The sequence below is a fragment of the Promicromonospora sp. NPDC023805 genome, assembly GCF_040639635.1.
Classification (GTDB): Bacteria; Actinomycetota; Actinomycetes; order Actinomycetales; family Cellulomonadaceae; genus Promicromonospora.
The window spans coordinates 1-51,636 of sequence record NZ_JBFAAH010000034.1; the positions used below are offsets into that span (position 1 = coordinate 1).

Annotated in this window: 46 protein-coding genes; 25 read left to right on the forward strand and 21 right to left on the reverse strand. The window is 71.4% G+C overall.

What is annotated here, in order from left to right:
• Positions 1–118: 118 nt before the first annotated feature.
• Positions 119–2,050: a glycoside hydrolase family 15 protein gene (locus AB0F70_RS24525; RefSeq protein WP_357454801.1), complete on the reverse strand. Its 1,932-nt coding sequence runs from the start codon at positions 2,048–2,050 to the stop codon at positions 119–121.
• Positions 2,051–2,347: 297 nt separating this feature from the next.
• Between AB0F70_RS24525 and AB0F70_RS24530 the strand changes: the two genes are divergently transcribed.
• Positions 2,348–2,770: a YciI family protein gene (locus AB0F70_RS24530; RefSeq protein ID WP_357454805.1), complete on the forward strand. Its 423-nt coding sequence runs from the start codon at positions 2,348–2,350 to the stop codon at positions 2,768–2,770.
• Complete coding sequence (locus tag AB0F70_RS24535; protein WP_357454808.1) at positions 2,743–4,089, forward strand: sigma-70 family RNA polymerase sigma factor; 1,347 nt, start codon at positions 2,743–2,745, stop codon at positions 4,087–4,089. Before AB0F70_RS24530 ends, AB0F70_RS24535 begins: the two co-directional genes overlap by 28 nt.
• Positions 4,090–4,105: 16 nt before the next feature.
• Here AB0F70_RS24535 and AB0F70_RS24540 read toward each other — a convergent pair whose 3' ends face one another.
• Positions 4,106–5,065 (reverse strand): DMT family transporter, encoded by a 960-nt coding sequence (locus tag AB0F70_RS24540; RefSeq protein WP_357454811.1) that lies wholly within the window; start codon positions 5,063–5,065, stop codon positions 4,106–4,108.
• An 82-nt stretch (positions 5,066–5,147) separates the two neighbouring features.
• On the opposite strand from AB0F70_RS24540, the gene AB0F70_RS24545 reads away from it, so the two are divergent.
• Positions 5,148–6,059, forward strand: a complete 912-nt coding sequence (locus tag AB0F70_RS24545; RefSeq protein ID WP_357454814.1) for a LysR family transcriptional regulator — start codon at positions 5,148–5,150, stop codon at positions 6,057–6,059.
• 59 nt (positions 6,060–6,118) lie between these two features.
• Positions 6,119–6,520 (forward strand): FKBP-type peptidyl-prolyl cis-trans isomerase, encoded by a 402-nt coding sequence (locus AB0F70_RS24550; RefSeq protein ID WP_357454817.1) that lies wholly within the window; start codon positions 6,119–6,121, stop codon positions 6,518–6,520.
• Positions 6,521–6,771: 251 nt separating this feature from the next.
• Here the strand turns inward: AB0F70_RS24550 and AB0F70_RS24555 are convergent, their stop codons facing one another.
• The 3 genes from AB0F70_RS24555 to AB0F70_RS24565 form a co-directional block, all read right to left on the reverse strand.
• Positions 6,772–8,787, reverse strand: a complete 2,016-nt coding sequence (locus AB0F70_RS24555) for an adenylyl cyclase (protein WP_357454820.1) — start codon at positions 8,785–8,787, stop codon at positions 6,772–6,774.
• 105 nt (positions 8,788–8,892) lie between these two features.
• Positions 8,893–10,221: a methyltransferase gene (locus AB0F70_RS24560; RefSeq protein WP_357454822.1), complete on the reverse strand. Its 1,329-nt coding sequence runs from the start codon at positions 10,219–10,221 to the stop codon at positions 8,893–8,895.
• Positions 10,218–10,619 (reverse strand): DUF5997 family protein, encoded by a 402-nt coding sequence (locus AB0F70_RS24565; RefSeq protein ID WP_357454825.1) that lies wholly within the window; start codon positions 10,617–10,619, stop codon positions 10,218–10,220. Before AB0F70_RS24565 ends, AB0F70_RS24560 begins: the two co-directional genes overlap by 4 nt.
• A 122-nt stretch (positions 10,620–10,741) precedes the next feature.
• Between AB0F70_RS24565 and AB0F70_RS24570 the strand changes: the two genes are divergently transcribed.
• From AB0F70_RS24570 to AB0F70_RS24580, 3 genes are all read left to right on the forward strand, one after another.
• Positions 10,742–11,731, forward strand: coding sequence for a LysR substrate-binding domain-containing protein (locus tag AB0F70_RS24570; RefSeq protein WP_357454828.1), 990 nt, complete (start codon positions 10,742–10,744; stop codon positions 11,729–11,731).
• A gap of 134 nt (positions 11,732–11,865) precedes the next feature.
• Complete coding sequence (locus tag AB0F70_RS24575) at positions 11,866–12,534, forward strand: LPXTG cell wall anchor domain-containing protein (protein ID WP_357454831.1); 669 nt, start codon at positions 11,866–11,868, stop codon at positions 12,532–12,534.
• 601 nt (positions 12,535–13,135) lie between these two features.
• The gene (locus tag AB0F70_RS24580) at positions 13,136–13,816 is read left to right on the forward strand and encodes a hypothetical protein (protein ID WP_357454835.1); all 681 of its coding nucleotides are present in this window, start codon (positions 13,136–13,138) and stop codon (positions 13,814–13,816) included.
• Positions 13,817–13,923: 107 nt separating this feature from the next.
• On the opposite strand, the gene AB0F70_RS24585 is transcribed toward AB0F70_RS24580, so the two are convergent.
• The 4 genes from AB0F70_RS24585 to msrA form a co-directional block, all read right to left on the reverse strand.
• Entirely contained in the window at positions 13,924–16,101 is a 2,178-nt protein-coding gene (locus AB0F70_RS24585) for an alpha-galactosidase (protein ID WP_357454838.1), read from the reverse strand.
• Between the two features lie 66 nt (positions 16,102–16,167).
• A complete protein-coding gene (locus tag AB0F70_RS24590; protein ID WP_357454841.1) occupies positions 16,168–18,738 on the reverse strand; it encodes a glycoside hydrolase family 2 TIM barrel-domain containing protein in 2,571 nt (856 codons plus the stop codon).
• 113 nt (positions 18,739–18,851) lie between these two features.
• Positions 18,852–19,454: a pentapeptide repeat-containing protein gene (locus tag AB0F70_RS24595; RefSeq protein ID WP_357454844.1), complete on the reverse strand. Its 603-nt coding sequence runs from the start codon at positions 19,452–19,454 to the stop codon at positions 18,852–18,854.
• A 93-nt stretch (positions 19,455–19,547) separates the two neighbouring features.
• Positions 19,548–20,234, reverse strand: a complete 687-nt coding sequence (gene msrA / locus AB0F70_RS24600) for a peptide-methionine (S)-S-oxide reductase MsrA (RefSeq protein WP_357454847.1) — start codon at positions 20,232–20,234, stop codon at positions 19,548–19,550.
• A 146-nt stretch (positions 20,235–20,380) separates the two neighbouring features.
• Between msrA and AB0F70_RS24605 the strand changes: the two genes are divergently transcribed.
• From AB0F70_RS24605 to AB0F70_RS24635, 7 genes are all read left to right on the forward strand, one after another.
• A complete protein-coding gene (locus AB0F70_RS24605; protein WP_357454850.1) occupies positions 20,381–21,169 on the forward strand; it encodes a metallophosphoesterase family protein in 789 nt (262 codons plus the stop codon).
• A gap of 37 nt (positions 21,170–21,206) precedes the next feature.
• Positions 21,207–21,806: a YdeI/OmpD-associated family protein gene (locus AB0F70_RS24610; protein WP_357454853.1), complete on the forward strand. Its 600-nt coding sequence runs from the start codon at positions 21,207–21,209 to the stop codon at positions 21,804–21,806.
• Between the two features lie 147 nt (positions 21,807–21,953).
• A complete protein-coding gene (locus tag AB0F70_RS24615) occupies positions 21,954–23,213 on the forward strand; it encodes an AI-2E family transporter (RefSeq protein WP_357454856.1) in 1,260 nt (419 codons plus the stop codon).
• Between the two features lie 29 nt (positions 23,214–23,242).
• Positions 23,243–24,502, forward strand: coding sequence for a threonine ammonia-lyase (ilvA, locus tag AB0F70_RS24620; protein WP_357454858.1), 1,260 nt, complete (start codon positions 23,243–23,245; stop codon positions 24,500–24,502).
• A gap of 107 nt (positions 24,503–24,609) precedes the next feature.
• The gene (locus AB0F70_RS24625) at positions 24,610–24,987 is read left to right on the forward strand and encodes a YciI family protein (protein WP_357454862.1); all 378 of its coding nucleotides are present in this window, start codon (positions 24,610–24,612) and stop codon (positions 24,985–24,987) included.
• Entirely contained in the window at positions 24,987–25,316 is a 330-nt protein-coding gene (locus AB0F70_RS24630; protein WP_357454865.1) for a YciI family protein, read from the forward strand. Before AB0F70_RS24625 ends, AB0F70_RS24630 begins: the two co-directional genes overlap by 1 nt.
• Positions 25,313–26,674, forward strand: coding sequence for a sigma-70 family RNA polymerase sigma factor (locus AB0F70_RS24635; protein WP_357454868.1), 1,362 nt, complete (start codon positions 25,313–25,315; stop codon positions 26,672–26,674). The genes AB0F70_RS24630 and AB0F70_RS24635 overlap by 4 nt, the downstream gene beginning before the upstream one ends.
• 98 nt (positions 26,675–26,772) lie before the next feature.
• On the opposite strand, the gene greA is transcribed toward AB0F70_RS24635, so the two are convergent.
• A complete protein-coding gene (greA, locus tag AB0F70_RS24640) occupies positions 26,773–27,255 on the reverse strand; it encodes a transcription elongation factor GreA (protein WP_357454871.1) in 483 nt (160 codons plus the stop codon).
• 204 nt (positions 27,256–27,459) lie between these two features.
• Complete coding sequence (locus AB0F70_RS24645; protein WP_357454874.1) at positions 27,460–27,969, reverse strand: DUF4307 domain-containing protein; 510 nt, start codon at positions 27,967–27,969, stop codon at positions 27,460–27,462.
• 170 nt (positions 27,970–28,139) lie between these two features.
• On the opposite strand from AB0F70_RS24645, the gene mca reads away from it, so the two are divergent.
• The 3 genes from mca to AB0F70_RS24660 are packed head-to-tail and all read left to right on the forward strand — an operon-like array spanning position 28,140 to position 30,380.
• The gene (gene mca / locus AB0F70_RS24650) at positions 28,140–29,027 is read left to right on the forward strand and encodes a mycothiol conjugate amidase Mca (RefSeq protein ID WP_357454936.1); all 888 of its coding nucleotides are present in this window, start codon (positions 28,140–28,142) and stop codon (positions 29,025–29,027) included.
• Positions 29,024–29,467: a hypothetical protein gene (locus tag AB0F70_RS24655; RefSeq protein WP_357454877.1), complete on the forward strand. Its 444-nt coding sequence runs from the start codon at positions 29,024–29,026 to the stop codon at positions 29,465–29,467. The genes mca and AB0F70_RS24655 overlap by 4 nt, the downstream gene beginning before the upstream one ends.
• Positions 29,460–30,380, forward strand: a complete 921-nt coding sequence (locus AB0F70_RS24660; protein WP_357454880.1) for a carbon-nitrogen hydrolase family protein — start codon at positions 29,460–29,462, stop codon at positions 30,378–30,380. The genes AB0F70_RS24655 and AB0F70_RS24660 overlap by 8 nt, the downstream gene beginning before the upstream one ends.
• Here the strand turns inward: AB0F70_RS24660 and AB0F70_RS24665 are convergent.
• Positions 30,356–31,030: a hemolysin III family protein gene (locus AB0F70_RS24665; protein WP_357454940.1), complete on the reverse strand. Its 675-nt coding sequence runs from the start codon at positions 31,028–31,030 to the stop codon at positions 30,356–30,358. The genes AB0F70_RS24660 and AB0F70_RS24665 overlap by 25 nt on opposite strands.
• Before the next feature lie 412 nt (positions 31,031–31,442).
• On the opposite strand from AB0F70_RS24665, the gene AB0F70_RS24670 reads away from it, so the two are divergent.
• Positions 31,443–32,204, forward strand: coding sequence for an isoprenyl transferase (locus tag AB0F70_RS24670; RefSeq protein ID WP_357454883.1), 762 nt, complete (start codon positions 31,443–31,445; stop codon positions 32,202–32,204).
• 147 nt (positions 32,205–32,351) lie between these two features.
• Positions 32,352–32,819, forward strand: a complete 468-nt coding sequence (locus AB0F70_RS24675; RefSeq protein WP_357454886.1) for a MarR family transcriptional regulator — start codon at positions 32,352–32,354, stop codon at positions 32,817–32,819.
• Between the two features lie 31 nt (positions 32,820–32,850).
• On the opposite strand, the gene AB0F70_RS24680 is transcribed toward AB0F70_RS24675, so the two are convergent.
• Positions 32,851–33,750: a LysR family transcriptional regulator gene (locus AB0F70_RS24680; RefSeq protein WP_357454889.1), complete on the reverse strand. Its 900-nt coding sequence runs from the start codon at positions 33,748–33,750 to the stop codon at positions 32,851–32,853.
• A gap of 86 nt (positions 33,751–33,836) precedes the next feature.
• On the opposite strand from AB0F70_RS24680, the gene ald reads away from it, so the two are divergent.
• The 5 genes from ald to hemQ all read left to right on the forward strand — a co-directional run bounded on the left by ald (position 33,837) and on the right by hemQ (position 39,164).
• Entirely contained in the window at positions 33,837–34,955 is a 1,119-nt protein-coding gene (gene ald / locus AB0F70_RS24685; protein ID WP_357454892.1) for an alanine dehydrogenase, read from the forward strand.
• Positions 34,956–34,981: 26 nt separating this feature from the next.
• Positions 34,982–36,133: a glycerate kinase gene (locus tag AB0F70_RS24690; RefSeq protein ID WP_357454895.1), complete on the forward strand. Its 1,152-nt coding sequence runs from the start codon at positions 34,982–34,984 to the stop codon at positions 36,131–36,133.
• A gap of 71 nt (positions 36,134–36,204) precedes the next feature.
• Entirely contained in the window at positions 36,205–37,092 is an 888-nt protein-coding gene (locus AB0F70_RS24695) for a LysR family transcriptional regulator (RefSeq protein WP_357454898.1), read from the forward strand.
• A gap of 133 nt (positions 37,093–37,225) precedes the next feature.
• Positions 37,226–38,380 carry a ferrochelatase gene (locus tag AB0F70_RS24700; RefSeq protein WP_357454901.1) on the forward strand — a complete coding sequence of 385 codons (1,155 nt, stop codon included), beginning with the start codon at positions 37,226–37,228 and terminating at the stop codon, positions 38,378–38,380.
• A 34-nt stretch (positions 38,381–38,414) separates the two neighbouring features.
• Positions 38,415–39,164, forward strand: coding sequence for a hydrogen peroxide-dependent heme synthase (gene hemQ, locus AB0F70_RS24705; RefSeq protein WP_357454904.1), 750 nt, complete (start codon positions 38,415–38,417; stop codon positions 39,162–39,164).
• Positions 39,165–39,309: 145 nt separating this feature from the next.
• Here hemQ and AB0F70_RS24710 read toward each other — a convergent pair whose 3' ends face one another.
• The 4 genes from AB0F70_RS24710 to AB0F70_RS24725 form a co-directional block, all read right to left on the reverse strand.
• Positions 39,310–40,131, reverse strand: coding sequence for a putative protein N(5)-glutamine methyltransferase (locus AB0F70_RS24710; protein ID WP_357454907.1), 822 nt, complete (start codon positions 40,129–40,131; stop codon positions 39,310–39,312).
• A 58-nt stretch (positions 40,132–40,189) separates the two neighbouring features.
• The gene (locus AB0F70_RS24715; RefSeq protein ID WP_357454910.1) at positions 40,190–40,783 is read right to left on the reverse strand and encodes a hypothetical protein; all 594 of its coding nucleotides are present in this window, start codon (positions 40,781–40,783) and stop codon (positions 40,190–40,192) included.
• 118 nt (positions 40,784–40,901) lie between these two features.
• A complete protein-coding gene (locus tag AB0F70_RS24720) occupies positions 40,902–42,209 on the reverse strand; it encodes a Glu/Leu/Phe/Val dehydrogenase (protein ID WP_357454913.1) in 1,308 nt (435 codons plus the stop codon).
• 181 nt (positions 42,210–42,390) lie between these two features.
• Complete coding sequence (locus AB0F70_RS24725; protein ID WP_357454916.1) at positions 42,391–43,167, reverse strand: AraC family transcriptional regulator; 777 nt, start codon at positions 43,165–43,167, stop codon at positions 42,391–42,393.
• A 108-nt stretch (positions 43,168–43,275) separates the two neighbouring features.
• On the opposite strand from AB0F70_RS24725, the gene AB0F70_RS24730 reads away from it, so the two are divergent.
• A complete protein-coding gene (locus AB0F70_RS24730) occupies positions 43,276–46,827 on the forward strand; it encodes a bifunctional proline dehydrogenase/L-glutamate gamma-semialdehyde dehydrogenase (RefSeq protein ID WP_357454919.1) in 3,552 nt (1,183 codons plus the stop codon).
• Positions 46,828–46,883: 56 nt separating this feature from the next.
• Here the strand turns inward: AB0F70_RS24730 and AB0F70_RS24735 are convergent, their stop codons facing one another.
• From AB0F70_RS24735 to AB0F70_RS24750, 4 genes are read right to left on the reverse strand one after another with little or no spacing between them, the layout of a single operon-like run.
• Positions 46,884–47,876, reverse strand: coding sequence for a LacI family DNA-binding transcriptional regulator (locus tag AB0F70_RS24735; RefSeq protein WP_357454923.1), 993 nt, complete (start codon positions 47,874–47,876; stop codon positions 46,884–46,886).
• Positions 47,877–47,905: 29 nt separating this feature from the next.
• Positions 47,906–49,507 carry a GH1 family beta-glucosidase gene (locus AB0F70_RS24740; RefSeq protein ID WP_357454926.1) on the reverse strand — a complete coding sequence of 534 codons (1,602 nt, stop codon included), beginning with the start codon at positions 49,505–49,507 and terminating at the stop codon, positions 47,906–47,908.
• A gap of 8 nt (positions 49,508–49,515) precedes the next feature.
• A complete protein-coding gene (locus tag AB0F70_RS24745) occupies positions 49,516–50,433 on the reverse strand; it encodes a carbohydrate ABC transporter permease (RefSeq protein ID WP_357454929.1) in 918 nt (305 codons plus the stop codon).
• Positions 50,430–51,446, reverse strand: coding sequence for a sugar ABC transporter permease (locus tag AB0F70_RS24750; protein ID WP_357454932.1), 1,017 nt, complete (start codon positions 51,444–51,446; stop codon positions 50,430–50,432). Before AB0F70_RS24750 ends, AB0F70_RS24745 begins: the two co-directional genes overlap by 4 nt.
• Positions 51,447–51,636: the final 190 nt, after the last annotated feature.

Below are 51,636 nucleotides of genomic sequence, written 5' to 3' on the forward strand. Positions count from 1 at the left end.
CATTTTTAAAACTTCCCCCATGTTTTCATCCGCTCAGGTCACCCGGGTGACCTGAGCGTCTGACACGTGCGCGAAGTTCTGACAGGTGCGCGGGCTCTTGCGAGCGGTCCCGGCGGGGTCAGGACGGGCGGGGCACCACTCCGAAATAGCCCTTCTCCGCCTCGCCGTTCTCCGCCTTGATCACGTGCATCACGGCGTTGATCAGCGCCAGGTGCGTGAACGCCTGCGGGAAGTTCCCGAGGTGGCGTCCGGTGCCCGGCTCGATCTCCTCGGCGTAGAGGTTGAGCGACGACGCGTAGCCGAGCAGCCGCTCGCACAGCGACTTGGCCCGCTCCACCTCACCGATCTCGACCAGCGCCGACACGAGCCAGAACGAGCAGATCGTGAAGGTGCCCTCCTCGCCCTGCAGGCCGTCGTCGGTCTCGTCGGTGCGGTAGCGCAGCACCAGGCCGTCCTCGGTGAGCTCGTCCGCGATCGCCAGCACCGTCGCCTTGACCCGGTGGTCGTCCGGCGGCAGGAAGCGCAGCAGCGGGACCAGCAGCAGCGACGCGTCGAGCGCCGGGTCGCCGTAGCGCTGCGTGAAGACGCCGCGCTCGTCGACACCCTTGGTGCAGATGTCGTCGAAGATCTCGTCGGCGATCTTCTGCCACGACTGCGCGTAGTCGAGCTCGTCGTACAGCCTGGCGAGCTTGGCGCCCCGGTCCATCGCTACCCAGCACATGAGCTTGGAGCTGGTGAAGTGCTGCGGTTCGCCGCGCACCTCCCAGATGCCCCGGTCGGGCTCGTGCCAGTGCTTCGCGGCCTCCTCGACCTGCCGCTTGAGGATCGGCCACAGCGACTCGGGCAGCTGGTCGCGCGACTTGGCGTGCAGCCACACGGAGTCCAGCACCGCACCCCACACGTCGTGCTGACGCTGGTCGTACGCGGCGTTGCCGATGCGGACCGGCTGCGCGCCCTCGTAGCCCGACAGGTGCGGCAGCTCGAACTCCTCGAGGGTCTCCTCACCACCCACGCCGTACATGATCTGGAGCTGCCGGTTGTCGCGACAGACGTCCTGGATGAACGCGAAGAAGTCGTTCGCCTCGCGCTCCAGGCCGAGGGTGTACAGCCCCCACAGCGCGAACGTCGAGTCACGGATCCACGCGTACCGGTAGTCCCAGTTGCGCTCGCCGCCCGGGGTCTCGGGCAGGGACGTGGTGGCGGCGGCGATCAGCGCACCCGTGGGGGAGTAGGTGAGCCCCTTCAGGGTGAGCGCCGACCGCTGGAGGTACGCGCGCCACGGGTGGTCCGGGAACTCGCCCTGCGTGATCCAGTCGCGCCAGAACCGCTCGGTGCGCCACATCGCGTCGAGGGCGCCCGCGTACGTCGTCGGCGCGCTCTGCGAGCCCCACGACATGGCGACGAAGTGCGTGGCGCCCTCCGTCATCCGCGTGCGCGCGGTGGCGCGCTTGCCCTCCAGCCCGAACCGCAGGCTGGACTGCAGGTGCAGGTCGGGGTTGGAGTCGCCGACGTGGGCCACCACCGACGAGTACCCGCTGTTCTCGTACTCCCAGTCGACCTCGGACCGGGCGTAGTCCGGGCGCGGCTCGCACACGACCTCGAGGTCCACCGTGCCCGATACGCACTTGATGGTGCGCATCAGGATGTGCTCGGCGTCGTCGTCCGTGGGGGTACGACGGTGCGTGCCCGAGCGTGACTCGAGGTCGTGCCACGGGCCCATCAGCATCGCGTCGCGGACCACGAGCCAGCCGGTCGGCGTCTGCCAGGTGGTCTCGAGGATGAGCGTGCCGGGCAGGTAGCGGCGCGCGACGGGCACCCGCACACCGTGCGGCCCGACGCGGAAGTAGCCGGCTCCCCGGTCGAGGATCTTCGCGAAGATGCTGGGGGAGTCGGGTCGGGGGACACACATCCACTCGACACTGCCCGACGGCGCGATCAGCGCGTTGGTCTCACAGTCGGAGAGGAACCCGTACTCGCCGATGTGCGGGAACTTGCTGCGTCCGTCCCAGGCGCGCGGGGAGGCGCCGTCGCTCGTCGTATGTCCCTTCACCGGACCCGAGTTCGTGGGCTTCGGGGTCTGGCGGCGCCGTGGGGATCTGCCGGATGCCGTGGGAACTTCGGCATCGGCCCCCACGGGCTCAATCGATTCGAGCGTCATGGGACTCAAGGGTTCCGCACGTTCCGCGCAGGTGGCAAGCCGGGCGTGTGTGACGCGCGGAACCCCTCCTCCATGCACCGTCATGAATTCTTGAAGGAATATCCGGGTTGTGTCGATCGAGCGGTTTCCCGTTCGACCTGTGGATGAGAAGGTCCCATCAGAGGGCCCGGACACACAGGAGAAGAAACCATGCCGAAGTACATGCTGATCATGCGCTCGACCGACGAGACGAAGGCCGTCTACGAGAACATGGACTTCGAGAAGATCATGAACGACATGGGCAAGTTCAACGAGGACATGGTCCAGGCGGGCGTGCTCGTCGCAGGCGAGGGCCTCGCGGACGAGACCGACTCGGTCGTCGTCGACTACTCGTCCGAGACGCCCGTCGTGACGGACGGTCCCTACGGCGAGACCAAGGAGCTGTTCAACGGCTTCTGGATCGTCGACGTCGCCTCGCGGGAGGAAGCCGTCGAGTGGGCCAAGCGGGCACCGCTGGCCGGGCCGGGGAGCAAGCTCGAGATCCGTCGCGTCCAGCAGCTGGAAGACTTCCCGCAGGACAACGAGCACATCCAGAAGGAGCGCTCATGGCGCGAGTCGACCGGTCAGCTCTGACGCCGGCTCCGGGTGAGCAGGACGCCGCCCGGCGGGCCGTCGAGGCGGTCTGGCGGATCGAGTCCGCGCGCATAGTGGGTGCGCTCACCCGCTACACCCGCGACTTCGAGCTCGCCGAGGACGTGGCCCAGGAGGCGCTCGCCGAGGCGCTCGTCTCCTGGCCACGCGACGGCGCACCGCGCGATCCCGCGGCGTGGCTCATCGCGACGGCGCGGCGCCGGGCGATCGACGCCTACCGGCGCCGCGCCGGGCGGGACGAGCGGTACGCCGCGCTCGCGCACGGCCTCGCCGAGGGGGAGGCGACGTCCGGCGTCGGAACGGGGCCCGCTGGGGCTGGGGCGAGCGTCGTCGCAGGCCAGCCGGGTTCTGACCCGGCTGAGGTCGATCCTGACCGGATCGACGACGACGTGCTCGCGCTCATGTTCGTGTCCTGCCATCCAGTGCTCTCGCGGGAGGCGCAGGTCGCGCTCACGCTGCGGGTCGTGGGCGGCCTGACGAGCGACGAGATCGCCCGGGCGTTCCTGGTGCCGGTCGGAGGCGTGCAGGCGCGCATCACGCGCGCCAAGAAGACCATCGCCGCGGCGCAGGTCCCGTTCGAGGTGCCGGACGGCGCGGACCGGACCGCCCGGCTCGCCTCGGTGCGAGGCGTGCTGTACGTGATCTTCACGGAGGGCTCGTCGGCGACGTCGGGCGACGACTGGATCCGGCACGACCTGGCGCGCGAGGCGGTGCGCCTGGCCCGGGTGCTCAGCCGGCTCGCACCCGAGCCGGAGACGTTCGGCCTGCTCGCGCTGCTGGAGCTCACCGCTGCCCGGTTCCCGGCCCGCGTGGGGCCGTCGGGCGAGCCGATCCTCCTGGAGGACCAGGACCGGCGCCGCTGGGACCGGGCGGCGATCATCCGGGGCAGGGCGGCCCTGCGCCGCGCCGTCGGCCCGGCGGGTATGGGGGTCTACGCGCTGCAGGCGGCGATCGCGGAGTGCCACGCGGTGGCGCGTTCCGTGGCCGGGACGGACTGGGAGCGGATAATCGTGCTCTACGAGGCGCTCGGCCGCGTGGCGCCGTCGCCGGTCGTGGACCTGAACCGGGCGGTGGCTGTCGCGATGGCGCACGGCCCCGAGCTCGGGCTGCGGGTGGTGGACGGCCTCGTGGAGCGGGGCGTGCTGGCGGGATCGCACCTGCTGCCGGGAGTGCGGGGCGAGCTGCTCGCGCGGCTGGGCCGCACCGCCGAAGCCCGTGGCGAGTACCTGCGCGCGGCGGAGATGTGCGGCAACACGGCGGAGCGCTCGGTCCTGGAGGCCAAGGCATCGGCTCTCCCGTGACCCGCCCTCAACGGTCTCAGCGCAGCTTGAGGGTGGCCACCAGGACGCCCGTCAGGCACAGGGTGCCGCCGACCAGGGCGACCAGTGTGGGAACCTCGCCCAGGAGGGCCCACGACATGAGGACGGCGAGCGGCGCGGCGGCGTAGGTCGCGGCGCCGAGCCGGCCCGCCGTCGTGCGCGTCAGTGCGTAGCCCCAGGTGACGAACGCGATGGCGGTGGGGAAGACGCCGAGGTAGACGACGCTCAGCGTGGCCGACGTCGGGGCGGCGGCGAGCTCCCGCAGGAGCACCGGCGCGAACGGGAGGCATGCGACCGCCCCGACCAGGCAGCCCAGCCAGGTCATGGTCAGGGAGTCCACCTTGGGCAGCAGGCGCTTCTGCAGGATCGTGCTCCCGGCATAGATGACGGCGGCGACCAGGCCGAGGGCGACGCTCACCGTGTCGGACGCCCCGCTCGACGTGGCGAGCGCGATCCCGGCGACGCCGGTGAAGGCGATGCCGATACCGGCGAGGAGCCGTGCCGGGAACCCCTCACCGAGCGATATCCCGGCGAACACCGCGATCAGGATGGGGGCGAGCCCGACCAGGAGGGACGCGGTCCCGGCGTCGAGCGTGCGCTCCGCGGTGTTGAGGGCCAGGTTGTACAGCCCGAACCAGAGGACACCCCAGACGACGACGCCGGCCAGCGTCCGGCCGCGCGGCAGCCGGACCTTGCCGGCCACGCCGGCGATGACCGTGAGCGCGAGGGCGCCGACGAACATCCTGCCCAGCGCGAGCGGGCCGGGGGAGAAGTCGTGACCGGCGGACCGGATCCCGATGAACGCCGATGCCCACAGCACCACGGTCACCGCGGCGGCCGCGGGGACGAGGAAGCGGTTCGTTGCCGGCGGAGCAGCCAGGGCGGTCAGGGTCATGTCCGGAACCCTGCCCGGTGTCGGAGCCAGGGTCTGGCGGCTTTCGGCCGTGGTGTTGGTCATGATGCGATCGTCACCCCGAAACACTGTGAAGCACCAGCGATTCTTTCTTCATTCGAATTCAGTCTCGCTGTACAGTGGCTCCATGCTCGATGTCCACCGCCTCCGCGTCTTCCGTTCCGTCGTCGCCTCCGGGTCCATCGGTGCGGCAGCGGCGAACCTCGGCTACACGCCGTCCGCCGTCAGCCAGCACGTCTCGGCGCTCCAGCGCGAGACCGGCCTCAAGCTCCTGGCCCGGCACGGCCGCGGCATCCGGCCCACCGCCGCCGGGCATGCGCTGGCCGCCCAGGCCGACGGCGTGCTCGAACGGCTCGGCGAGGCCGAGGCCATGGTCGCCGACCTGCGCGCGGGCCGTACCGGCTCGCTCTCGGTGGCCTACTTCGCCTCGGTCGGCTCGGCCTGGCTGCCCGACGTCGTACGCACCGTGACCACGCAGTTCCCCGGCGTCCGCCTCGACCTGGAACTGGCCGAGCACATCCCGGACAAGACCGAGGACCGGGCGGACCTGCAGATCGTCGTCGCGCAGGCCGAGTTCGCGGCGGGGAGCGGCTTCACGGCCCACCACCTCCTCGACGACCCGTACGTCGCCGTCCTGCCGCGGAACCACCGGTTCGCCGACCGGGACGAGATCGAGCTCGCCGAGCTCGAGGACGAGTCCTGGATCGACAACGACTTCGCGCGCGGCTGGTGCCGCCGCAACCTCCTGGAGGCGTGCACGGCGGCCGGCTTCAGCCCCACGTTCCGCGTCGAGGCGCACGACTACCCGACGGCGGTCGCGTTCGTGGAGGCGGGAATCGGCATGACGGTGCTGCCCGAGCTCGGCGCCGTCAACCTGCCGCAGGCGACCGTCTCGGTGCCCGTGGTGCGGCCCGCACCCGTGCGCTCGATCTACGCGGTGCTGCAGGACGCCGTCGCGCACACCCCGCCCGCGATCGCCGCCCTGGACGCGCTGCGGCAGGCCGCCGTCGCTTCGCGGGCAGCCGTGGTGGCCGCATAGGGTGGGTGGGTAACGGCGCTGGGACTGCTCGGCGCCCTCCCGATCGAGAGGTACTCCTCGTGACCACGCTTCCTACCGCCTCCGGCACCTTCGGTGACAAGCCGGAGCTGACGTTCCCCGAGGGTGGCGCACCCGCCGGCCTGCAGGTACAGGTCCTCTCCGAGGGCAACGGCCCGGTCGTCGAGTCCGGGCGCACCATCGTGGTGAACTACCTGGGCCAGACCTGGGGCGGCCACGTTTTCGACAACTCGTACGACCGCGGCACGACCATCGACTTCCCGATCGGCGTCGGCGCCGTCATCGGCGGCTGGGACAAGGGCATGGTGGGCCAGAACGTTGGCTCGCGTCTGCTGCTGTCGATCCCGCCGGAGCACGGTTACGGTGCGCGGGGGGTGCCGCAGGCTGGGATCGGCGGCGGGGACACGCTGGTGTTCGTCGTTGATGTCGTCGACGTGAAGTGACGTTGTTCGGGCTCTTCGGGTAGGGCTCGCGGGCGGAGAACAAGAACGCCTGCGCGGACTGGGCCGACGAGGCGCCTCCAGAGGCGGCTCACCTGTTTCGTCCTTTTACGTCCGCGCAGGCGTTCTTGTTCTCCGCCCGCTCTTCTGTGGGCGTCACTTCTCGGTTGGTGGGGTTGGCGGGGTTGGTGGGGTTGGCTGGTTTGGCGGGTCGGCCGGGTGGTTGACCGGCGGGTTGACCGGCGGTTGGTTGGTTAGCTGGTTGGGGGGTAGCTGATCAGCTGGGGGGCGGCGAAGCTGCCTACTGCCGGGGCACCCGTGTTGTTGATGATGTGGTTGATGCCGCCCGAGCCGTTGAGGAAGACGCTGGTCATGGAGCGGAACTTGACGTTCGGGGTGGTGGGGGCCTGGATGCCGGACTCGACGCGGATGTCCTGGCCCTGGTTGAAGAACGAGTAGACGCCGAGGCCTGTCGCCTCGTGGTTCCGCACGTCGTCCGCCACGCGGTAGGACGCATAGCCGAGGCGGTCGCCGTCCATGAACGCAGCCTGCGACGGCGGGTCGTACGGGATCTCGCTCTGGTAGAAGATCGTGCGGCCGTTCTCGCCGTTCCAGATCGTCTGCTCCTCCTGGTAGTGCTCGACGAACAGGCCGGTCGCCGTCACGTCGTCACCGTTGACGATGACGCCGTGCGCGCCGGTGTTGCCGCCCCAGGAGACGCCCTGGCCGTGGTCCGCGCGCCACGCCCAGATGTGGTCGAGCAGGGTGTGGTCGCTGTTCACCTCGATCGAGGTGATCGCCTTGCCCTCCCAGGGGCCGCCCACGCGGACGAAGACGTCGGTGAGCGTGGTCGGGTTGGCAGGGTCCGAGACGCTCGCGCCCTCCGGGCCGACCTGGATCAGGGTGGCCGACTCCGGCACGTTCGCGTCGGCGGTGATGCCCGCGACCTTCACGCCCGCGACGTCGCCGATCTCCAGCACGCTGTTGCCCGCCGTCGGGGTGAGCGAGGCGTAGCCGAGCCCGAGCACCACCGTGTCGGCACGGTCGACCCGCAGAGCGGCGTCGAGCTCGTAGACGCCCGGCGTGAGGATGAGGTTCTTGCCGTCGGCCAGTGCGGCGTTGATCGACGTGGCGGAGTCGACGTCCTCCCGCGCCACGTAGAAGTCGTTCATGCCGATCGACGTGCCCGACTCCGCAGACGTCGACCAGTCGGTGCCGCTGCTGCCGGTGCGCGCGTTCGGCACGAAGACCGCGAGCTCACCGTTGCCGCTCCGGTACAGGAACGGGGCCTCGCGGCTGATCGGGGTGTTGTCGAACGTGGTCTTGACGCCCTTCACCCCGTTGCCGAGGTCCTGCCCGAAGTCGGTGGCAGGGGCGCCGTCGACACCCGAGAACACCATGTTCCAGACGCCGCCGTCCCAGGTGCCGACCTCGCTGTTGCGCGTGAACCACTGCTGCTGCGAACCGGTGGCGATGGTGCCGGCCACACGGGAGTTCGCGAGGTAGCCGCCGGAGGCGAACTCGCCGTACCGGCCGAAGACCGTGAGGCTGCCCTGGATGTCCATGCGGCGCATCGGCGCGGCCTGCGACACCGCCCAGCGCATCTGGTGCGGCTCGGTCACGCCCGCGGGGAACGGGCGAGCGGCGTCCTCACCGACCGGGCGCTGGATGGGGTTGATCGCCATGTTCGACATCGACCGCCAGAAGTGGTTCAGCGAGCCGGGGGCGGCGCACTCCCACGGCCGGTCCGGGCAGCCGACCACGGGCTCCACGTGCAGCGCGCCGTTGATCTGCACGGCGTTCGGCTGCGCGCCGAGGCCCGAGATCGACTCGTAGTACCCGACGGTCTGGTTCACGATGTCGGTGGCCGTGGCCGGGTCGTCCTGGCCGGCGGCGCTGCCGTAGGTGCCGGGCTCGAAGAACACCTGGTGCCGGCCCAGGCTCATCTCGGCCTCGTCGTTCACCGAGTCGAGGAACGTGTTGATCCGGTCGGTCGTCCAGGTCGGGTCGATGAACGTGACGTTGGGCCCGAAGTCCGGGTCGGCCGCCGCCTTCTTCGGCTTCTTCACCTTTGGTTTCTTCGCCTTCTGTTCTTTGGCCTCGGACGTCGCGTCCGGCTTGGCCGCGGAGGTCTTCGCCATGGCCCTGCCGGCGTCGGTGGCGGACGGCGCGGCGGTGGCCGGCAGCGCTGCGACAGCGGCTCCGGCGGCGAGCGATGCTGCGACCGCCGCGACGGCGGCGCCGCGCAGTGTGGTGCGGAGTGTCCTCATCGACAGATCCTTCGAGCTCGGGGCAGGCCGGCGATGACCGGGCACGCTGCCGGTGCGGGGTGCGCCCGGGGCGAGCGCCCCGCAAGGCTAGCGGTACGTCACTGACTAGTCTGTAAGTGCTTTCCGCAGGCTGCGGGTCACCGTGAACTTCGGGTTCTGGGCCACATGCTCCGTCGGCCCGACGGCGCGTTGCAGTGCGCCGCGGTAGTGCAGCCCCGTGTTGAAGACGGTCCACAGCTCGCCGCCTTCACGCAGGACCTGGCCCGCCGCGGCGAACATGCGGTGCGCGGCGTCGGTGCTCAGCGCGGCGCGGTCGTGGAACGGCGGGTTGAGCAGCACGAGGTCCGCCGAGCCGTCAGGGACGGGGAGCAGGTCCCCGGCGTCGCCCCGCACAACGGCGGCCCTGACGCCGTTCGCGGCGAACGTCGCCGTCGTCGAGGCGCAGGCGGCAGCGCTCCGGTCCGACGCGATCACGTGGGCGCGGGGGTAGCGCAGCGCCAGGACGGCCGCGAGGATGCCGGTGCCGCAGCCGAGATCGACCGCGACGGGGCGCCCGTCCAGGTAGTCCGGTCCGAACGGGGAGGTCGCCGGGGTGTCCTGAGTGCCTGGTGCGTCCGCCAGCTCGGGCCAGCGGTCGGCCTGCGCCAGGAGGAAGCGTGTGCCGAGATCGAGCGTGGCACCGGCAAAGGCGGCCCCGTGCGCGACGACGGTCAGCCCGGCGTCCGGCTTCTCCGCTTCTCCCGTGGCGCCGATGGCCGCCAGGATCTCGCGGTCGGTGAGCCGGGCGGTGACGGGGTAGGTGAGCGGCCCGACGTCGGACCGTGGCTCCCGCGCGATCAGCAGCCGCGACTTCTGCCGGGCGAGCGACGCGCTGACCTGCGCGAACGACGTGCCCAGCACGTCGTTCATCGCGTGCGTCATGTGCTTGACCCGGCCGCCGGCGAGCAGCGTGACTGCCGGGTCGGCGTACCGGGCCACGTGCTCGGCGATCTCGGTCAGCTCCGCCAGCGATGTAGGCAGCTGGAGCAGCACGAGCCGCGCGCCCGCGAGCAGCTGGGGCTCGAACTTGTCGTGCGAGGTCAGCCCCAGCGGGGCCGGTTCGTGCGGTACCGGCGCGCTGGCGGCAGCCCGTGCGTGCCCGTTCCACAGGACCTTGGCGACGCGTGCGGAGTTGGCGCCGAGCGCTGCCTCCGCCGTGATCGCGTCCTGGTGCACCCGGACCTCGCGCGCGCCGCGCGCCAGGGCGCCGAGCGCCAGGGCGCCGAACCGGTCGCCGATCACCACCACGCCGTCGGGGTCCCGCGCGATCAGCGGCGCGGCCTCGTCGAGCAGGAGCCGGTCGGTCGCGTCGACGGCGACGGGCCCGTCGGCGCGCGAACCGTCCTCGGGAAAGGGCAGGAGCTCGGCCAGGACGGCGTCGGCCTCTGGGCTCACCGGGCGGAGCGGGCCTTCTTCTCCGCAGCCTTGCGGGTCTCCTCGACCCGCTCCTCCTCGGCGCGCACCTGAGCGGCGATCTCGCGCTCCTGGGCCAGCCAGGCCGGCGGGTTGTCGCGCATCTCGTTGATCTGCTCGGTGGTCAGCGGTTCGGTGATGCCGCCACGAGCCAGGCCGGCGATCGAGATGCCGAGGCGCCCCGCCACGACCGGCCGTGGGTGCGGTCCGTTGCGGCGCAGCTCGGCGAGCCACTCGGGCGGGTTGGTCTCCAGCTCCTCGAGCTCTGCGCGCGTTATCGGGTTGTCCTGGAACTCCTGCGGGGTGGCAGGCAGGTAGACGCCGAGTCGCTTGGCGGCATTGGACGGCTTGAACCGCTGCGAGGCGAAGGAGGAACTCATGTTCTTAGGGTATCGGCGCCTGCCCTTCCCGCTCTCCATGGCGGGCGTGATCCTCACCGCTCATTCAGGTCTGCGGGGATCCAGGCAGAACGGGGGTGGGGCGCGGGCCGTAGCCTTGGCACGTGAGCCAGCCCCTGCCCGACGTCGGACCGCCTGTTCCGGGTGGCGACCCCACCGATCCCTCGACCACCGGGCCGGAGGTCGAGGACGGCGCGGAGCCCGTGGAGGACGCCGACGTCTACGTCGACCCGAGCCTGCCGCGTTTCCGCCTGGCGTACGTGCCCGGTGCGACACCCGGGAAGTGGGTCTCCGTGTGGCGTGAACGGCTGCCTGACGTGCGGCTCGACCTGGTGCAGCTCGAGTCGGACGCTGTCCTCCCCGCCCTGAAGGCGGGGGAGGCTGATGCTGCGATCGGCAGGCTCCCCGTGGACAAGGAAGTGTTCTCCGCTATCCCGCTCTACGAGGAGGCGTCGGTCGTGTGCTTCTCGCGGGATCACCTGCTCGCCGCCCTCGAGGAGGAGGAGACGGTGTCCACCGCCGACATCGCCGGGGATCCCGTCTGGGTCCCCGCGGACGACGTCCTCTTCGCCGCACATCCGGTTCCTGGCGTCGTGCCCGTGGATCCGGACGGGAAGCCGCTGGGCCAGGTCCCGACCACCGCCGACGCCGTGGCGACGGTCGCCGCGAACGTGGGGGTCGCGGTGCTGCCCATGTCGGTCGCACGCCTGCACCGCCGCAAGGACGTCGTCTATCGCCCCCTCGTGGACGGGCCGACGGCGCCAGTGGGGCTGATCTGGCCTTACGACCGCACCACCGACCTGGTCGAGGAGCTCGTCGGGATCGTCCGCGGACGCACGGTGAACAGCTCGCGCGGCCGGGGTCGCCCGACCGCTCAGCCGGCAGAGGATGCCGCTGCGGGCGCCGCCGGAAAATCCGCGAAGGCCGGGGTGAAGAAACCGGTGAAGGGCGGGGCCGCTGGGCGCTCCGGCGCGGGGCGCAGCGGGGCGAAGACAGGTGGTCGCGGGGGTGTTCAGCGGGCTGGTGGCGGTCTCCAGCGGGGCAAGGGTGCACGCCCGGCCTCCAAGGGGAAGAAAAAGGGCAAAGGAAAGTAGGGGCGAGATCAAGTCTTTGTAAGATATTTCGATGGAACAATGGATATTGGCGATCTGCGCCATTGTCGCTACGCTCCGGGGTCGTGCCTGAAAGATTGGGCACGCGACAGATCCCCGTCTCGAAGGAGCGCTCAGTGCGCAAGATGACCGTCTTGGGAGCTTCCGCGCTCCTCGTCGCCGGCCTGATGGGCTCGCCTGCCGCCGCGTTCGCCGCACCGATCGCCGGCGCTCCCGTCGCGATCACCGGTGGCGGCAACGACGGCGCGACCTGCCCGAAGGACGGCAAGGTCGACGTCACGGGCGAGCAGGTCACCCTCGAGGTGACCGCAGAGCCCGGCTACCTGATCACCGGTTACTGCGTGAAGGCCGGCTCGGACAAGCAGGGCGACGGTCCCGTCAACGTGGACGTCGACCCGCCCGCCGCGACCGTGACGATCTCGCACCCGTCCGGCAAGGCGATCAGCCACTACACGCTCGTCACGGTCAAGGCAGGGCCGACGCCGGAGCCCAGCCCGTCCGAGCCGAGCCAGGAGCCGAGCGTCGTGCCGAGCGGCGAGCCCTCCGAGGGTTCGTCCGGCACCCCGTCGGAGCCTGCCGTCGAGCCGAGCGGCACCCCGGACGACGAGTCGACGGCCCCGGCCGACGATGTCGAGGCGACTACCGCGCCGTCCGGCGAGGAGCCCGGTGAGCTCGCTGCCACCGGCGCCAGCACCGTCATCGGCTTCACGCTGATCGCGCTGGCCCTCGTGGGTGGCGGCGTGACGCTGATCGTGCTTCGCCGCAAGGGCGTCCTGGGTAGCTGATCCAGCCGCACCGAGCGACCGCTGGTAGAGCGGGCGTCCGGCAGGTTCTTTCGTTCCATGGGCTTCGGCCCTGGGCGAAGGGCCAGCCGGACGCCCGCTCTCTTTGTTGTGAGCGGGTGAAGTCTTTCGAGAGCCGGGTGAAATCCACTACTGGGACCCTGGGCGATTTGCGGTAAAAGGCTATTGCGCATCTGGTTGCACGCGAAGCCTTGTCGCGGCGGGACCTTTGCGGATCCAGGTTCAGCCCTGTTCCAGGGGATTGGCGTTGAATCCATGCAACGTGACGTTCGGGATGCCCAGCGGGCCGTCGATGCGTGTGCATACGCCCTGGTCCCAAGCGCTCGGGGTGAAACTCCTGATCACCGGGGCTCTGCGCGTGTCCGGGGCGGCTGAACACCGCGGAAGCCCACCCTTTCTCTCCGCTCTGTCAGAAAGGGGCGCTCAGCCGCCGTGAAATGCCGTGTCGGGCCTCGTCATGAGCCCACAGTGATGTCCATTTTGATGCTCTTGCATGGGATCCGCTGCGGATCTAGCGTCGAAATCAACAGACGCGCCGCGAGCCTTCTCTGCGGCGTCCCGCGCCGAGAAAAGGAACATTGAAATGAAGACCATATCCGCGCTAGGGGCCGCTGCGCTCCTGGCGCTGGGGCTCTATGGCTCGGCTTCGGCCGTGGCGATCGGCGCCCCGGTAGTAGCCGCAGGTGAGGAGCAGGTCTGCCCCGGCGACAAGATCGACGTGGTCGGGAACCATTCGTCCGTCACTGTGACCGCACCCGAAGGCATGGTCATCGTCGGGTACTGCGTGAAGGCAGGATCCGCACAGCAGGGCGACGGCCCGGAGTTCGTGCCCGTCGACCCACCGGCCACCGAGGTGACGATCACGCACTCGACCGGCAAGGACGTCAGCCACTACTCCGTGACCTACGCGCCGGCACCGACTCCAACCCCGACGCCGACTCCGACGCCCACTCCCACTCCCACTCCCACTCCCACTCCGACTCCGAGTCCGACGCCCACACCGACTCCCACCCCGACCCCGACGGAGCCGACGCCGACTCCCACGCCGACGGAGCCGACACCGCAGCCGACCCCCACAGAGCCGACTGACCAGCCCACGCCGACGGAGAAGCCGACACCCGTCAAGCCGCCGGCCCAGTCACCCCCGCCGTCCGATCTCGCTTCGACCGGCCCGGCCGAGACGATCGGCTATTCGATGCTGGCCCTCGCCCTGACCGGCGGAGGCATCGCGTTCATCGTGCTCGCTCGGCGACGGCTCACCTGAGCGATCCGCGCAGATTCGTCTCTGCCGAGACAGAACGGGGCGACGTAGAACCGATGGTTCGGTTCTACGTCGCCCCGTTTCCGCGTCGTCAGTCCTGCCGCCGGTTTCTACTCGGCCGGGGTAATGGCCGTCACCTGGATGATCAGCGCCTGCATCGGCCACAGCGTCGGCAGCTGCAGGCCGACGCCGGTCAGCATTGAGCCGGGTATGTCGATCGCTTCCTTGCCGAGCCAGCCCGGCGTGACCCCGCCGAGCCACTTCGCCGTCCCGACCTCGTCGCGCACCTGGACGCTGTACCGCAAGGTGGGGTCGAGCCCGTCGAACCGCACGCGTTCGGTGAGCGCGTCCTGCGGCGACGCGACGGTCGCGACGGTCCACATACCCGCCGTGCGGTCGGGTGACACGAAGCCGGTGACCCGCAACGCCGGGTCCACCGTGTCGGCGTGCACCACCGTGCCGGTGTGCACGAGGGCCCGGAGCTCCTTGTAGAGCGCCGCGTACGCCGCGACAGCGGCCAGCTCGTCCTCGGTGCAGGACAGCAGGTCCCACTCGAATCCCGCGTGACCCTGCAGCGCGGTGGCCACCCGGTACGAGAGGTCGGTGGTCCGCCCCGACGAGTGCGTCGGCGACGGCCCTACGTGCGCCCCGATCAGCTCGGGCGGCAGCACCAGCGAGGTCCACCGCTGGATGTCCTGGCGTTCCAGGGGGTCGTTGGAGTCCGACGCCCACACCCGGTCGGTGACCTCCAGGATCCCCAGGTCGGTTCGGCCCCCGCCCGAGGAGCACGACTCGATCTCCAGCCCCGGGTGGTCCGCCTTGAGCCGAGCGATCAGCGCGTACGCCGCAAGGGTCTGAACGTGCGTGCCCGGCCGGGAGACGCCGTCCGTGCCGATGTGGACGGGCTCGGCGAGGTCGCGGTTGTGGTCCCACTTGATGAAGTCGATCCCCAGCTGCGTCACGAGGGCCGAGATCTGCGCATGCACGTGCTCCCACGCGTCGGGGTTCGCGAGGTTGAGCACGTACTGCGTGCGGAACGAGAGGCCGTCCGGCGACGGGACCGCCGCCGTGTTCGACAGGATCCATTCTGGATGGGCACGCGCCAGGTCGGAGTCGAGGTTGACCATCTCGGGCTCGAACCACAGCCCGAACTGCATCCCCAGATCGTGCACCAGGCCGGCGAGCGGGTCCAGGCCCTCCGGCCAGACGTCGTGGTCGACGACCCAGTCGCCCAGGCCGGTGGTGTCGTCGCGGCGGGAGTGGAACCACCCGTCGTCGAGCACGAAGCGTTCCACGCCGACCGCCGCGGCACGCCTGGCGAGTCGCTCCAGCTTGGCCGGCGAGTGGTCGAAGTACACGGCTTCCCAGGTGTTCAGCACCAGCGGCCGGGGGCTCGTCACGTGCTGCGGGCGCGCCCGCATCCACGTGTGGAACCGGTCCGAGACACCGTCCAGCCCTGTCGGGGACCACGCGAAGTACGCCACCGGCGTCCGGTAGGACTCGCCGGGAGACAGGTGGATCTCGCCCGGCCGCACCAGCTCGCCGGCACCGAGCAGCGTGGTGTGCTCGGTGAGGTGGTCCACCCGGTGCGTGACGTCGGCGCTCCACCCCAGGTGGGTCGCCCACACCTCGCCGGTCCGGTTACGCGGCGTGCCCGACGACGCCAGAGTCACCCAGGGGGCGTCATGTCCCGACCGTCCGCGACGGGTCTGGCGGGCAGTGCTGCCTGCCGGCATGGCGGTCGTGACCGGCACCTTCTCGCGGGACCAGCGCCCGGTGAACTGCGTGAGGTGGTCCGCGGAGCGGGGCACGGGCAGAGTGGCCTCGAGCCAGTGCACGTCGACCACGGCGGAACCGTCGTTGGTGAGCTCGTGCCGCAGGAGCACCAGCCCTCCCGGGCCGATCTCCAGGTACGACCGGAGCGTGAGCCCCAGCTCGGTATCCCGGGCCGTGACCACCAGCTCGGCCGCCGCTCGCTCGGCCTCGGAGACGGTCCACCGGGGGTAGAGCAGGACGCCGTCCGTCACGACGACGAGGCCGGGCCGACCCGCCCAGCCGTCGGACTCCTGCGGCAGCAGCGACGGACGCCAGGCCGCGTCGAGCGTGCCGGGCGCGGTCTGGCGGCTGGTCGCCAGGTCGAGCGCCTGCAGATCCGCGGACGAGAGGTCGCCCAGATCTGCGCCCCAGTGGAGTACCAGTGGCAGCCCCACCCGCGGATGCGCCACGACGACGGCCACGCCGTCGCGTCGCAGCACCGACCAGCTGGTGACCTCGTCAAAGTCCTTCATAGTGCTGTCCTCCGCCCCAGGACCACACAGTACGAGTGGTCACCGACATCAAGTTCAAAAAGGGTTCTAGCTTGCTGGTCTCGTCACGAGGTCGTTCTCCGTGCGCAGCACCGGCCGGGTGACCAGCGCGTCCTGCTCCAAGCCGCGGCTCGTCACGTGGAACACGGCCGTCGTACCTGCCGGAAGGTCGACCACCTGGTCGTCCACCTGCGCGTCCGGGTCGAGGCGGTCGGCAAGCAGCGTCACACCGAGGGCCAGCGACGTCGCCGTCACGTCCACCCGGTAGCCGCCGTCCTCCGCCGTCACGGTGGCCCGCACGGGCGCGGGGTCGAGGGCGAGGTCCTTGCTCTCCGCCCAGCGGTGCAGCCCACGGGCCTCGCCGAGCGCGACGACCAGCACCTCGTTCGCCGGATCGCCGACGGCGACCAGGTCACCGGCCAGCGGTACCAGGGTCACCGACCGCGGACCGACGGTCACCGCCTCCGCAGCCGCACCCGACGTCGCCAGCACCTCACCGCCGAGGGTGGTCCGGGCCGCCTCCACCTGCCCGGTCCATGGCTCGTCCGAGTCGTTCACGAGCGCCGCGACCAGATCCGCGCCGCGCGGCTGCACCGTGACGAGCCGGTCGGCGAACGCGTGCTTCAGCGCGTACCAGAGCGGCTTGCGCCGGGCGTCGCCGTCGATCGCTGCCCAGGACGTCACGGGCCAGCAGTCGTTGAGCTGCCACACGATCGCCCCGGCCGTGCGCGGCCACCAGGACCGGTAGTGCTCGAGGGCGTACTGGATCGCGCGAGCCTGGTTGAGCTGCGTCGCCCAGTGCCAGTCGCTGAAGTCCTCCGGCACGTCCAGGTGTGCGGCCATGCCGCCGTCGAGCTTGAGGTTGCCGTACTCCGCCTTCTGGTGGAGCAGGAAGACCTCGGACTCCTTGAAGCCGGGCGGGGCCTCTGCCGCGTCGTCGGGCAGGATGGCGCGGCGCATCGTCGCCCAGGTCGCCGGGCCCTGGAAGCCGAACTCCGACGGGAACCGCGGCACGTCGTCGCGGTAGTGCGTGTAGTCGACGCGGTTCCAGACGTCCCACTGGTGATGGGTGCCGTGGTCCGGGTCGTTGGGGTGCATCTCCTCGGGCGTGAAGCCGGGGGAGTAGGGCGAACCGTCCGAGTAGGGACGGGTCGGGTCGACCTCCGCCAACACCTTCGGGAAGAGCTCGTAGTAGTAGCCGGCGCCCCATGTGAGGTCGCCCAGCGGCCCCTTCCAGTCCCAGTCCTCGTGGCCCCAGATGTTCTCGTTGCCCCCGTTCCACAGCACGAGGGACGGGTGGGGCGCCAGGCGGGCGGCGTTCTCCCGCAGCTCCGCCTCGAACTCGGCCCGGTGCGGGGGCTCCTCCGGGTACGCGGCGCAGGCCAGCAGGATGTCCTGCCAGACCATGACGCCCTTCTCGTCGCAGACGTCGTAGAAGTCGTCGGACTCGTAGATGCCGCCGCCCCACACCCGCAGCAGGTTCAGGTTCGCGCCGAGCGCCTGGTCGACGCGCTGTTCCAGGCGCTCGCGCGTGATGCGGGTCAGCAGGTGGTCGTCCGGGATCCAGTTGGCGCCGCGCACGAACACTGGCTTGCCGTTGATGACGAACGTGAAACGTGTGCCGTGCTCGTCGGGTGTGCGGTCCACCTCGACGGTGCGGAAGGCCACCCGCCCGGACCAGGCGTCCAGCGGGTTCGAGCGGTCCTCGCCGTTGCCCTCGTAGAGGGTCACCTCGATGGGGTACAGCGGCTGGTTGCCGTGCCCGACCGGCCACCACAGGTCGACGTCGGGCACCTCGAACTGGCCGGTGAGCTCGATGATGTGGGCGGAGCCGTCGCCGCCGTGCGACCCGATGGTCAGGCCGCGGCCCCCGACGGAGACGTCGACCGTGAGCGCCCCGGCGTCGGACAGGCCGGACGTCTCGACCTCGATGCGGACGTCGACCAGCCCCGTGCCGACGTCGGCCACCGTCACCAGCGGCGTGACCTGCGCGAGGCGCGCCACGCGCCAACGCTGCACCCGGACGGGCCTCCACAGGCCCGCCGTCTGCAGATCAGGACCCCAGTCCCAGCCGAAGGAGCAGGCCATCTTGCGGACCATGTTGAAGGGCTGGTCGTAGGCCATGGGGCGCGTGCCGAGCCGCTGCGCCTCGGCTTCGGCCGTCTCGAGCGCGGAGTCCAGGTCGACCACGAGGTTGGCGGGCGTGCCGACGAGCTCGCGCACGTCGTACCGGTAGGAGCGGTGCATGTTCGCCGTGCGGCCCAGCTCGGTGCGGCCCAGCTCGTTGCGTCCCTGGCCGGCGCCGGTCCGCTCGACGTCCGTGTCGACGACGACTGTCGACACCGTGTCGATGCCCTCGAAGAGCAGGTCGACGCGCTCGTCGGGTGCCGCGGGCGGTTCGTCCAGGACCGTCGCGTACCGCCAGGTGGCGCGCTTCATCCAGGCGAGCGAGGTCTCGTTCGTGCCGAGGTACGGGTCGGGGATGAGCTCCTGCTCCAGCAGGGCGGTGTGACTCGTGCCCGGGACCGTCGCGGGGACGGGAACCCCGGCGAGGTCCGCCGGGACGGGGCCTCCCGTGGCCGTCAGGGTCCAGTCGGTCAGGTCGCGGCTGATCTTCATCGATCCTCGTCCTCCCAGAGCAATGTGCTCAGTGCGTGTGCGAGCCGACCCGAGCATAGAGGGCACGCGTCGTCCCGATCGAACCGATATCACCTGGCGGTTCGGCCCGTGGTTCAGTCCGGCCGGACCACCAGGCCGAGCATCTCGGCAAGCAGGATCGCCTGCGCCTCGCTGACGATCGCCCCGGTGAGACTGGCCGAGAGCGGGTCCAGCGACGACAGGTCGCTGCCCCGCAGGTCGGCGTTGCTCAGGTCGGCCTGTTCGAGGTCGGCGCCCGACAGGTCGCAGCCGATCAGCACAGCACCGGACGCCTTGATGCCGGCCAGGTCGGCCTCGCGGAAGCGGACGCCGTCGAACTCGGCGCCGGCCAGGGCGGCCCGGTGCAGGTCCGTGAAGGACCAGTTGCCGCCGGTGACCTTGAGGATGTCGAACCGGCAGTTGGCGAACTGAGAGCCGACGAGCTTGCAGCGCTCAAGCTTCGCGTCGAAGAACACGCAGGCATCGAACACGCACGACGTGAACGCGAATTCCGTGAGGTGGGCGCTGTTGAAACGAACGCCGCGGAAGACGCATGAGTCGAACGTCGCGCCCGTCCCCGTGGTCTCGGTCATGTCCACGTCGGCGAACAGCGTGGCCATGTGGTCCTCGCCGGTGAGGTCACGGCCGTACCAGTCTTCGCGGGCGACGGTGAGCTCGGTGGCGGGCATTCGAATCATGGGAGCGACCCTACGGCGCGCCACTGACACGCCCAGGGGTCGTGAGCGTGACCGTCGCGCTCGCAACGGTCACGCTCACGACAAAGGAGGGTGTCAGGCGGCGTCGGGGAACGGGACGCCTGTCGTGGCGTGGCACCGGTAGCCGTTCGGGTTCTTCGCGTCGGACAGGTACTGCTGGTGGTAGTCCTCGGCGTAGTAGAACGGTCCGGCCTCGGCGGCGGGGGCGATCTCCGTCGTGATCGCGTCGTAGCCCTTGGCGCTGAGCACCTCGGCGTACCGCTTCGCCGTCTCCTGGGCCGCCTCTGCCTGCTCCGGCGACGTCCAGTAGATCGCCGACCGGTACTGCGTTCCGACGTCGTTGCCCTGGCGGAAGCCCTGCGTCGGGTCGTGCCGCTCCCAGAAGATCTTGAGCAGCTCCTCCTCGGTGACCTTGGTCGGGTCGTACGCGACGAGCGCCGTCTCCGTGTGGCCGGTCCGGGCGCTGCAGACCTCGTCGTACGTCGGGTTGGGCGAGGTGCCGCCCATGTAGCCGACGGCGGTGCTCACCACGCCGGGCACCTGCCAGTAGATCTCCTCGGCGCCCCAGAAACAGCCCATCGCCAGGTACAGCACGCGCGTACCGGGCTCCCACGGGCCGGTGATCGACGAGCCGAGGACCGTGTGGGGGCGCGGGCTCTGCAGCACCGGCGCGGAACGGCCGGGCAGGGCGTTCTCGGGCGCGACCATCGTGGTCTTCGTGGAACCGGAGCCGGGGCCGAAGAGGGAGTTGAGGAACGTCATCCGACACACATCCTTAAGGGTCTGCTTCGTGCGACAGCACGTTTGCCTATGGCAACGCCCGCGGGCCTGGCAGTGTTCCGGGGCTACCGTTCTGCTGACCGCAGACCCTGGTGGCGTCGCGAAGCGGTTCGGGCCAAGGTCGGGTGATGAGGAGCGAGGTCGGTGTCGTAGCGGTCCTGTCGGACGTCCACGGGGTACTTCCCGTGCTGGACGCGGTGCTCGCGGAACCCGATGTGGTGGCCGCCGACCGCGTGGTCGTCACCGGTGACCACGCCGCCGGGCCGCAGCCCGTCGCGGTGCTCGACCGCCTGCGATCCCTGGGGGAGCGGGCGCTCCTGGTCCGTGGGAACGCGGACCGCGAGCTGGTCACGCTCGCGCGCGGCGGTGGCACGGCCATCCCCGATCCGGTCGCGCCGTGGGCGGCGGCCCAGCTGCGGCCCGACGACGTCGCCCTGCTCGCCGGCCTGCCGCACCCCGCGGAGCTGACGGTGCGCGGGTTCGGCCGCGTCGTGTTCTGCCACGGCACCCCGCGGGACGACGAGGAGGTGGTGCTCGTCGACTCCTCCCTGGAGCGCTGGGCCGAGGTGCTCGGCGGGCTCGACGCCGACGTGAGGACCGTCGTCATGGGCCACACGCACATGCCGTTCGTCCGCCTCGTCGACCGGCGGCTGTGCGTCAACCCCGGCAGCGTCGGTATGCCGTACGGCCGGGCGGGCGGATCCTGGGCGCTCCTGCGGGACGGGCAGGTCGAGCTGCGGCACACGCCGGTCGACGTCGAGACGGCGGTGGCCGCGATCGCCACTGCCAGCACGTACCCCGGCGCCAAGGAGTGGGCGCGGGAGTACGTGACCTCGGCCAACAGCGACGCGGACGCGCTGCGGGCGTTCGCTCCCCGGGATGGCCGGGTGAAGGGGGGAGATACCGACCAGGACTGAGCCGTCGGTGTCGGTGTCCCGGCGTAGCGTGCGTCCCATGGCAGACACCGATCCCGAGGTACTCATCACCGACGCCGCAGCGTGGCGCGCCTGGCTTGACGAGCACGAGGGGACGTCGGACGGCGTCTGGCTGGTCCTCGCGAGGAAGGGCAAGGACTCCGCGACGAGCCTGACCCGTGACCAGGCGCTCGAGGAGGCGCTGTGCAGCGGCTGGATCGACGCCCAGGCGCTCAGCCGGGACGAGACGACCACGCTGCAGCGCTACTGCCCCCGCCGGTCCCGCAGCCGGTGGTCGGCACGGAACGTGCGCATCGCGGACCGCCTGGTCGCCGAGGGGCGGATGCGTCCGCGCGGCCAGGAGGAGATAAACAAGGCCAAGGCCGACGGGCGCTGGGAAGCGGCCTACGAGGTCAACAGCAACTTCGAGGTACCGCCAGACCTTGCCGAGGCGCTCGCGGCGAGCTCTCGTGCCGCGGCGATGTTCGAGATCCTCACCGCGCAGAACCGGTTCGCGATCCTGTTCCGGATCACGGGGGTCAAGAAGGCGGAGACCCGCGCCCGCAACATCACCAAGTTCGTCGAGATGCTGGAGCGCGGCGAGACGCCGCACCCGCAGAAGCGAAAGCTGGAGGCCTGACGGCGGGGAGCGGCACCCGGACGACGTTCGAGACATGTCGGACCCGTGTACGGGCGGTGCACCTTTCGTGCGGCGCGTGAGCACGTCAGCGGCGTGTCGGTGTGCTCCCCTAGGGTCGTATCCGTGTCGCAGACCGAGGAGACAAGCGTGACGTCCAACCAGACCACCGCGCCGCCCATCGACGATTCGGGCGCTGTCCCACCAGCCATCCGGGCGGCCGCCTCATGGTCGTGGCGCATGCTGCTCATCGGTGCGTTCGTGGCCGCCGCGCTCTGGCTCATCACGCTCCTGAAGACGATAGTGATCCCGGTGGCGGTGGCCCTGCTGCTCACGATCATGCTGACGCCGCTACGCCGCCTGCTGAACGAGCGGCTGCGCGTGCCGCGCGGGCTGTCCGCTGGCCTGTCGCTGGTCGGTCTGGTCGTCGTGGTCGCCGGCCTGATCACGCTGGCCGGGCAGTCGATCGCCAACGGGTTCGCCGACCTGCGGACCCAGGCCATCAGCGGCTTCAACGAGCTGTGGACGCAGGTCTCGGTGACGTTCGGGCTCGAGAACGAGCTGGGGAGCTACAGGCAGGACATCCTCGACCAGCTCGAGACGCAGCAGAGTGCGATCGTGAGCGGCGTCTTCGGCGCCGCCGCCACCGCGGGCAGCGTGCTGGTCGGGGCGTTGATCGCGCTGTTCTGCACGTTCTTCTTCCTGCACGATCCGCGCGGCATCTGGGGCTGGCTCGTCGGTCTGCTGCCGCGCTCCTCCCGGGAGCGGGTCAACCAGGCCGGCCGGCGCGGGGCCGTCACGCTCGCCGCCTACACCCGCACGCAGATCCTCGTCGCCGCGGTGGACGCCGTCGGTATCGGGATCGGCGCGGTGTTCTTCGTCCCGTCGCTCGCCCTGCCGATCAGCATCCTGGTGTTCGTCGGTTCGTTCGTGCCGGTGGTCGGTGCCATCGTGACGGGTGCCATCGCCGTCGTCGTGGTCCTCGTGTCGAACGGCTGGGTCGCCGCACTCATCATGCTCGGCGTGGTGCTGCTGGTGCAGCAGATCGAGTCGCACGCGCTGCAGCCGTTCCTCATGGGCCAGGCCGTCTCGCTGCACCCCGTCGCCGTGATCCTCGCCGTGGCCGCCGGGTCATATGCCGCCGGCATCGTCGGTGCACTGTTCGCGGTGCCCCTCGTAGCCGTGCTGAACACCGTGATCCTCTACCTCAACGGGCACGACAAGTTCCCTGAGCTCGGTGCCGAGGACGCCTTGCCCATCCGGTGGCGAGCGGCCGACGCACCGCCGATCCCGCTCCGGCTGCGGCGCAGCCCCGGCGTGGTGGCCGAGGCGGCCGTCGAGGACGTCGGCGTCGCCGAGGACCTGGACCCCTCGGGCCGAGGCCCTTCAGAGGGTGATCAGAAGCGCTGAACGTGCATCCGGCGGCATAGTCGGGCAGCATGCCCGCTGTGCCCCTGGATCCGTTCGACCTGGAGTCGTACGGCGGCCACCTCACGGTGTCCGCCGACGACGCCCGTGCCGCCGCAGCGATGCTCGACGGCGTCATCACCCGTACCCCCATCACCGAGAGCCGCGCGCTCTCCACCATCGCCGGTACGAAGGTGCTGCTCAAGTGCGAGAACCTGCAGCGCGCCGGCTCGTTCAAGGTGCGTGGCGCGTACGTGCGCCTCGCCCGTCTGTCGGCCGCTGAGCGGGAGCGCGGGGTCGTCGCCGCCTCCGCCGGGAACCACGCGCAGGGCGTGGCGGTGGCCGCAGGGATGCTCGGCATCGACACGGTCGTCTACATGCCGGTCGACGCAGCCCTGCCCAAGGTCGCCGCGACCCGTGGCTACGGGGCGGAGGTCCGGATGGTGGGCTCGTCGGTGGACGAGGCGCTCGCCGCCGCACGCGTCGAGGCCGCCCGTTCCGGGCGTGTGCTCATCCACCCGTTCGACCACGTGGACGTCGTCGCGGGCCAGGGCACCGTCGCCCTGGAGATCCTGGAGCAGGTGCCGGACGTCGCCACCGTCATCGTGCCGCTGGGCGGTGGCGGTCTCGTGGCCGGCATCGCCGCGGTGCTGGCCGAGACCGCACCGCACGTGAAGGTGGTGGGCGTGCAGGCGGCGTCCGCCGCGGCGTACCCCGGCTCGCTGAAGGCCGGCAAGCCGCTGGCGGGAAAGCTCGGCTCCACCATGGCCGACGGCATCGCCGTGGGGCTGCCCGGCGACGTGCCGTTCGGGATCGTGCAGAAGGAGGGCGTGGAGGTCCGGACAGTCACCGAGGACCAGCTCTCGCGTGGCCTCCTCGCGGTGCTCGAGCGCTCGAAGCTGATGGTCGAGCCGGCGGGCGCGGCGGCGGTCGCGGGCATCATGGCCGCCGGCCCCGGAGTGTTCAAGGGCCCGATCGTCGCGGTGCTGTCCGGCGGGAACATCGACCCCCTGGTGCTGCTGCGTGTGGTGCAGCACGGCCTCGTGGCGGCCGGGCGGTACCTGAAGCTGCAGGTGCGGCTGATGGACAAGCCAGGTGCCCTCGCCCGGCTCGTGGAGACGATCGCCGCGGCGGGCGCCAACATCGTCGCCGTCGACCACACGCGGACCGACGTCTCGCTGGCGGTGTCCGAGGTGCGGGTCAACCTGCAGCTCGAGACCAAGGGCGCCGACCACCGGACCGCCGTCGTCGAACGCCTGGAGTCCGAGGGTTACGAGGTCATCGCGAACTGATCGTCGCGCGGGTGTCGTGCGGGCACGTTCCCGTTCGTCGTCAGGGTGACGCGGCCGACCGGCCGCGAGAACATCACTCCGGGGACCTCCCCGGGAGGGAGCACACCATGCGTTATCTCATGCTCGTCCTGTCGACCCCCGACGCCCCGGTCGACCCCGTCGGCGTGCCCACCATCGAGACCTGGGTGCGTGACACCTACGAGACGGGCCGCGCGATCATCGGCGACCGCCTGCGCCCGCCCGCGGACGCCGTCGGTGTGCAGGTCCGCTCCGGCGAGGTTGTGGTGACCGACGGCCCGTTCACCGAGACCAAAGAGGTGATCGCGGGCTTCGACATCCTCGAGGCGCCCGATCTCGACGAGGCGATCAAGATCGCCGCCGCCCATCCGATGGCGTACGTGGGCGCGATCGAGCTCCGCCCCTTCTGGCCGCTCGACCTCGACGGCGACGCCACGGCCCCGGAGGCCGAGGCAGGGGCGCACTGATGCGCTACCTCATGCTCGTCATCGAGCGGGACGAACCCGATCGGGCGCCGACGCCGGAGACCGAGACCTGGGTCGCGGAGCAGGACGCCTCCGGCGCACGCGTCCTGGGCTCACGCCTGCGCCCGGGCGCCGCCGTCCGCCGGGTGACCGTGCGAGAGGGTGCGACCGTCGTGACGGACGGGCCCTTCTCGGAGTCCAAGGAGGTCATCGGCGGGTTCGACATCATCGAGGCGGCGACCCTCCAGGAGGCGCTCGCGATAGCTGCCGCGTCCCCGGGGGCGCGGGATGCCCTGGTCGAGGTGCACCCGTTCTGGCCGACGGAACCGTGACCGACGTCGGGCAGGCCGTCACCACTGCCTTCCGCGACGAGTGGGGCCGGGTGCTCGCAGCGGTGGCCCGCAGCACCGGTGACCTCGACCTCGCGGAGGACTGCACGCAGGAGGCCTTCGCGGTGGCGCTGCGCACCTGGGAACGCGACGGCGTGCCCGCGCGCCCCGGGGCGTGGCTGACCACCACCGCGCGCAACCGTGCGCTGGACCGGCTGCGACGGCGCAAGGTCGAGGCGGAGAAGGTGGCGGTCGTGGCGCGGCTGACCGAACGGCTCGGCCCGGCTGCCGGTGACCCGGCGGCCGAACCGGACGGCGGCTTCGGCGGTGACAGCTGGGCCGGTGTCGAACCGGAGGACCCGGACGGCGACCTGCTGCGCCTCGTCTTCACCTGCTGCCACCCCGCCCTGCCGCTGGAGGGTCGGGTGGCGCTCACGCTCCGGTCGCTCACCGGCATGACGACGGCGCAGGTCGCGCGGGCCTTCCTGGTGCCGGAGACGACGATGGCGCAGCGCCTGACCCGGGCCAAGCGCAAGATCCGGAGCACCGGCATCGCGTTCCGCGTGCCACCGCCCGAGCTGCTGCACGAGCGCGTCTCGGCGGTCCTCGCCGTGCTGTACGTGCTGTTCACCGAGGGTTACGACGCGTGGGCGGAGCCCGCCGAGGACGATGCGGGCGCCATAGCCCGCCGCGCCCTGGCCGACGACGCGGTCCGTGTCGCCCGGCTCGTCGCGCGCCTGCTGCCCGACGAGCCGGAGGCACGCGGGCTGCTCGCCCTGCTGCTGCTCCAGCACGCGCGGCGGCGGGCACGTCTGAGCGCGGACGCGGAAGCGCTGCCGCGCACGCTCGAGGAGCAGGACCGGTCGCTCTGGCGGCGCGACGAGATCGCTGAGGGGCTGGCCGTGCTCGACGACGCGCTCGCGGCACGTCGAGCCGGTCCGTACCAGGTGCAGGCGGCGATCGCCGCGTTGCACGCGCGGGCGACCGCCGCTGACACGACGGACTGGGCGGAGATCGAGGCCCTCTACGACGTCCTGGTGGACATGACGCGCTCGCCGGTCGTGGAGCTCAACCGGGCGGTCGCCGTGGGGATGTCGCGAGGGCCCGAGGCAGGTCTGGCCGCGCTCGACGACGTCGCGTCAGCACCCGAGCTGACGGCGTACCACCTGCTCCCGGCGATGCGGGCTGACCTGTTGCGGCGTGCGGGCCGGCCCATGGAAGCAGCGACGGAGTACCGGCGGGCGCTCGACCAGGTCGACCGGGAGGGTGACCGGAAGCTCCTCGAGCGCCGGCTCGCGGACCTCACACACGCCGACGGGCCTGCCGGACGTCCAGGTCACCAGGGTGATCCGGTCGTCTGACAGGCCCGGTCCCGCTCAGCCTTGTCAGCCCTGCCTGTCAGGCTTGTCAGCCTTGCCTGTCAGCCTTGCCTGTCAGCCCTGCCTGTCAGCCCTGCCTGTCAGCCCTGGAACGGCTTGGCGCCCGTGATCTCCACGGGGATGTCGCGCCCGTTCGGCGCGTGGTAGCTCGTCTTCGCGCCTATCGACTTTCCGTCGATCGCTGCGCCCAGCGGCGACGTCGGCGAGTAGACGTCGAGGTCCGTGGACCCCGCCATCTCGCGCGAGCCGAAGAGGAAGTTCATCTCGTCGCCCGCGACGATCGCGGTCACGACCATGCCCGGCTCGACCTTGCCGTCGTCCGCGGGAGTGCCGACCTGGACGTTACGGAGCTTTTCGGTGAGCTCGAGAATGCGCAGCTCGTTCTTTCCCTGCTCCTCGCGCGCGGCGTGGTACCCGCCGTTCTCCTTGAGGTCGCCCTCGTCGCGGGCAGCGGCGATGCGCTCGGTGATCTCCGCCCGGTAGGGGCCGGAGAGGTGCTCCAGCTCAGCCTTGAGCTTGTCGTGCGCCTCCTGGGTGAGCCAGGTGACAGAAGCGTCGGCCACGGGGGCTCTCCTTTCGTCGTTGCTCGATCGAGCCACAGTTGCGGCAGCGCGCCGGGCCCGGCCGACGGAGCGGATCGGGCACGCGCGTCAGCCGGTCTACACAGCGTGTGAAACGACGAGAATACCAATTCCCGGGAAAGACTTGCCAAGACAATCCCTGTTTCCGCTCTGAGCGGACGGGCTAACTATTCTGAACCGCGGGTTTCAGCGCAGGTCACAGTGGTCGACGATGCCGGTGGTCGCGAGCTCGGTCGTGGCTATGGTCACCGTGTGTCGCGTCGTGCGCGCCTCGTCCGGGCCCACCTCGACGTCGACCGCGCCGACCTCCGCGTAGTTCTTGCTCAGCGCGGTCACCGTGCACACGGCCTCGGTGCCCGGGGGCATGCTGACCTCGAACGTGACGTCCACCGCTTCGGCGCTCGGCACCGAGAACGCGACGTCGGCGAAGGTCACGGGGTCGCGCTGGGTGTCGACGATCGTGAACCACGCGGCGATCGCGACACCGGCGGCCAGGGCCAGGGCCACCGCGATCCGGGCGCCCACGGAGAGCTTCGGGCGGGGCCGGATGTCATCGTCCTCGTCCCACGGGTCGTCCTCGCCGCGCTGCGCGGGTATCCGCTGTGCTCCAGGCCTTGCACGGCCGTAGCGCTCGGCGAGGCTCGGTGCCTGCGGGTGCGCGGTGCCGGTCGGGGCGGCGGGGTCTGGGTCGGTCATCACGGCTCGCTCGGTTCGAGGTGTCAGTGGTTCGTAGCAAGATTGTCCCTGGACCATCATGGTTCATGTGCATGGTCCATGTGAGTGATTGTCCCAGTAGTCATCCCACACAGCCTCATCCCACACAGGAGGACCCAGTGTCCGTACCCGAGCGCGAGCCGCTCCGTCTGATGGCGGTGCACGCGCACCCGGACGACGAGTCGAGCAAGGGCGCCGCGACGACGGCCCGCTACGCCGCAGAGGGGGTCGAGGTCCTCGTGGTGACGTGCACCGGGGGCGAACGGGGCGACATCCTGAACCCGTCCTTCGAGGTTCCCGAGGGCCACGAGTTCGATTCGACAGAGGGCCGCCTTGCGGTCCGCCGGCTGGAGATGACCCGGGCGGCCGAGGCGATGGGTGTGCGTCAGCAGTGGCTGGGTTTCGTGGACTCGGGCCTGCCGGAGGGCGACCCGCTGCCCCCGCTGCCCGAGGGCTGCTTCGCGCTCGTCCCACTGGAGGAGGCCGCCGCACCGCTGGTGCAGGCGGTCCGTGAGTTCCGCCCGCACGTCATCACGACCTACGACCCGTCGGGTGGCTACCCGCACCCCGACCACATCAAGTGCCACGAGGTGTCGTTCGAGGCGTTCCACGCGGCGGGGGACCCGGAGCGCTACCCGGGCACGGGTGAGCCGTGGGAGCCGCTCAAGCTCTACTACAACCACGGCTTCTCGATGAAGCGCATCCGCGCGGTGCACGAGGCGATGGAAGGCGCCGGGCTCGAGTCGCCCTTCGGTGACTGGGTCGAGTCCCGCGACGCCCAGGAGATCCCGGAGCGTCAGGTCACCACGCTGGTGCCCGTCGCCGACTTCTTCCCGCACCGGGACGCCGCCCTGACGGCGCACGCCTCGCAGATCGACCCCAAGGGCTTCTTCTTCGCGGTGCCGCGCGACCTCGAGGTCGACGTGTGGCCCTGGGACGAGTACGAGCTCGCGGAGTCCCGCGTGCCGCTGCCCGAGCACGCCGATGGTGAGTACGAGCAGGACCTGTTCGAGGGTGTCCGGTCGGAGGTCCCCGCATGAGCCCGCTGATCACCGGCGCGATAGCCTTCGCGACCGAACCGTCGCCCAACCCCACCGAGGGCAGGCTCCGCCCGGGCCTGGAGGAGTGGCAGGTGTCGCCGGGGCTCATCGGCTTCGTCGTCACCTTCGCGCTCGCGATCGCGTGCGTGCTGCTGTTCCTGAACATGAGCAAGCACCTGCGCCGCGCGGGCCACAACGCGCGTGAGCAGGGCCTGCCGGTCCCGGTCCCGCAGGTCGTCAGCTTCCGCAGGTCGGAGGACGACACCCGCGCCGGTGACACCAAGGCCGAGACCAAGGCCGAGACCAAGGCCGAGCAGGGCACCGAAGGATCCGAGGCGCCCGGCACGTCCGACGGCGGCGGCTCGCCGTCCGGCTCCTCCGGATCGTCGCCCGACGCCGGCGGCTCGTCCGGCAGCAGCAGCGGCGGATCAGGTGACTGACACGGCGGACACCGCCGAGCCGGGCGCTCCGGCCGGCGTGGTCCGCGTGACGGTCGCACAGGTGGCCGTCTCCGACGACCACGGCGCCAACCGCCAGACCGTGCTCGACGCGTTCAAGGTGGCTGCGCGCGCCAAGTCCAACCTCCTGGTGCTGCCGGAGTACGCGGCCGCCTACGACCCGCACGGCGTCGGGCCGGAGCATGCCGAGCAGCTCGACGGACCGTTCGTCACGCTCCTGCGTGCCCGGGCGCGCAAGCACGGGGTAGCCGTGATCGCCGGCGTCACCCTGCCGGGATCCGACGGCGTCCGTGCCGTGAACGCGCTGGTCGTGGTCGACGGCGCCGGCGAGATCGCCGGTGTCTACCGCAAGGTGCACCTGTACGACGCGTTCGGGTACCAGGAGTCGGACCTGCTCGAGCCCGGCCCTGCCGACGCCGAGCCGGTCACCCTGCGCCTGGGCGGGCTCACCTTCGGTGTGCTGACCTGCTACGACCTGCGATTCCCTGAATCGGCCCGCCGCCTCGTCGATGCCGGGGCGGACGTGCTGGTGTACCCGGCCGCCTGGGTCGCGGGACCGCTCAAGGCCGACCACTGGCGCACGTTGCTGCAGGCGCGGGCGATCGAGAACACCGCGGTGACGATCGGCGTCGGCATGACCGGCAAGGGCGTCACGGGGCGCACGCTCCTGGTGGGGCCGGACGGCGTCGTGGGGCTGGAGATGGGCGAGGAACAGGCGTACCGCACGGTCGACCTCGACCCCGCCCCGCTGGCAGCGGTCCGCAGGACCAACCCGTCCCTGGTGAACCGTCGCTACACGGTGGTGCCGATCGACACGGTGGTGCCCACCGACACGGTGGTGCCGACCGACACGGTGGTGCCCACCGACGGTCAGACCGCGAGGTTGGCCAGGTAGATCGCGACCAGGTGGCAGGTGAAGCCGACGACCGTGAGCACGTGGAAGATCTCGTGGAAGCCGAACCAGGCAGGGCTGGGGTTGGGCTTCTTGGTGCCGTAGACGATCGCGCCGACCGTGTAGGCGAGGCCGCCCGCCAGGATGAGCCAGACGACCGCGGGGCCGCCGATCGCCCAGAACTGGCCCATGTAGGCGACCGCCACCCAGCCGAGCGCGAGGTAGACCGGTACGTAGACCCAGCGCGGGGCGTTGAGCCAGAAGACCCGGGCCAGCAGCCCGAGCAGCGCGCCGCTCCACACCAGCCAGAGCAGCACGGTGCCCTGGTCCCGCGGCAGGAGCAGGACGGCCAGCGGCGTGTAGGTGCCCGCGATGATGAGGAAGATGTTGGTGTGGTCGAGGCGGCGGAGCACGGCGTCCGTCCGGGGTGACCAGTTGCCGCGGTGGTACACCGCGGAGACGCCGAACAGCAGGCAGGCGCTCAGGCCGAAGATCGACGCGGAGATCTTGCCCGGCATCGTCGGGGCGAGCACGATCAGTACGATGCTCGCCACGAGGGCGAGCGGGAACGTGCCCGCGTGGATCCAGCCGCGCAGCCGCGGCTTGATCCTCCGCTCGACCTCCTCGACGGTGGCCGAGACCGAGTCGGAGATGTCGTGTGCGACGTCGGAGGCCTTGTCACGCACGTCGTCCAACTTGTCGTTGAACGTGCCCGTGGCCTCGTCCGAGCGGCCCGCCGAGTGGTCCGGCTCGTCCGTGGGTGCTCGCACGCTGCTCTCCTCTACGTTCGGCAACCGGCGTCCTCTGGGTGCTGGGACGCTACCTACGGTTGCGTAACTTACTCTAGCGTAGGTTAGCTGATCGCCCGCTGGACAAGGGCCTTGTGAAGATACTGCGCCGGGTTGGCGGGAGTCGCCCGCCAGGCGTCCCAGAAGGGTCTCGGTGCGCAGGAACGCGCGCGTTCGAGAGGTACCTTTGTCCACGTCCTGCCGGGTTCGACCCAGCGCCAGAGCTTCCGTGTCACCGCGTCGCGCGGCTCCCACGGCCCGATCCACTGAGGTATCCGTGCGTCTGCCCAGCCCGTTGTACCGCCTCTACGAGCGACGCCTGGCGTTCGCCCTGCACGGCGCGACGCTGCCCCGGCACATCGGCGTGATGCTCGACGGCAACCGCCGTTGGGCACGCTCCTTCGGGGAGACGGCGGCGACGGGACACCGCCGTGGCGCCGACAAGATCACCGAGTTCCTCGGCTGGGCCGAGTCGCTGGGCATCGAGGTCGTCACGCTGTGGATGCTGTCCACGGACAACCTGAGCCGGTCGGCCGACGAGCTGAGCAACCTGCTCGACATCATCGAGGACGCCGTCTCTGACCTCGCCGAGTCGGGCCGCTGGCGCCTGCGCGTCATCGGCCGGCTCGACCTGCTGCCCGCGCGCCTGGCCGCCGCGCTCCGCGCGGCCGCCGACCGGACCGCCGGCGTGAAGGGCCTCCAGGTCAACGTGGCGATCGGCTACGGCGGCCGCACGGAGATCGCGGACGCCGTCCGCAGCTACCTCACCGAACGCGCGAAGGACGGGGCGACGCTCGCGGACCTCGCCGAGTCGATAGACGTCGAGCACATCGCGGAGCACCTGTACACCAAGGGGCAGCCGGACCCGGAGCTGGTCATCCGGACCTCGGGCGAGCAGCGCATCGGTGGGTTCCTGATGTGGCAGAGCCAGCACACCGAGTTCTACTTCTGCGAGGCGTACTGGCCCGCGTTCCGGCGGGTGGACTTCCTGCGCGCGCTGCGCGACTTCTCGCTCCGGGAACGTCGTCTCGGACGCTGACCGGGGCCGGTCCGGACGCCTGGAGAGAAGAGTCCTGCGAGTCCTCTGGACGGTTATCCGTATGGTGAAATTCGCCACCACCAGCTGAGGTAGGTAACTGAAAGTTCAGTCGGGTAGCGTGCCCTGGATGACGAGGAGGGTGCGCTGATGACCGAGCGACGTGTGCCGTCGGCTCGCGAGGCCGCCGAGGCGTGGGAGTCGCTGTTCCGCGCCCAGGTGACAGTGATGCGCCGGCTCCTGGCGGACGACATCTGGGGCGATCTCAGCATGCGCGAGTACGACGTGCTGTTCACGCTCGCCCTCGCCTCCGGGGAGACGCTGCGCCTGCGTGAGCTCAACGAGAACATCCTCATGGCCCAGTCGTCGCTCTCGCGCATGGTGGAGCGGCTCGAGAAGCGCGGCCTGGTCCGCAGGCACCCGTCGCCGGACGACGGGCGAGGCGTTCTGGTGAGCCTCACCCCGGAGGGCGCCGCCACGCAGAAGGAGCTCGGGCGGCGCCACGTCCGGTCGATAGCGCACTACGTGACCCCCGCGATGGACGTCGAGGACCTGGCGCGGCTGCGTGAGCTGACAGAGATGCTGCGGTCTGCCCAGACGGACATCGACGACTTCTGAGCAGGTCGCGGGCCGGCTCGTAGGCCGGTGCTCAGGCCGATCGCGCCTGGTGCCGGAGCGCCTCCACCACCACCCGCACCGCAGCCCGGTCCATGGTGGTGTGCCGGACCACCAGATGGATGTCCCGGCGGGGCGGGTCCGTGAGGTCCAGCGTGCGCACCGCGTACCGGTCGTGCACGGCGAGCAGGGGCAGCAGCGTTACCGAGAGCCCCGCCTCGACATGGCTGAGCAGCGTGCCGTGGCTCTCGAACCGGGCGACGGTCCGTGGTGTGAATCCCGCCCGTCGGCAGAGGCGTTCGGCCAGGTCGGCGAGGTGGGCCCCGGGATGCTCGAACGCCCAGGGCTCGTTCACGAGGGTGGCCAGGTCGACTCGCCCCGAGCGTGCGCCGGTGGCCGTGTCCCGCGCCGTCACGAGTACCACGCGGTCGCCCGTCAGAGGCATGCGCGTGAGGTCGGTATCAGGCGGGACAGGGGCGTCCGGGAAGTCCGCGCAGACGGCGACGTCCACCTCACCGCGCTGCAGCGCGGGCCGGCTGACCAGGGGTTCCGCCTCGGTGAGCTCCACGGTGATGCGGGGGTGCTCCTCGGCGAGGGCGGCGACGGCGGGCACCACTATGCCGTGGAAGGCGCTCGTGAAGGCAGCCAGCCGCACGACGCCGGTGGGCTCGGACCGCAGGCCCGCGAGGTCCGCCTCCGCGGCGGCGATCCGGTCGAGGATGTCCGACGCGTGGCCCGAGAGCGTGACGCCCGCAGGGGTGAGCCGGATGCGTCGGCCAACACGCTCGAAGAGCTGGGCCTTCGCCTCGGTCTCCAGCGTCGCGAGCTGCTGGGAGACGCTCGACGGGCTCATCCGGGCTGCCTCGGCGACGGCGCGCACGGTGCCGAGCAGATGCAGCTGGTGCAGGAGGCGCAGTCGCCAGGGATTGAGCATCCGGCCATTGTTGTGCACAAACGCCGAACATTCTATTCGGGAACGTGTCCTGGACCCGCACACCCCACAGTGATTACCGTCACCTTATGAACGTCGGAGTCCCCACGGAGATCAAGAACAACGAGAGCCGGGTCGCGCTCACGCCCGCCGGCACCCACGAGCTGGTCCGCCGCGGCCACGGCGTGCTCGTACAGGCCGGCGCCGGGCTGGGCTCCGGCTTCGACGACGACGCGTACCGGCTCGCCGGCGCACGGATCGCCGAGACCGCCGAGGAGGTGTGGGGCAGCGTCGACCTCCTGGTCAAGGTCAAGGAGCCGATCGAGCCCGAGTACGCGCTCATGCGGCCCGACCTGACCCTCTTCACGTACCTCCACCTCGCGGCGTCGGCACCGTGCACCGACGCGCTGCTCGCAGCCGGCACCACCGCCGTCGCGTACGAGACCGTGCAGCTCCCCGACCGCTCACTCCCGCTGCTGAGCCCCATGAGCGAGGTCGCCGGACGGCTGTCCGCGCAGGTCGGGGCCTACCACCTGATGCGGCCCCAGGGCGGCACCGGGGTGCTGATGGGCGGAGTGGCCGGCACGCCGAAGGCCAAGGTCGTCGTCATCGGCGGCGGCGTGGCAGGCGAGCACGCGGCGGCCAACGCGCTGGGCATGGGCGCCGACGTCACGGTGCTCGACGTCTCGATCCCGCGGCTGCGCCGGCTCGAGGTGCAGTTCGGCGGGGCGCTGGCCACCCGCGCATCGACGGCGTACGAGGTGGCCGAGCAGGTGGAGACCGCCGACCTGGTCATCGGATCGGTACTGATCCCCGGCGCCGCCGCGCCGAAGCTCGTCACGGACGCCATGGTCAAGGCCATGAAGCCCGGTGCCGTGCTCGTCGACATCGCCATCGACCAGGGCGGCTGCTTCGAGCACTCGCACCCCACCACGCACGACGCCCCGACCTTCGCCGTGCACGACACCCTCTACTACTGCGTGGCGAACATGCCCGGCGCCGTGCCCGTGACGGCGACGCGGGCCCTGACGAACGCAACGCTGCCGTACGTCGCGGCGCTCGCGGACAAGGGCTGGCGGGACGCGATGCGCGCCGACGCGGCGCTCGCCCACGGCCTCAGCACGCACGCCGGGCAGATCACCAACGCCGGCGTGGCGGAGGCGTTCGGCGCCCGCGCGGTACCAGTGGCCGAAATCCTGTCCGACTGAACGCCCCGACGGCCTACGATCTGCGCGTGGAGCCGCTGCACGTCGTTGTCTGTCCCGACTCGTTCAAGGGCAGCCTGTCCGCTGCCGAGGTCGCGTCCGCCGTCGCCGACGGGGTGCTCGACGCTGCCCCGAACGCCGTCGTCACACGCCTGCCCATGGCCGACGGCGGTGAGGGCACGCTCGACGCGCTGCTCGCCGCCTGGGGCGGTGCGCCGCTGACCGTCGCGACGGTGGACGCGATAGGCCGTCCGTCGACCGCCCGGTGGGCGGTGTCGCCGGACGGGCGGACCGCCGTCGTCGAGCTCGCTGAGGCCAGCGGCCTGCCCGGCGTCTCCGACGCACCGCTCCAGCCGCTGCACGCGAGCACCCGCGGCACCGGGGACGTCGCGCGGGCCGCGCTCGAAGCGGGCGTCGCCGAGATCCTCCTCTGCCTGGGTGGCTCGGCCTCCACGGACGGCGGCTCCGGCATCCTGACCGGGCTGGGCGCCCGCCTTCTCGACGAGGATGGCAAGCAGGTGCCCGACGGCGGGGAGGGGCTGGCCTCTGTCGCGTCCCTCGACCTGTCCGGGCTGCACCCGCGGGCGCGCGCGGTGCGCTGGCGCCTCGCCGTCGACGTCACGAACCCGCTGGTGGGCGAGCACGGGGCGGCGCGAGTGTTCGGGCCGCAGAAGGGTGCGCGCGACGGGGTGGCGGAGTTCCTCGACGATGCGCTGCGGCACTGGTCGGAGGTCCTGGAGCGCGAGACGGGCGTCGCCGTCGCCGAGATCCCCGGCACGGGCGCCGCCGGTGGTGTGCCCGCAGGGCTGATCGCCGTGCTCGGCGCCGAGAACACTCCTGGCGCCGTCCTGGTCGCCGAGGCGGTGGGCCTGCCCGCCGCGCTGGCCTCCGCCGACCTGGTGATCACGGGGGAGGGCTCCTTCGACTCACAGTCCGTGAACGGCAAGGTGGCAGACGGCGTCGCGCGGCTCGCCGCGGCGTCACCCACCCGGCCGCCGGTAGTGGTCGTCGCCGGCCAGGTGCTGCTTCCTGAGGCGCAGGCCCGCGCCGCGGGCATCGCCGCCGCGTTCTCGATCGCGCCCGGACCGGTCGAGCTGGACGACCTGATCGCCCGCACCGCTCCGCGTCTGCGCGAGCTCGCCGCGGCCGTCACGAACCTGGTCGGCACGGTCCGCCGCTAGCACACCGGTCGTCCGTTCGACGATCAGTGCGTCAGACGGCCCTCTGGCATGACCCGACATAGGCTGGGGCTATGAGCTCATACCCCACGGTCGAGGACCTCCGGCTGGTCGACGCGGTCGCCCGCCACGGTTCGCTCGGCGCCGCCGCACGCGAGCTGCTGGTGAGCCAGCCCTCGGCGAGCCAGCGGCTGGCCGCGCTCGAGCGGCGCGTGGGCGTCGCCCTGTTCGACCGGGACACCACCGGTGCGCGCCCGACGGCGGCCGGGCGGGAGTTCTACGAGCAGGCCGCGCACGTCCTCGACCACCTGGGCGCGATAGTCGGCCGCGCGCTCGCGGCCGCCCAGTCGCGGACGGTGTCCGTCGGCACCATCCCGAGCCTCGCGGGCACGCTGTTCGCGGTGCTGGACGTGCTGCTCGACGACGTGGTCCTCCAGCCGGAGGTGGAGCACGGTCCGCGGCTGCTGGAGTGGGTCGAGCGGGGGACGCTCGACGCGGCGTTCGTGACCATCGCGAAGCAGGTACCGATCGCCAGGGGCCTCGTGGTCACGGAGGTGGGCCAGCACGACCTGGTCACGCTGCTGCCCGACGGCGCCCCGGAACGCGGGTCCGGGCGGCGGCCGTACGCCGGGCAGACGGTGGTCTGCTGCGCGCTCGACCTGTCGCGCGACATCCTGCTGCAGCGGTTGACCGATCTCGGTGCGCAGGTCCGGCACTCGGCCACCGCGGAGTCGGCAGTGCGGACCGCCCGGGAGCGCCGTTGCGCCGTCGTCGTGCCCGACATGGTGGCGCGCTGGTACGCGGCGCCCGGCGACCGGATAGAGCCCGCGCCGGTCCGGTTCGGTGTCCGGCTGTCGCTGGTGACCCGGAGCCCGGCGCCGTCGGGTCTGGTCGAGATGCTCCCGGGCCTGCGCGAACGGCTGGACCGCGGGAACACGCACGCCCGGCGCAAGGCGTCCTGAGCCGCGAGTATCCGCGCGGCCGTTCCGCTCGGCACGGCGTTGGATGGGTTCTGACAGGACGTCGCATCGATGTCACGTCCCGTTCGTCCTTCTCCGGGCGGGCCGACCCCGCGGACGGTGGAAAGATGGGAGCATGCCCGCGAACTCCCCCCAGCCTGCGGCGCACGACGCCGCGCCGTACGACGCCCTGCTGCTCTACTCCTTCGGTGGCCCGAACAAGCCGGAGGACGTGGTGCCGTTCCTGCGCAACGTCACCGCAGGCAAAGGCATCCCGGACGAGCGGCTCGAGGAGGTGGGCGAGCACTACTACGGGTTCGGCGGAAAGAGCCCCATCAACGAGCAGAACCTCGCGCTGAAGGCGGCGCTCGAGGCCGAGCTCGCCGACCGCGGCATCGACCTGCCGGTCGTGTGGGGCAACCGCAACTGGGAGCCGTACACCACCGATGCGGTGGACGAGCTGGAGAAGCTGGGCGCCGAACGCACCGTCGCGCTCGTGACCAGCGCCTACTCCTCGTACTCCGGCTGCCGCCAGTACCGCGAGGACCTCGCGATCACGCTCGACAAGCGCGGGCAGCTCGGGCCCGACGGGTCCACGGGCGTGCAGTTCGACAAGGTCCGCTCCTACTTCAACCACCCGGGCTTCGCGCAGGCCAACGTCGACGCCGTCGTCGAGGCGTACACCGAGCTCGCGGCACAGGGCGGATCCGGCGCCGACGCCAAGCTGGTGTTCGTCACGCACTCGATCCCGGACACGATGGAGGCGGCGTCGCGGATCTCGCACGCCACGTACTCCGAGCAGCACCTCGACCTCGCCGGGGTCGTCGCCGCGCAGGTCGCCGAGCGGCTCGGGCACGACGTGCCCTGGGACCTGGCGTACTGCTCGCGCTCCGGCCCCCCGAGCCAGCCGTGGCTCGAGCCGGACGTCAACGACCACCTGGAGGCCCTCGCGGGAGAGGGGCTGCGCAACGTCGTCCTGTCCCCGATCGGGTTCATCTCCGACCACATGGAGGTGGCGTACGACCTCGACACCGAGGCGCTGGCCACCGCGAAGGACCTCGGCATGACGGCGGTCCGCGCAGGCACGGTGGGCACGCGCCGGCCGTTCGTCAGCGGTCTCGTCGACCTGCTGCTCGAACGCGCGGCCCTGGCCCGCGGCGACGCCGTCACCGAGGCGACCGTAGGCTCGCTCCCGGCCCTCCGCTCGGTCTGCGCCCCGGGCTGCTGCCTGCGGCGCGACGGCGAGCCGAGCGGCGTCCCGGCGCTGTGCAGCACCGACCTGTACTCCTGAGTCCTGCGGGACGGCCACGACCGAGAGGCAACACATGAACGACGCACACGTGCACGGGGACACCGGTCACGAGATCGACACGGCCGCCATCAACGAGGGCATCCGGTACACGATGTTCTCGGTCTTCTCCGTGACCGAGACGCTTCCGGAGGACGAGGCCGAGCGCAAGGCAGTGGTGGCCGACGCCGAGGCCGCCGTCGGCGGGGGCACCGACCCGGCCGCGACCACCGGCGACCTCGTGACCCGTGGCTGGTACGACATCGGCGGCCTGCGTTCCGACGCCGACCTCCTGCTCTGGACCCACGGTGCGTCGATCGAGGCGGTGCAGGGTGCCTACCAGCGGCTGCGCGCGTCCGAGCTGGGCCGTTCGCTGGAGCCCGTGTGGTCGGTCGCCGCGCTGCACCGGCCGGCCGAGTTCAACCGCGGGCACGTGCCGGCGTTCCTCGCGGGGGAGGCGCCGCGCGACTACATCTGCGTCTACCCCTTCGTGCGGTCCTACGACTGGTACCTCCTGCCCGAGGCCGAGCGGCGCACCATGCTGCGCGACCACGGCATGGCGGCCGCCGGCTACAAGGACGTCCGGGCCAACACGGTGTCCGCGTTCGCGCTCGGTGACTACGAGTGGATCCTCGCGTTCGAGGCCGACGCGCTGCACCGCATCGTCGACCTGATGCGGGACCTGCGCGCGACCGAGGCCCGCCGTCACGTGCGCGAGGAGATCCCGTTCTTCACGGGCCCGCGCACGTCACTGGAGGCGTGGGCGTCTCGCCAGCCCTTGAGCTGACCGGCCATGAGCTGACCGGCTCGGGCGTGTCGCGCCGGAGCACTGGTACCCGATCGGGGTGTGTTGCTCTGCGTCGACAATGTCTACGCAGAGCAACGCACCCCGAATTCGTACAGTCACCCCGAGAGAGCCGGGCCCCGCGTGCCTACCCCGGCAAGGTGGCTGCCAGGGCTGTGGCGCCCAGGTCGTCGTCGGAGAGGACGGTCGCCCGCAGCCCCGCCGCCTCCAGGTGTTCGACGGCGGCGCTCACCTGGCCCTCGCTCGTCTCGATCAGCAGGTGCCCGCCCGGGCGCAGGAGCTTCGGGGCCAGGTCGATCACGCGGCGGAGGATCACCAGGCCGTCGTCGCCGCCGTCGAGCGCGGCGTGCGGCTCGTGCTCACGGGCCTCCGGCGGCATCGTGCTGATCGCCGTGGTCGGCACGTACGGGGCGTTCGCGACGACGACATCGACGTGACCCCACACCTCGGCCGGGAGCGGGTCGGCGAGGTCGCCCGCGTAGGTGTGCGGCGTGAGCGCGCCGGTAGCGGCAGCGTCGTCGGACAGTGCCTTGAGGTTCTCGTGGGCGCAGGTCACGGCAGCCGGGTCGACGTCGGCGGCGTGGATCTCGACGTCGCGCCCCGCCGCCAGGAGGCGGGCCGCGACGGCGCCGCCGAGCGCCCCGCAGCCGCAGCACAGGTCGACCAGCAGCACCGGACCGGAGCCGGCGTCGGCGGCGCGTGCGGCCGCCTCCCGGACCAGCAGCTCGGACCGCTGCCGCGGCACGAACACGCCGGGCGCTACCAGCCAGCGGCGACCGTCGAGCTCGGCCCAGCCCACCAGATGCTCCAGCGGGAGCCCGCCGACGCGCGCGGCGGCGAGCTCTTCCAAGCGGGCGGCGTCGCCGTCGGCGGCCTCGGTGATGATCCGGGCCTCGTCCTCGGCGAAGACACAGCCGGCGGCGCGCAGGCGCGCTACGAGTTCGTCCATGGCGCGAGCGTAGGCGGTCAGCCGTTCCCCCGGTTCCGCCGACGAGGCGGACGCCCCGCTAAGGGACGAGCAGCATCGTCGCTACCAACCCGCCGCAGAACCCGACGACGAAGCCGGTGGCGACCTCGACGGGCGTGTGGTCCCTGACGTAGATGCGGGCGACACCCACCAGAAGACTGAGCGCCAGGAGCGCGATCGCGGCAGGCCAGGAGAAGCTCGCGGCGATCCCCGCCGTGACGGACAGGACCCCGACATGGATGCTTGCCCGCACGAGCGGCGTGACCAGGGTCAGGGCGACGACCCCGGCGAGGCAGGCGGCGAGCAGCCGGAGCGTCAGCGGTGGTGCGCCCACCAGGAGCAGCACCGTGATCGCGATGGCCTCGATGACGATGAGCCCGAGGAGCGCGACAAGACGCTGCAGCCGGGGGCGGACATGCCGGGACTCCCAGATTCCCAGGCGCGCCAGGCCGTGGATGAAGAGGTAGGGGACTCCCGCGGCGAGGACGACGAGCAGGGGAACCTGCCACCACGCCTGTGCCGGGTCGGCCGACAGCAGTCCGATCGTGAGCACGCTCGCGGCGACCGTGTAGCCGGGCGCGAGGACCTCGGTCACGATCCTGGCCCAGCGTGGCTCGGCACGCGTCTCGCTCATCGGGAGAGCGTAGGCCAACCGCCGCCGCCTCCCGGCGGCCGAGCCTGCCCGAAGTGCTGGTCGAGCTTGTCGAGACCCCTCCAGGTCCCGACAAGCTCGACCAGCGGTGGGCGATCGATCAGGGGTAGAGGCCCCGGATCTGGTGCGCCTCCGCGACCCGCTTGACGCCGATGATGAGTGCCGCGTCCCGCAGCGACAGGTGCTCGCGCTGAGCCAGCGCCGAGACCTCCGCGTACGCGGTGGTCATGCGGTGCTCGAGCTTGTCCGCGATCTCCTGCTCGGTCCACCAGTACGTCTGGTTCGCCTGGACCCACTCGAAGTAGGAGACGACCACGCCGCCGGCGTTCGCCAGGACGTCCGGGACCACCGTCACGTCGTTCTTGGCGAGCAGCGCGTCACCGGCCGCCGTCGTGGGGCCGTTGGCGCCCTCGACGACCCAGCGGGCCTTGACGCTGCCGGCCGTGTTCTCGTCGAGCACACCCTCGATCGCGGCCGGGACCAGCACGTCGACGTCGAGCGCGAGGAGCTCCGTGTTGGAGACCCGGTCGGCGTCGGCGAAGTCCACTACCGAGCCCGTGCGCTGCACGTGCTCCATGAGCCGGGGCACGTCGAGCCCGCCGTCGGCCCGGATGCCGCCGTACTGGTCGCTGACCGCGACGACGCGCGAGCCGCGTGCCGCGAAGATCTCCGCGGCGTGCGAGCCGACCTTGCCGAAGCCCTGGATGGCGACGGACACGTCGCTCAGGGACATGCCGGCCTCGGCGAGCGCGGCCGACGTGACGTGCACGATGCCTGCCGACGTCGCGGTGCCGCGGCCCAGCGAACCGCCGACGGCGAGGGGCTTGCCGGTCACGACCGCGGGGATGGTGTACCCGCGGTTGACCGAGTAGGTGTCCATCACCCAGGCCATGGTCTGGGCGTCGGTGCCCATGTCCGGGGCCATGATGTCGGTGTCCGGGCCGATCATCGGCATGATCTCCGACGTGTACCGCCGGGTCACGCGCTCGAGCTCGGCCTGCGAGTAGCCGCGGGGGTCGATCGCGACGCCGCCCTTGGCGCCGCCGTACGGCAGGTTGACCACCGCACACTTCCAGGTCATCCACATGGCCAGCGCACGCACCTCGTCGACGTCGACGGAGGGGTGGTAGCGCAGGCCGCCCTTGCCCGGGCCGAGGCTCACGTTGTGCTGCACACGGAAGCCGTGGAACAGCACGGTCTCGCCCGTATCGCGACGGAGCGGCACCGCGACGTGGATCTCACGGCGCGGCGTCGCGAGCATGCGGTGCAGGCCCTCGTCGTAACCGAGGATCTCGGCCGCCGTGGCGAGCTGCGCGTGCGCGGTAGCGAGTGCGGAACCCTCGACGGGCGATCCTGACGGCGCGAAGCTGGGTGGTGATGCGGGTGTGGACGTCGTTGTCGTCGTCACGTGGGTCCTCCGGGGAGAACGGCGCCTACCGCCTTGGGAGCGGGGCGCGGGTTGCGCGGCGCGGGGTTTGCGCCTCTACATCACCGTATCGCTTCGATGGGCTGCGGTGCGCGACGGTGAAGGATGCATCCGGTAATTTTCCGGCAACGACTGTGTAACCGGGAAATTCCGAGGGAGTCGCTCAGGCCCTGCTTGCCGGCGGCCGCGACCGGCTCCGGAACGACGACGGCGTCTCGCCGGTCAGCCGCGCGAAGGTCCGGGTGAACGACGGCTGGTCGTAGAAGCCCGCGGCGGTCGCGACGTCGGCCAGCGGCACGGCGCTCGTGGTGAGCAGGTGCGCCGCGCGGTCGACCCGCAGCCGCAGCACGAGCTGGCGCGGCGAGAGTCCGAAGACCCGCCGGACCCGGCGGTCCAGGGACGCTGAGCTGCATCCGGCGAGCACGGCGAGATCGGTCACCGAGGGCACCTCGCCGTGCTCGAGCAGGTTCTCGACGTCGGCGCGCAGCCGCGCCATGGCCTGGATGGTCGCGTCGTCGGCGTCCCCCGAGCGCAGGTCCTGCGACACGGAGACCAGTCCCACGTACGCGCCGGACTCGTCGTGCAGTGGCAGCTTCGAGGTGAGGAACCAGCCTGGCGCCCCGCCGACGTGCCGGATCAGCTCGAGCTCACCCCGCAGCGGCTTGTCGGTGGTGCGGACGTGGGCGTCCTGGTTCTCGTAGCGTTCGGCGAGCTCTGGCACGAAGAGGTCGGCCGCGCGCTTGCCGATCACGTCCCGGCGGGACCGCTCGCGCGTGCGCCCCACGAAGACCTGGTTCACGAGCACGTAGCGCCCGTCGGCGTCCTTGGCGCAGAACATGACCCCGGACAGCTCGTCCATGAGGGAGACCATCGCGGGGTTCAGCGCTGCCAGCAGGGCCCTCGTCTCGGGCCGGGCCGTGCTGTTCGACGGGTTGCTCATGGGGTTCCGATGCTACGCGGCGCCGGACCGCTCACTTGGCGAAAACCGGTGCCGACAGCGAGTGATCTCGCCAATACATGTGAACGGCTTCGGGTGCACTCTGGAGGAATGAAGACCTCCGCCCGGCGCGACCGCGCCGCTTCCGCCACAGTCCCGACCGGGGGCGCAGGCGCACCGGACAGTGCCACGCCTCAGGCTCCGACCGAGCCGACCGTGCAGCTCGCCGCCGACACCCTCGTCGAGGACGCCGCAGCCCTCGCCAGGACCTGGATCGGCACCGCCACCGGCACGGCCGCCGGCTCCGGCGCCGCCGGCTCCAAGACCGCCGGTTCCAAGACCGACCGGGCGGTGGCCCGCGCGTCAGCCGCCCTCGGTGCACTCGTGTCCGACCCCGCCGGCCTCGAGCTCGCCGTCGGCTTCGTCGACGACGTCGCCCGCCCGCAGGACACCCACGTCGCCGCGAAGGCCCTGGCCAGGCTCGGCAGGCAGGCCGGCAGCGCCACCTTCCTCAGCCCGACCGACCGTGCCCTGTTCCGGGCCGGCGCCCTGGCCGCCCCGGCGTTCCCTGGCATCGTGGTCCCGGCCGCCCGCGCCCGCCTCCGCCAGCTCGTGGGCCACCTCGTGGCGGACGCCGGTGCCGGGCTCACCGCCCACCTCGCCCGCACCCGGGCCGAGGGCTACACCCTCAACGTGAACCTGCTCGGCGAGGCGGTGCTCGGTGCCGAGGAGGCCGCCGGCCGGCTGGCCCGCACGATCGCGCTGGTGGAGCGTCCGGACGTCGACTACGTGTCGGTCAAGGTCTCCAGCGTCGCCGCGCAGCTCGTCACGTGGGACCTCGAGGGCTCCCGCGACCGCGTCGTCGAGCAGCTGCTGCCGCTGTATCGCGCCGCGCGCGACCACGGCGTGTTCCTCAACCTGGACATGGAGGAGTACCGCGACCTCGCCCTGACCACCGCGGTGTTCACCGAGATCCTGGGCCGCGACGAGTTCCGCGACCTGGAGGCCGGCATCGTGCTGCAGGCCTACCTCCCCGACGGGCTGGGCGCCCTGGACGGCCTCACGGAGTTCGCCACCCGGCGCGTGGCTGACGGCGGCGCGCGCATCAAGGTGCGCATCGTCAAGGGCGCCAACCTGGCGATGGAGCACGTCGAGGCCACCCTGCACGACTGGCCGCAGGCGCCGTACACGTCCAAGCCCGACGTCGACGCCAACTACGTCCGCATGCTCGACCACGCGCTGCGCCCCGAGCGCGCGCACGCGGTCCGCATCGGCGCCGCGTCGCACAACCTGTTCCACGTGGCGCTCGCGATCCTGCTCGGCCGGGCACGCGGCGTCTCCGAGGCGCTCGACATCGAGATGCTGCAAGGTATGGCCCCGGCGGAGGCCGCGGCCGTGCGCGACGAGGTCGCGAAGGACGCCGGGCGTGTGGTGCTGTACACCCCAGTGGTCCGCGACGAGGACTTCGACGTCGCCATCTCGTACCTGGTGCGGCGCCTGGAGGAGAACGCGGCGGAGCAGAACTTCCTGCACGCGGCGTTCGCTCCGGCCTCGACAGGCTCGGCCGGCGCGGCACCCATGGATCGGCAGGAGGCGGCCTTCCGCGCGTCCGTCGAGCTGGGCGTGCACTACTCGCCCGACGACGTCACCCCGCGCCGCCGTCCGCGCCCCGCGCCGCAGCCGGTGACGGGACCGTTCTGCAACGCCGCGGACACCGACCCCGCCGTCGCCGAGCACCGCGCGTGGGCGCAGCAGATCACCGGCCCGCTCTCCGGATACGTCCCGGCGCTCGCCGAGCCGCTGGCGACGTCGGCCCAGGTGGACGACGTCGTGGCGCTCGCCCGCCGCGCCGGCGCCGCGTGGTCCAAGGTGTCCGCGACCGACCGGGGCCGCGTGCTCCGCGCCGCGGCCAAGCACCTGGAGGCCGCTCGCGCCGACCTCGTCGCGGCAATGGTGCACGAGGCCGGCAAGACCGTCGCCGAGGCTGATCCCGAGGTCAGCGAGGCCGTGGACTTCGCCGCGTACTACGCGCAGGCGGCCGAGTCCCTCGACCCGACGTCGGAGGCCTGGCCGGGCGCCCGCTTCACGCCGGACGGTGTCACCCTGGTCACCCCGCCGTGGAACTTCCCCGTCGCGATCCCCGTGGGCGGCGTGCTCGCGGGCCTCGCGGCCGGGACCGCGGTGATCGCGAAGCCCGCGCCGCCCACGCCGCGCTGCCTGGAGATCGCCGTCGAGGCGGTGCACGCCGCGCTCGACGAGGTCGCCCCGGAGATCGGGCTGGACTCGGCGCTGGCTCGCTCGGTCGCGCAGTTCGTCCGCGTGCCCGACGGCGACCTGGGCCGCCGGCTCGTGACGCACGACGGCGTGTCCCGCGTGATCCTGACCGGCGCCATCGAGACCGCCGAGATGTTCGCGTCCTGGCGGCCCGAGCTGCCGGTGCTCGCCGAGACGTCCGGCAAGAACGCGATAGTCGTGACGCCGTCGGCGGACCTGGACCTGGCCGTCGCGGACGTCGTGCGCTCGGCGTTCGGGCACGCGGGGCAGAAGTGCTCCGCCGCTTCGCTCGTGATCCTCGTCGGTTCGGTGGGCGACCCGCGCAGCGCGACCGGTGAGCGGTTCCGGCGGCAGCTGGTCGACGCGGTGGCTTCGCTCGCCGTCGGACCGGCGACCGACCTGGCGACCGTGATGGGGCCGCTCACCGAACCGGCGCAGGGCAAGCTCCTGCACGCCCTGACCACGCTGGAGCCCGGCGAGGCCTGGCTCGTGCGGCCGCGCCGGCTGGACGCGGTGGCCCGCGAGGCAGGCCTGGGCCGCGGCAGGCTCTGGACCCCTGGCGTGCGCGACGGCGTCCGCCCCGGCTCGTTCTTCCACCTCACCGAGTGCTTCGGCCCGGTGCTGGGCATCATGACCGCCCGCACGCTCGACGAGGCGATCGCGCTGCAGAACGCCGTGTCGTTCGGCCTCACCGGTGGCATCCACTCCCTCGACGACACCGAGGTGGCGCACTGGCTCGACCGCGTGGAGGTCGGCAACGCGTATGTGAACCGGCACATCACCGGCGCGGTGGTGCAGCGCCAGTCGTTCGGCGGCTGGAAGGCGTCCTCCGTCGGACCGGGCGCCAAGGCCGGTGGGCCCAACTACGTCGCGCAGCTCGGCCGGTGGGAGGACGCGCCGGACGTGCCGTCGCGCACTGCCGACCCGTCCGGCTGGCTCGCCTGGGCCCGGGCCGACGACGACCGCGCCTGGGTCACCGAGTTCGATGCCGCGCACGACCCGTCGGCGCTCGGCGTCGAGTCGAACGTGTTCCGCTACCGGCCCGTCCCCGGGATCACGGTGCGGATCGGCGTCGACGCGCAGGACGTCGAGGTGCGGCGCGTGCTGGCCGCAGCCGCGCGAGCGGGCGTGCCGGCGACCGTCGTCGGGCAGCAGGAGATGACCGACGAGGCGTTCGCCGACGCCGTCGCCGACGGCAAGGTGACCGGCCGGATCCGCGTGGTGGGCGAGGCCCCCGGCCTGCGCGACACGGCGGCGAGCCGCCTCGGCTCGGTCACCGTGCTGGACGCCCCGGTCCTGGCGAGCGGACGCCGCGAGCTGCTGACGATGCTCCGTGAGCAGGCGGTCAGCCGCACGATGCACCGCTACGGCCACCAGCGCACCGCGTAGGTTCCGCGAGGTAGAGCGCCTGTCCGGACAAGCGCTCTACCTCGGCGAACCGAGGGTCAGGCGGAGTCGCCCTCTACCAGGCGGGGGGCGAAGATGCGGCGTTCGTCGCGGACCGGGCGGCCCGCCACCAGGTCCACCAGCATGCTCGTCGCCGCACCCACCATCTGCACCACAGGGTTGTGCACGGTGGTGAGCCGGGGCGACGTCGTCTCGGCGATGCCGAGGTCGTCGAACCCGACCACCGAGACGTCGCCGGGCACCGACCGGCCGCGGTCGGCGAGCACGCGCAGCGTGGCCTCCGCCATCAGGTCGGACGCGGCGAAGATCCCGTCCAGGTCGGGGTGGGCGTCGAGGAGCCGGGCCGCCGCGACGGCTGCCCCCGCGACCGTGAAGTCGCCCTCGACCACTGCGTCGTCGGGCAGGCCGGCGTCACGCAGCGCGTCCCGCCAGCCGACCATCCGGTCCACCCCGGCCGGCATGTCGAGCGGCCCGGTGATGGTGCCGATCCGCCGGCGGCCGCGATCGATCATCCGCTGGGTGGCGATGCGCCCGCCCGTGACGTTGTCGACGTCGACGTAGCGCAGGCCGCGCGAGAACATCGGGTCGGGCTCGAAGAGGCGGCCCACGAAGACGGCGGGCAGCATGGTCGGCCCGAGCTCGGTCTCGAGATGGTCGCCCCGGTGGTGCGACGCCACGATGACGCCGTCCACGTGACCGCTGCGCAGGTAGCGGCCCACCCGCCCGCGCTGCTCACCCGGCCGGGCGAGCAGCAGCACGAGCTGGAGATCGGTCCCGGCCAGCCCCTCGCTGACACCCGCGAGGGTGCCGCTGAGGAACGGGTCGGTGAGGATGCGCTGGTCCGGCTCGGGCACCACGAGGGCTATCGAGTCGGTCCGCCGCGTCACGAGGGACCGGGCGGCTCGGTTCGGTGCGTACCCGAGGCGCGCGACGGCGTCGTCGACGGCCGCCTGCGCCTCGGGGGAGACTCGCAGGCCACCGTTGATGGCGCGCGACGCGGTCGACCGGGATACCCCGGCCGCCTGTGCCACGTCATCCAGGGTGGGTGGGCCTGAGGTCGTCACGCCTGGGGAACCGCCTTGTCCTCGCCGTTGGTGTCGCCGTCGCCAGAGTTGCCGGGCCGCGTGAGGACCGATACCGACCGCTCCGGAACGGCATTGGCCCGCGCGACCTGACCGTACCAGCGGCCCGACGCCTTCACCGTGCGCTCCTGCGTCTCGTAGTCGACACGCACGAGCCCGAAGCGTTTTCCGTAGCCCCACGCCCACTCGTAGTTGTCGAGCAGCGACCAGCCGAAGTAGCCGCGCACGTCGGCACCCTCGTCGATGGCGTCCTTGATGGCACGCAGGTGCACGTCGATGAACTCCAGGCGCTGCTGGTCGTCCACGAACCCGTCCGGTCCGACGACGTCCTCGTACGCGCTGCCGTTCTCCGTCACGTACAGCGCGATGCCGCGCGGCCCCGTGTAGTCCTCCTGCAGGCGCAGCAGGAGGCGGGTGAGGCCCTCGGGCTGGACCTCCCAGTTCTGGTCCGTGACGGGCAGACCACGCGGGTGCGTGTACGCGCCGTCGCCGGCCGGGAACGGGTCGGACGACGGCCGGGTCACCGGGGCGCCACCCTCCAGCGGCCGCTCGGCGGGCGTCGCCGACACGGCGTTGCCGTGGTAGTAGTTCACGCCGAGCGAGTCGATGGGCGTCGAGATGATCTCGAGGTCGCCGTCCCGGATGTGCCGCTCGAGGCCGTACTGGCGCACGTCCTCCAGGACGTCCTCGGGGTACGCGCCGCGCAGGATCGGGTCCGCGAAGATGCGGGTGAACCCGCCGTCGAGCCGGCGTGCGGCGTCGACGTCGGCGGGGTCGTCCGGGTTCACCGGGTCCTCGACCTCGAAGTTGAGCGTGATGCCGAGGTTCGCGTCGGGTGCCCGCTCCCGCAGCGCCTCCACGGCCAGGCCGTGGGCCAGCGAGAGGTGGTGCGCGGCCGCGAGGCCGTCCTCGCGGGACTGCCGGCCCGGCGCGTGCTGGCCGCCCGTGTAGCCGAGGAACGCGGCGCACCACGGCTCGTTGAGGGTGGTCCACACGTCGACGCGGTCGCCGATCGCCTCGTGCATCGTGACCGCGTAGTCGCGGAACCGGTAGGCGGTGTCGCGGTTGACCCAGCCGTTGGACTCGGCCTCGATCGCCTGCGGCAGGTCCCAGTGGTAGAGCGTGAGCCAGGGCAGGATGTCCGCGCCGAGCAGCTCGTCCACGAGCCGGTCGTAGTACGCCAGGCCCGCCGGGTTGACCGCGCGGCCGCCCGGGACCACCCGGGACCACGACGTCGAGAACCGGTACGCCTTGATGCCGAGGTCCTTCATGAGCGCGACGTCGGCGGGGTAGCGGTGGTACTGGTCGCAGGCGACCTCGCCGTCCTCCTGGCCGAGCACGGCGCCCGGGACCTTGGCGAAGACGTCCCAGACGGAGTCCTCGCGGCCGTCCTCGTGGGCGGCGCCCTCCACCTGGTAGGCGGCGGTGGCCGCGCCCCACAGGAACCCGTCCGGGAAGCCGATGGTGCCCGTGGTGTTGGCGGTCGGCCCCGTCCGGGGTGCCGTCGGTGTGTACGGCAGCGCGATGCCCGGGGCCGGCTCGCGCCGTGCCTCCGCGGTCGTCTTGACGTTGAGTGTCATCCCGTGGGTCATCCCTTCACCGCTCCCTGCATGATGCCCGCGACGAGCTGCTTGCCGACGAAGGCGAAGATCACCAGCAGCGGGAGCGTCACGAGGAACACACCGCCCATGACCAGCGAGTAGTCCACGAAGTAGTTTGCCTGCAAAGACTTCACGACGAGCGGCAGCGTCGGATTCCCCGAGCTGAGCACGATCGACGGCCAGAAGAAGTTCGTCCACTGCTGGACGAACGTGAACAGGCCGAGCATCGCCGCGGCCGGGCGTGCGGCGGGCAGTGCGATGCTCCAGAACGTGCGGATCATCGACGCACCGTCCACTCGGGCGGCCTCGATCAGCTCGTACGGAAGCGCCTCGGACAGGTACTGCGTCATCCAGAAGACGCCGAACGCGGCGACCAGCGACGGCACGATGACCGCCTCGAGCTTGCCGATCCAGCCGAGGTCCGACATGAGGATGTACATCGGGATCACGCCGAGCTGGGTCGGGACCGCCATCGTCGCGATGACGAACACGAGCAGAGGCCCGCGGCCACGGAAGCGGAGCTTCGCGAACGAGTACCCGGCGAGCGTCGAGAACAGCACGACGGCTATCGAGACGACGACCGCGATGATCAGCGAGTTCGTCAGGGCCAGCCAGAAGTTGATCTGCGTGGACTCGATGACGGTCTGGAACTGGGTGAACAGCGACAGGTCCGGCAGCCACTGCGGCACGGGGTTCTGCGAGATCGCGATCGGCTCGGACGAGCCGAGCAGCAGCGTGAAGTACAGCGGGAAGACCGAGACCAGCAGCGTGATCCCGAGCAGCGCGTAGACGATCCAGCCCGCGCGCCGGGTGGCACTTCCGGAGGCCTTCCTCGACCGGCGGCGCGCGGCGGCCTTGGCGGCACCCTCGCCCGCGGTCTGGGCGGTGACAGCGACGGAGCTCATGCGTTCCCCCCGGTGGTGCGCTTCGACTTCTTCTTGACCGCTGCGCCCGACGACGAGATGCGCCGCGTGACCATGAAGTTCACGAGGCCGATCACGATGATCAGGAGGAACAGCATCCAGGCGACGGCGGACGCCCGGCCGAGGCTGTGCTGGTCGCCCCAGGCGAGGTCGTACATGTACACGACGGTGGTCATCCAGTTCTGGTCCGGACCACCGAGCCCGATCGAGTCGAACATACGGACCTCGTCGAAGATCTGCAGGCCGCCGATGGTCGAGGTGATGACGACGAAGATGATGGTGGAGCGGATCTGCGGCACCGTGATGGAGAAGAACTGGCGCACGCGGCCCGCGCCGTCGATCACGGCGGCCTCGTAGAGGTCACGCGGTACGGCCTGCATCGCGGCCAGGAAGATCAGGGCGTTGTAGCCCATCCAGCGGTAGTTGACCATCGTGGCGATGGCGACGTGGCTGGCGATCCGGTCCCCGTGCCAGGCGATCGAGTCCAGGCCGATCGTGTTGAGCATGGCGTTGATCAGGCCGTACTGGTCGGCGAACAAGCGGCCGAAGATCATCGACACCGCGACGGGCGCGACCACGTAGGGGATCAGCACGCCCATGCGCCAGAACGTCGCCGCCCGCAGGTTCTGGTCCAGCAGCGCCGCGATGGTGATCGCGATGACCACCTGCGGCACCGAGGAGAACACGAAGATCGACAGCGTGTTGACCAGGGCCTTCCAGAACGTGGGCTGGGCCAGCACGAACGTGAAGTTCTCCAGGCCGACGAAGTCGCCCTGTCCGCCCAGCAGGCTCCACTCGTGCACCGAGACGAACGCGGTGTACGCGAGCGGGAACAGGCCGGTCACCGCGAACAGGATGAAGAACGGCGAGATGTACAGGTACGGGGAGAGCTTCACGTCCCACCGGCCGAGCCGCTGGGAGAAGCCGATTCTGCGCGACTCGCGCTGTGGCGCACCGGAGCTCGGTGCCGATCGTTGAGGTGTCAGGACAGCCATTTCTTCTTCCGCCGCGTCATCGTCGGTGTGGGTCACTTGCGGAGCGCCCACGAGGGTGCTCGCGCAGATCCGGTGGTCGAGCGTGTCGAGACCTAGGGTCGAGGTTCGCGGCCTGCCAGTCCTCGGTCCCCGCCTCTTCGGTGCTCCCCCGTCGGCCCAGGTAGGACCAGGAGCCGTTCTCGGTGATGAG

What these genes read in the sequence shown, in the direction of transcription:
- msrA (WP_357454847.1), bottom strand. Translation starts at nt 20,234, where the DNA reads ATGACGTTCCTCAACTCCCTCTTCGGCCCCGGCTCCGGTTCCACGAAG.
- AB0F70_RS24590 (WP_357454841.1), bottom strand. Translation starts at nt 18,738, where the DNA reads ATGAAGATCAGCCGCGACCTGACCGACTGGACCCTGACGGCCACGGGA.
- AB0F70_RS24530 (WP_357454805.1), top strand. Translation starts at nt 2,348, where the DNA reads ATGCCGAAGTACATGCTGATCATGCGCTCGACCGACGAGACGAAGGCC.
- ilvA (WP_357454858.1), top strand. Translation starts at nt 23,243, where the DNA reads ATGCCCGCTGTGCCCCTGGATCCGTTCGACCTGGAGTCGTACGGCGGC.
- AB0F70_RS24750 (WP_357454932.1), bottom strand. Translation starts at nt 51,446, where the DNA reads ATGGCTGTCCTGACACCTCAACGATCGGCACCGAGCTCCGGTGCGCCA.
- AB0F70_RS24630 (WP_357454865.1), top strand. Translation starts at nt 24,987, where the DNA reads ATGCGCTACCTCATGCTCGTCATCGAGCGGGACGAACCCGATCGGGCG.
- AB0F70_RS24715 (WP_357454910.1), bottom strand. Translation starts at nt 40,783, where the DNA reads ATGAGCGAGACGCGTGCCGAGCCACGCTGGGCCAGGATCGTGACCGAG.
- AB0F70_RS24605 (WP_357454850.1), top strand. Translation starts at nt 20,381, where the DNA reads ATGAGGAGCGAGGTCGGTGTCGTAGCGGTCCTGTCGGACGTCCACGGG.
- AB0F70_RS24680 (WP_357454889.1), bottom strand. Translation starts at nt 33,750, where the DNA reads ATGCTCAATCCCTGGCGACTGCGCCTCCTGCACCAGCTGCATCTGCTC.
- AB0F70_RS24700 (WP_357454901.1), top strand. Translation starts at nt 37,226, where the DNA reads ATGCCCGCGAACTCCCCCCAGCCTGCGGCGCACGACGCCGCGCCGTAC.
- AB0F70_RS24535 (WP_357454808.1), top strand. Translation starts at nt 2,743, where the DNA reads ATGGCGCGAGTCGACCGGTCAGCTCTGACGCCGGCTCCGGGTGAGCAG.
- AB0F70_RS24610 (WP_357454853.1), top strand. Translation starts at nt 21,207, where the DNA reads ATGGCAGACACCGATCCCGAGGTACTCATCACCGACGCCGCAGCGTGG.
- AB0F70_RS24695 (WP_357454898.1), top strand. Translation starts at nt 36,205, where the DNA reads ATGAGCTCATACCCCACGGTCGAGGACCTCCGGCTGGTCGACGCGGTC.
- AB0F70_RS24585 (WP_357454838.1), bottom strand. Translation starts at nt 16,101, where the DNA reads ATGAAGGACTTTGACGAGGTCACCAGCTGGTCGGTGCTGCGACGCGAC.
- AB0F70_RS24645 (WP_357454874.1), bottom strand. Translation starts at nt 27,969, where the DNA reads ATGACCGACCCAGACCCCGCCGCCCCGACCGGCACCGCGCACCCGCAG.
- AB0F70_RS24740 (WP_357454926.1), bottom strand. Translation starts at nt 49,507, where the DNA reads ATGACACTCAACGTCAAGACGACCGCGGAGGCACGGCGCGAGCCGGCC.
- AB0F70_RS24540 (WP_357454811.1), bottom strand. Translation starts at nt 5,065, where the DNA reads ATGACCAACACCACGGCCGAAAGCCGCCAGACCCTGGCTCCGACACCG.
- AB0F70_RS24675 (WP_357454886.1), top strand. Translation starts at nt 32,352, where the DNA reads ATGACCGAGCGACGTGTGCCGTCGGCTCGCGAGGCCGCCGAGGCGTGG.
- AB0F70_RS24710 (WP_357454907.1), bottom strand. Translation starts at nt 40,131, where the DNA reads ATGGACGAACTCGTAGCGCGCCTGCGCGCCGCCGGCTGTGTCTTCGCC.
- ald (WP_357454892.1), top strand. Translation starts at nt 33,837, where the DNA reads ATGAACGTCGGAGTCCCCACGGAGATCAAGAACAACGAGAGCCGGGTC.
- AB0F70_RS24725 (WP_357454916.1), bottom strand. Translation starts at nt 43,167, where the DNA reads ATGAGCAACCCGTCGAACAGCACGGCCCGGCCCGAGACGAGGGCCCTG.
- AB0F70_RS24595 (WP_357454844.1), bottom strand. Translation starts at nt 19,454, where the DNA reads ATGATTCGAATGCCCGCCACCGAGCTCACCGTCGCCCGCGAAGACTGG.
- AB0F70_RS24655 (WP_357454877.1), top strand. Translation starts at nt 29,024, where the DNA reads ATGAGCCCGCTGATCACCGGCGCGATAGCCTTCGCGACCGAACCGTCG.
- AB0F70_RS24625 (WP_357454862.1), top strand. Translation starts at nt 24,610, where the DNA reads ATGCGTTATCTCATGCTCGTCCTGTCGACCCCCGACGCCCCGGTCGAC.
- mca (WP_357454936.1), top strand. Translation starts at nt 28,140, where the DNA reads ATGGCGGTGCACGCGCACCCGGACGACGAGTCGAGCAAGGGCGCCGCG.
- AB0F70_RS24565 (WP_357454825.1), bottom strand. Translation starts at nt 10,619, where the DNA reads ATGAGTTCCTCCTTCGCCTCGCAGCGGTTCAAGCCGTCCAATGCCGCC.
- hemQ (WP_357454904.1), top strand. Translation starts at nt 38,415, where the DNA reads ATGAACGACGCACACGTGCACGGGGACACCGGTCACGAGATCGACACG.
- AB0F70_RS24745 (WP_357454929.1), bottom strand. Translation starts at nt 50,433, where the DNA reads ATGAGCTCCGTCGCTGTCACCGCCCAGACCGCGGGCGAGGGTGCCGCC.
- AB0F70_RS24555 (WP_357454820.1), bottom strand. Translation starts at nt 8,787, where the DNA reads ATGAGGACACTCCGCACCACACTGCGCGGCGCCGCCGTCGCGGCGGTC.
- AB0F70_RS24580 (WP_357454835.1), top strand. Translation starts at nt 13,136, where the DNA reads ATGAAGACCATATCCGCGCTAGGGGCCGCTGCGCTCCTGGCGCTGGGG.
- AB0F70_RS24730 (WP_357454919.1), top strand. Translation starts at nt 43,276, where the DNA reads ATGAAGACCTCCGCCCGGCGCGACCGCGCCGCTTCCGCCACAGTCCCG.
- AB0F70_RS24545 (WP_357454814.1), top strand. Translation starts at nt 5,148, where the DNA reads ATGCTCGATGTCCACCGCCTCCGCGTCTTCCGTTCCGTCGTCGCCTCC.